We start from the raw sequence: 57,671 nt of genomic DNA, 5'->3' as shown, positions 1-57,671 counted from the left end.
AGCTGGCCGGGGTAAGCGATCCCGAAGGCAAACGCAAGATCATTGGCAAGCTGTTCATCGATATCTTCCAGGAAGAAGCAACATTGCTCAGCGATGTGCAGTTCCTGGGACAAGGAACGATCTACCCCGATGTGATCGAGTCCGTATCCGTCAATGGTCCGTCGGTAACGATCAAGTCGCATCACAATGTAGGCGGCCTGCCCGATGTGATGAAAATGGAGCTGGTCGAGCCGCTGCGCTTCCTCTTCAAAGATGAGGTGCGCCGCGCCGGTAAGGAATTGCAGCTCGACGATATTTTCCTCAAACGCCATCCTTTCCCCGGACCGGGCCTGGCCATCAGGATACTGGGTGCGATCACTCCCGAAAAGGTAACGCTGCTGCAGGAAGCCGATGCCATCTATACGCAGCTGCTGCGCGATACCGGCGAATACGACCGTGTATGGCAGGCAGGCGCGATACTGCTGCCGGTACAGAGTGTAGGGGTGATGGGCGATGAACGTACCTATGAATTTACAGTAGCCCTCCGCGCTGTGACTTCAGTCGACGGCATGACGGCTGACTGGGCTCACCTGCCTTACGAATTCCTGGCCAAAGCATCGAACGACATTATCAATCATGTAAGAGGCATCAACCGCGTGGTATACGATATCAGCAGCAAGCCTCCGGCCACCATCGAGTGGGAATAAGCTTAAAACAGAAAAGCCAAGTTTTAAAACTTGGCTTTTCTGTTTTAATTGGTATCGTACTCGCCTACGCCCTTTTCATTCCTCCGCGCCTCGACCAGGTGCCGCAGCTGCTCCCTGAGCTCCGCGGCCTGGCTTACGGCTTTGATCGCAAACAGCTGCGTGCTGCGCTGCGAAGAAATAAGCGAGATATTACCCAGGCCGAAAAGCCGCAGCTGCAGGGGTTCGAACAGGTGCACATCTTTCACGCGATAGAGCTCGATCTCGTAGGTGCTGCGATTGAGCACCCCTGCCCTCCTGATGATCCGCTGGTTGGTAAGCGTATAGCTGGCCGAGCTCAGGATCAGGAAATAGCACAAGGCATAAATGACCGCTGCAAGACAGCCCAACAGCAAATAATTATTACTGAAATGTACGGCGGCCCATATGCTGACGGCGGTTACCAGCAAGGCCAGCACATAATATTTCGTGTTGAGCAGCTGCGAGGATTTTCCCTTCCACACGATCTGTTCGCCGGTATTATGCAGGTCAAGTCTGTTTTGGCTGATCTGGCTCATGTCATCTGTTTTGATCTCAAATGTACTTTTTTAGCGCAGGATATCCCAAATGCTTTCACAGGAACAGGGCCTTCAGCTCTCCGGCCTCTTCCGGCTTCATTTTGCCTCCCAGGATCAGGCGCAGCTGGCGGCGGCGCAAGGCGCCATTGTACATTTCCTTCTCGGTATCCGTTTCGGGTACCAGCTCCGGTACGGTATAAGGTCGGCCGTTGGCGCCCAGCGATACAAAAGTAAAATAGGCTTCGTTGGACAGGTACTTGTGCCGGGCTTTCAGGTCTTCGCCCCATACTTTGATATAGACTTCCATGGAGCTGTTGAACGCACGGGTCACCTTCGACTCTATGGTGACCACATCGCCCAGCTTGATGGGATTGGCAAAAGAGATATTATCGACCGAAGCGGTTACGGCTACGGTATTGCAGTGTTTTTGCGCGGCAATGCCGGCAGCGATGTCCATCCAGTACATCAGCTTTCCGCCCATAAGATTGGCCAGGGTATTGGTTTCTCCGGGCAGCACCAGCTCGCTCATCATTGTGAAGGATTCGCGGGCAGGCTTGGCAGGGTGTAACATGTTTCGTTGAAAAATTAAAGTAAAGGGATAGCGGCTTGCACCACAGTATTATCGTTATTTCTTGCTTTGCGTCGTATAAGCGGCTTTCAGGTAGAAGGGCTCGGAATAAGCCAGATCGTCAAAACTACCTTTAGCAAAACGGTCTTTTGCCTGTACGATCCAGGAATCCATGTCTGCACCTTCCTCCATAACCAGCTGCAGACGGGGGCTATCGGGAAAAAGCACGGGGTCGTCGGTTAGCAGCAGCGCTGTTTCCGGTACGCCGATCTCCGCAGCGAAGCGGTGCGCAGGTTCTTCTGCAATGCTGCCATCGTTGCGGTAGCGGGCATAGAAGTATTCGCCGGCCCTTGCTTTGAGGGCGATCATCAACGCACCCTGTTCTTTATACTGTCCGGCAAGCAGGTCCAGCTGGTTAAACAGCAGCAGAGGCTTGTCCAGCGCATAGGCCAGGCCCTTGGCTGTGCTCATCCCTACCCTGAGGCCGGTATAAGAGCCTGGGCCGGCGCAGACCGCGATCGCATCCAGGTCGTGGAGGGCCATGCGGGCAGCGTCCAGTACTTCTGCGATCACCAGGTTGAGCACAGCAGCCTGTTCCCGGGCATCGGCAATGCGGCGCACGAGCGCAGGCCGGTTACCGGGGGATAAAGCCACTGTAGCGGTCTTTCCGGAAGTGTCGATAAAAAGTAGGTTGGGCATGTTCGAAATTCAGAGTGCAAAAGTATTACATTTGCGGGTAGCAAACACTATTCTTCCCTATCGCGGCGACGAAGCGACAAGGCTACGGACAGCAGCCTACGACATAAAACCTTCCTTCCAATGAACAAAGCACCTTTCCTGAAAAATGACCTGGTCAAGCACCTTTCAGCCATACCCGCCGATCAAAAACCGGCCTGGGGAAAAATGGACCTGCAGCAGATGACGGAGCACCTGGCCCGAGAAGGCTTTGGATGGGCGAGCGGCAGGATCCGGCACCAGGAAGTATTGTCACCAGCCGAACACCTGCCCCAGTTCAGGGCTTTCCTCCTGAGCGAAAAACCATTCCGGGAAAACACAGAGAACAAGCTGATGCCCGCAGAGCCGCTGCCGGTAGCGCATGCGGACATGCCTGCCGCACTTGCCGCGCTGCAGCAGGAGATCGATCATTTCTTTAAGGTTTACGAACAGGAGCCGGGTAAAACGCTGATCAACCCTTTCTTTGGTGAGCTGGACTACGCCATGTGGGTACAGTTGCTGCACAAGCATGCGCTGCATCACCTGAAACAATTTGGCGTAACACCCTAAGCCGGAATCCGCTCCACAGGCAGATCAGATCTGCTGCCGGTTCCAACAAAACGCCTTTTCCTGCATTGGCGTCATCTGCGGGAGCATTACTGTGTCAAAAGGGGATCATAATTGGCCAGGCAGGCCCACAATGTCCTGCTAAAGATGACGATTTGGCATTTTCCCCGATTGGATTGATATTTGTTACCCTTGCCAATAGAGGCTTTTTGTTTTTTAGGAGAGAAAAGGCCTAAATTTATCTTTCACTGTAAAATTTAATTCATCAACAATGGATCATAACGAGTTTCGCAAATATGCGGTTAAACATCGGGGCATCAGCAGCAATACTTTTGATAGCTATGCCGCACATATCAGCGCGCAACCGACGGCCCTGACGCCCTATATCATCGAGGAGCGTCCCCTGAATGTTGCTTCCATGGACGTGTTCAGCCGGCTCATGATGGACCGCATTATTTTCCTGGGCGAGCCCATTAACGATTACGTAGCCAATATTGTAACGGCGCAGCTGCTATTCCTGGAGAGCACCGACCGCACCCGTGATGTACAGATGTACATCAACAGCCCCGGCGGCAGCGTCTATGCCGGCCTGGGTATCTATGACACGATGCAGATCGTAAACCCGGACATCGCTACCATCTGCACCGGTATTGCAGCCAGCATGGCCGCTGTACTGATGTGCGCCGGGACCAATGGTAAACGCACTGCGCTGCGCCATGCCCGTATCATGATGCACCAGCCCAGCAGCGCTATCGGCGGCCAGGCCACCGATATCAGCATCACGGTGAAAGAAATACAGCGCGTAAAGCAAAATCTGTATTCCATCATCAGCGAGCATACCGGTCAAACCCTTGAAAAAGTAGCCAAGGACAGCGATCGTGATTTCTGGATGCTGGCCGAAGAAGCCAAAGAATATGGTATCGTAGACGAAGTGCTGGCTGCCAATCCCAAGAAAAAGAAATAAGCAATCCTTCATTTCAAAAAAAATCCAATCAAAAAATATGAATCAATATAATCTGGCTCAGCTGGGCCTGCGGTATAAAAGCGAGGATGATGAAGAAGACGAAGAACCGGAACAACCGGTAGTGGACAAACAGATCCCGGGCAGCCTTACGGTAAAGAAGCAGGAAGAAATGTTCTTCAAGAACCGTACCGTGTACCTGTGGGGGCCTGTAGAAGACAAATCGGCCAAAGATGTGGTCAATAAGCTGCTGCTGCTGGACGCCGATAAGCCCGGCCAGGAGATCAAGTTCTATATCAACAGCCCTGGTGGCGTAGTGACCAGCGGCTTCGTGATCTATGATGTGATGCAGATGATCAAATCGCCGGTATCCACCATTTGCATGGGCCTTGCTGCCAGTATGGGCTCCATACTGTTGTCCGGCGGCAAAAAGGGTAAACGTTATATCTTCCCCCATGGCGAGGTGATGATCCATCAGCCTAGCCTCGGCGGCTATTTCCAGGGCGTATCGGCCGACCTGGAGATCCACGCGCGGCAGATCCAGAAAGCCAAGGAAATGAGCGCCAGGATCCTGGCCGACAATTGCGGTCAGCCTTATGAAAAAGTGCTGCTCGACCTGGAACGCGACTATTGGATGGATGCCAATGAAGCCATTGCCTATGGTATTGTGGACAAGCTGGTCGATAAGCTGTAACAGGTCTTTTTCCACTGTAAATTAAAGAAGTACCGGATCGTCAATGATCCGGTATTTTTTTCTGCCTGCTCCCCGGCAGGCAAACCTCAGCACACAAGCCATCCCGGCCCAAAAGGAAAACGGCTGCCCTTTTACAGGAGCAGCCGTTTTCAGGTATCAACAGGGACAGCTTATCGCTTATCCATAATGTAGATCACTTTGTCTTTCCGGCCGAAGAAATAGCCGATCGAAACCTGCATGGTAGGGATGCGGAACATCCTGTTGATCGCATCGGTATTTCCGCTGCCATTGTCCCATACGATCTGGCTGATACGGGCATCCAGCGATATTTTGCGGGATACATCGTAGCTCATGCCCCACAGGTAACCCAGGCCGAAACGGGAATTAAAATCCTTCTGCTCATCGACTTTGAAGAAAGCCTCACGGAAGGGATTCTGGTTCTGGCTTTGTGTCTCCTGCACGCTGGTGGTGTTGAAAGTATTCTCTTTGCTCCATTTGATCGGGAAGGCATATGCCATATTCAGCCCTGCGAAGATCGACAGGCGACCCAGGTTATAGCTCAGGGTTACCGGCATCTCCAGGGCGCCGAAACCGTTGATCTTGTAAGCAGAGGTGGTTGTATTCTGCTGGCCCGAGAACAGCCATCCGGTACCTACCTGCTGGCTGCTGACATTTTCAAATGTCACCGAACGGTCTTCTATGCTGTAATTGCTGAAGTAGTGGTTCACGTATTTCAGCTCTGCTGCCAGGGTAAGCCGTTCGCTGAGGGAGTAAAGCCCAGCTATACCTACCTGCATACCGAAAGCGCCGGGGTTGCCGAAAGACGCATTTCCACCTACGAGTACTGCAGCATAGAAATTATGAGAGCCATCGAAATAATTGGAAATACCCTGCGAGGTGTTTTGGATCAGCTGGTTGAACTTACCCGGATCGATACGGCGGCTGGCTACCTTATACTGGTTCAGCGGTACAAGGCTTACGATCTCCTTCTTGGATAAGGTGCGTTCTTTAAGACCTGCTGCCGGCACGATCTTCTTTGCGCTGGCTTCAATGCCCAGCTTCCGCAGACTGATGAGCTCCAGATGATCCAATGCCACGTAGCGTACCTTTTCTACCTTTGTAACAGCAACAGTATCCATTGTTGTTTTGTAGGCCGGCCCGTTTTTGCTCCGGTTGCCGGATGCCACCAGTCTTTCAACCAGGTCAATGCGTTTGAAAGTATCCCGTTCTTCTTTATAGAGATTGCCTTCGCTATCCTTCACGATCCTTTTGTTGCCGAGGGCCAGGGGCAGTTGCCTGATGCCTGTATTGCCTGCTGCGTAATTGTTTGTCCCGCGGCTGCGTTCGTTCGTACCTGCCGCAGCTACAGGTGTATTTTTCTGTACCGGCTTAATCTGCTCGATCACCCGCTGCTCTTCTTTCAATTGTGTTTTTTCACCGGCAGCAAGACGCATCTCTTTTTGGGTATTTTCCTTTTCCTGCGCTGCGGCGGCGTTTTGCTTACGGTTAGCGGCAATGCCAGGTGTGGCGGCTATCGGAGCTGTATTCTGAACCGGGTTGGCTGTCGTAGCGGAACCTGTTCCGGGATGCCTGCGGTTGCCAGAACCTGCTGCTGCACTGCCGCCGCGTACAGTACGGGGATGGGCAGAGGCAGCTCTATTCCGGGCAGACTGATTATTTTCGTTCTCCGAACCTGCATCGGTGGTTCCGGAAGAGGCTGGTGTCTCCTCCTTCGGGGCAGCCGCGTTCCTGCTGCCTGATGCAACCAGGTTACGTGTAGCGTCGGTGCCTGCAGACTCGTTGCTGGCAGCAGGGCTGGCTGCAATAGATGCAGCTGCCGGTTTTCTGCCGGATTCACTCAATTTGTAATAAGTAGCGCCGCCACCTGCAGCCAGCATAACCGCCAGCACAGGGATAAGGAAGCGCCTGAAAGACCGGCCTGCGGACAAGGTAGTACCCAATGGCATTTCCTTATCCAGGAGCTCTTTCATGTGCAGCCATGAGCCCGTACGTTCGGGTTCCTCACTGTTGCGCAACTGCTTGAACAAATTGTCAATATGGATGAAATCTTTCTGGTTATCCATACCGGGTTATTTTTTTATATGTAAATTCAATTTTTCTACTTTTTCCTTCAGCATCCGGCGGGCTTCCGAAACATGCCATTTGGAGGTTCCCTCGCTGATGCCTAATATCTTGGATATCTGCTTATGCGGGAGATCGTCCAATACGAACATGTTGAATACCGTCCTGGTCGCTTCCGGCAACTCGTGGATCAGGTTGATCAGGTCGTTATAGTAAAGCCTTCCGGCATGATCTTTATGAACAAACTCATCCTTTTCGATCAGCAGCACATTCTCCTTGTATTTGGTATTGGATGAAGCATAATCGGCTACGGCATGGAAAACGATCCGCCGCAGCCAGCCTTCAAATGAGCCTTTGAAAGAATAAGACTCGATTTTCTGGAATGCCCTGAGAAATCCGTTGTTGAGTATCTCTTCCGCCTGCATCTGCTCGGGAAAATAGCGACGCACCATGCTCATCATCCGGGGATAGAAGAGATGGTAAAGCTTCGCTTGAGCCCCCCGCTCATTACGGGCACACCCATAGATAAGCTCTTGGAGTTCATCGGTTTTTACAGATACATTATTATATACCAATGCTACGGACAATATTTTACAGGTTTTTTTATTCGTCCTCGACCTTAAAGACCCTTTTACGGGCCAAATGGTTGGGTCGGGAACGATCGGCAGAACTGATTCCCTACAACTTTAAATTTAAGAAAAAAGAGTGATTTATTTCAATAGCTCATCAATTGTTTTCTGCGCCAAAGGATGATAGTTAGGCCGGGCCTTACTGTAGATCTCCCGGGCCATGACCTGGCCGTCGGGCGTCGCCATCATGGCCTTATAAAGCGGCTCCAGGAATTTCTGCCGGCCGGTTACATAGAGAAACTGCTTCATAGCGGGGTATGCCGGCTCATAATGATTACGGATCGACTGCAGAAACCACAGGTCGGCGATCTCGCTGTTGCCGCTCTGTGTCAGATGGAAGGCCTGGTCCAGGTCCTTCATCCGTTCAGTGGTCAGTCCTCCGGGCAGGTGGCGCAGAAAATGCATCCATTCGTAAGTGCTCCAGCCCTGGGTTTTCAGCTGCGCAGCAGGCGTACCGGCGGCAAAGGCGTCGCTTTCTGCTCCTGCTTTTTTGAAACGGAGGTCTCCGGCATGCGGGCAGTTGGCCGGTATACCCGGGGCATATACCCAGGCGTTGATATTGATCTTTTTCTTCCAATCGGGATGCCCCTTCAGCAGGTGCTCGTCCAGGTAGGTCAGGAACTGCTCGGTCTGTATGGTTTTAAAGGCATGGCTGTCGAAATAGGCTCTCAGAAAGCGGTCCATATTGTCGCGGCCCACGGTCTGCTCGACCAGGAAGAGGAAGGCTGCACCTTTCTCATAAGCGATATCGGTAAGCCCAATATCCGGATCACGGCCTTTAAGGTCGAGCTTCAGCCAGGTATCTCTGCTCTGTGCGCCCAGCTCTTCCACGCCGGCCTTCATGTCCTGGAAGCCCAGCTCCCACAGCATATCCACATAGTCTTTGCCATAGGTCGCTTCGGTGATCCTCCGTTCGAAATATACGGTAAAGCCTTCGTTGAGCCAGAAATCGTTCCAGGTGGCATTGGTTACCAGATTACCGCTCCAGCTATGCGCCAGCTCGTGCGCGATGAGGTTGACCAGCGATTTATCCCCCGCCAGTATCGTGGGCGTGCTGAAGGTAAGCCTCGGGTTTTCCATACCGCCTATGGGGAAGCCGGAAGGCAGTATCAGCACATCATAGCGTCCCCAGCGATAGGGACCGTAAAGCTTTTCGGCCGTCTGCACCATGGTGCCGATGTCCTCGAGTTCCTTGCGTGCCCTGGGTAAAACAACCGGTTCGGCATAGACGCCGGTACGTTGATCGACGGCGGAAAAGCCTATATCACCTACTGCCAGCGCCATCAGGTAAGCCGGCACCGGCTGCTCCATTTTAAAGCTGTAGCTGCCGTCGGCAGATTTTTGCTGCGGGTTTTGCGCGCTCATCAGGGCCATCAGCCCGGCTGGCACCTTCACTTTGGCATCATAAGTATAGCGGATGCCGGGCCCATCCTGGCAAGGTATCCAGCTGCGGGCATAGATCGATTCGCTTTGCGTATAGAGGAAAGGATATTTTTTACCGAAGGTCTGTGCCGGATCAAGCCATTGCAGGGCTATGGGGTGCGGACCGGTGCTGTAGTAGATCGTCAGGGCTTTATTGCTGCCGTTTACCGGTACACGCAAAGGGCTGCCCAGCACGGAATCTTTGGCGCCCAGTACAAAAGCGGCCTTAGTGCCATCATCCAGGACCACGCTATCGATGCTAAGGTCCCAGGTATCAAACACAATGCTGTTGCTGCTTTTAAGGAACTGAAAGTCCCAATGAGCACTTCCTTTGATCTTTTTCTGATCAAAGTCAACAGCGATATCGAGCGCCAGGTGGGTTACTTTCACGCTATCGGCATTGGAATAGGTATGCCAGTCCTTTTCATCCGGAGTGACCGTATTTTGCTTACCCGATCCCTGTGTTTCAGTACCGGATTGACAGGAGGCCAGCATGCCCAGGGCCGCCAGCAAAAAAATAAAGGAGTATTTGTTCATGAATATGCCGGGCGCCTGCTAAAAGCGCTTCCTGCAAATATAAACGTATCCTGCTTTAATAGCTGCTTATTGAATGAAAGTGATCAAAGCCTCTCCCCGGGCGGCGGCTGTGGCCAGTACTTCCTGCACCAGCTCAAAATATTCAGCCAGGTAATCATCAGTGCCCTCTTCCTGCCAGGCGTTGCCGGGATAAACACCTGCGGCCGTCATAGCGGCGGCATCGAAGCGCTCCTTAAGAGCACCGGGCTGAATACCACCCAAAGCGGCATGCAGCTCCTGCACCTGCGCGGGCAGAAGATAGTGAGCCGGACCGGTACCCAGGTCCTGGTCTTTGTCGATAAGCTGTTCGCTGAAGAAAAGTTTTGCCAGCGGATGGCCCGAAGACGAATTTTGACCCGTAAGCAGGTAAATGATGCCATCCCAGGATTTATCGATGTCGTAGCGCCACTCATCTTTGGCGGCGCTACGCACCCGTCCGGCCAGCTGCACGCTGTCTTCGAGATAGGTAAATAGCTCCTGCGGCGTTACCCGTAGCAGGTGTGCGGTCATGCCGTCGTTCATAAAGCAATTTGTTTTGAAAGCCGGCTGTAAAATTAAGGCATGCCGTATCGTGTCCAGACATCAAAGACAGAACTCATTTTTTCTTCGCCTTAAAGGTACCATTCGGCTGCATGATCTTCACACTTGTGATGGCCCCGTTGTCGCCCGGCTCAAACTGTACGCTGTAGCCGTCAAGGCTTTTCAGCACAAAAGTATGGCTGCCGGTAGGAACGGTTTCGTAGTCGGGTTGTCCCGGCACTGAGAAATAAAGGATATCTCCTTTGGTGTATACTTTGATCGTGATCCCTGCAAGCTCGTAATTGCCGGTATACTGTGTCAGCTCATCGGCCGTTACTGCTTTGGCTGCCGGCCGGTACAGGAATTCGATCGGCTTCACACCGCCTTCAAAAGGCGCTTCCATCAAGGAAATATTCCCGGTCTCATTATAGCGGAAGATCACACGGACAACATTGCCGGATGTATCTGCCGTACCGTCGGTGTTGTCGATCCACCTCAGCTCAAAAATATCATATCCGTAGTGACGCAGATAAAAGCGTTGCCGGCAGGTCGTTCCCCATAAGGTATCGTGCGATAAGGACACTACGATATCCCCGGCTTCCGGATTGTTGTAAATGCCTTCGTAATCCTTGAGCGGATGGGACGGGCCGGCCTGGGGTCGTTTCTGCGCTTCCGTTGCCTGCTCAGCTTTCTTCCGCTGCTTTTTTGCTTTGGCCAATGCATCCAGCCGCTCTTTGCTCCAATCCACGTATTTCAATCCCAGCAGCTTGTCGGCGATCAGTCTGCGCGCAATGGCCGGTACGGGAGAGCCGTTTTGGTTGGTCAGGATAACGATCCCTATGCTGTCGGTGGGGAAAAAGGAAATATTGGCCGAGAAACCGTCGATATTGCCGCCATGCTCTACCTGGTAATGCCCGCGGTAGGAATCGAGAAACCATCCCAGGCCGTAGCTGTCGCTGTGCATATCGGGATGTGCACGGTCGGGCAGGCCGTCCATTGCCATTTGTGCGGAAATAGCATCGGAAATATAAAAGGGTGGCAGCACTTCCTTGCCTTTATAGCTTCCGCCGTTGATCCACATCATGACCCAGTGCGCCATATCCGTTGCAGTGCTGTTGATGCTGCCTGCAGGGCCCATGCCGGAGATGTCGTAGTAACCGGTCTTCCTGATCAGGCTATCGTTAACCACTTTATAACCCAGCGATGCCTCGGCATCTTGTTGCAAGAGATCGATCGAAAGGTTGGAGCGCTTCATTTCCAGCGGACCGAAGAATTTTTCCCAGATATTGTCTTCCCAGCTGCGTCCCGTAAGCTTCTCGACCAGCACGCCCTGGCCCAGGAACATAAAGTTGTTGTATTGCCATTTCTCCCGGATACCGGCCGTGGGCTCCATATAACGGACACGGTACAGCATACTGTCCCGCCTCCGGGTATTGAAGAAATACCAGGAATAATCGTGGCGCGACAGCCCGGTACGATGACACATCATATCCCGGACCGTGATATTGGCATCCATATTGTCGTTGTAAAAATGCAGATCGGGCAGATAATCCCTGATCTTGTTGTCGAGCAATACTTTACCGTCCTTTTGCAATAGCCCTACGAGCCCGCAGGTAAAGGCTTTGGAGGAAGAACCTATTGCAAAAAGCGTGTTGGCCGTTACCGGCTTCTTATGCTCATAGTCCCGGTAACCGAAACCTTTGCTGTAGATCACCTTGTCCTTCTCCACTACGGCGACGGCAAAGCCGGCCACATGCCAGTCTTTAAGCAGCTTTGACAATGCAGGGTCGATGCCGGACAGCCGTTTGTCTGTAGGTTGCCTGTCCTGTGCATGGGCTGCAAAGTACAAGCTAAGGCCGAGCAATAGCGCGTAATATTTTTTCATTTTGATTGTTTAAGAAGGCGGCCATCAGCACCGGGCGCCGTCGAAACACAAATGTAGGAGAAACCGTCAGGGGTTGATCCGGTTTGGTATAAAAGAATTGATGATTTACCAGACCTTAGCAAATTGAACATCGCGCTTAAGGTACGACCTGCTCTTTGTTATATTTGTTATTAAAAAAATGGCGCACGACATGAAAGTGAGTACCGGGTCTTATATCAGGTCGCTAAGCATCCTGCATTTTGCTTTGATCTCGGGGCAGGTGATCTTTGCTGTGATTGCCCTTTTCCTCAAAACAAACAATGCTATTGAGCCTGTTTCCTTTTCTCCTGAGATCAGCAAAAGCTTGCTGTATATTGTACCAGTGGTAGCAGCGGGCGCTGTACTGGCTGGTGGTTTCCTTTTCAGGCAAAAGGCAGCCCATCTGAAAATGTTGCCGGCCTCTGCAGAAAAATATGGCGGCTACCGCAGCGCCTGCATCCTGCGGTATGGGATCACGGAGGCGCCTTCGCTGGTCGCTATTGTGCTGTTCCTGCTCAGCGGGAATTATTATTACCTCGCCATTACCGGGGCCGTGATCATTGCGTTAATAAGCCTGCGCCCTTCTTCAGCCGCGCTAATCCGGCATTTGCAGCCTTCATTTGAAGAGCAGGCAACGCTGGAGCAGCCGGATGAGGTATTGTATGAGAAGGATTCCATTCGTAACTAGGACAAAAAATTACAGAGGCCTGTTGTTACCAATAAGCCTCCGCAATACAAGGTGTTTTTTACTGGCCTTCCAGGTCAGGAACTTCGTCCAGCCTATTATCGGTTCTGAACTGATCTGTCTCGGCAGCAAAAGAAGTGGCGAGGCCGGTAACGAGATCCTGGTTTTCGCTGATGTGCTCGAAGATCTCCATCAGCTTTTCTTCCAGGCCCTTATTGTTCAGGTTGATGTTGTCGGCTTCGATCTGGGAAATCTTCTTCAGCACCGCAGTCTGGCTATTGGCCAGGTCATCCAGCTCCCGCCCTATTTTTTCCATCATCCTCAGTTTTTCCAGTGGCTGCATAAACGTCGTTTTGTTTGCTTAAAAACATTATCTATGTAAATAAGTTCCCGCCAAAGGCTGTTTTTAACAATTTTCCGCCGGCCTGATCCCATCCGTGGTCTATACCTTCGCAGTTCGTAAGCCAGGTATTCCTTCGAATATTAAGGTAGTAGATCGATAGCACATCGCCTTGCCGGAAAAGGCAATAAGGGTCGGGCACAAAGCTTTTGATCGTTTCGGGTTAATCCAAACAAATAATGCCGCTGTCTGTTTCGACAGCGGCATTGAATATTCCGTTACAAGGGAGGCTTAAGCTTCTCCTTCAGCGTTCTTTTCTTCTTTCGGGCGGCGCTCAGGACGTTCGCGACGCTCACCGTCACGGCGTTCCGGACGCTCGCGGCGCTCGCCTCTTTCGGGCCTTTCCCCTCTTTCGGGCTGCTCTACGTAACCTTCGGGTTTTTCCATCAGCACCTTGCGGCTCAGTCGGAATTTACCGGTCTTGGGATCGAGCCCTACCAGCTTGATCTTGATGTTATCGCCTTCGCTCAGTACGCCGTCGAGACTTTCCAGGCGCTTCCAGCTTACCTCTGAGATATGCAGCAGGCCTTGTTTGCCGGGCATGAACTCAACAAAAGCGCCATAAGGCATTACTGATTTCACTACGGAATCGTAAGTTTCGCCGATCTCGGGAACGGCAACGATACCTTTGATCCAGCTCAGCGCCTTGGCCAGGCTTTCACCGTTGTTGGAGAAGATCTTCACCACGCCGGTTTCGCCTACTTCTTCGATATTGATCTCTGTACCGGTTTCGCGCTGGATCTCCTGGATGATCTTACCGCCTGGTCCGATCACCGCACCAATGAACTCGCGGTCGATGATGATCTGCTCGATACGCGGCGCCTGGGGCTTCAGGTCGGCACGATGCTCAGGGATGCAGGCATACATGGCATCGAGGATATGCAGGCGGCCGCGCTTGGCTTGTTCCAGCGCGCTGCGCATAACATCCATGCTGAGGCCATCCACTTTGATATCCATCTGGATACCGCAGATACCTTCACGGGTACCGGTTACTTTGAAGTCCATATCGCCCAGGTGATCTTCATCGCCCAGGATATCGGTCAGCACAGCCCATTTGCCATCAGCAGCACGGCTGATGAGGCCCATGGCCACACCACCTACGTGCTTGGGATACAGCACACCGGCATCCATCAGCGCCAGGGAGCCGGCACATACGGTAGCCATAGAGGAAGAACCGTTGGATTCGAGAATATCGGATACGATACGTACGGTATACGGATAATCCTTGGGCATCATCATTTCCAGCGAACGCTTGGCCAGGTTACCGTGCCCTACTTCACGACGGCTGGGACCGCGCTGCGGCTTCACCTCGCCGGTAGAGAAAGGCGGGAAATTGTAATGCAGGTAAAAGGTCCTGTACTCGGAAGTACCGGCCGTTTCGATCAGCATTTCATCATCCTTGGTACCCAGGGTAACGGTGGACAGCGATTGCGTTTCACCGCGGGTAAACAGGGCAGAGCCATGCGGAGCGGGCAGGTAATCCACTTCCATCTCCAGCGGACGCACTTCATCCAGGCGACGGCCATCCAGGCGGCGGCCTTCATCCAGGATCATATTGCGTACGGTATAGTACATCAGGTCTTCGAAGATGCGCTTGGCCAGGGCAAGGTCCTCTTCAGGCGTTTCTTCGGTGAAAGTGGCCATCAGCTCTTCTTTCACAGCCTTATAGGCGCTGCCACGCTCGTGCTTGCTGGTACCGCTGCGGGAGATCTCCAGAATGCGGGCTGCGGCAAAAGCTTCTACTTTATTTTTCACTTCATCATTCTCATACAGCGCAGGCACTTCCCTTTTGGTGGTTACGCCTGCTTTGGCACGCAGCTCTTCCTGGGCTTTCACCTGTACGCGGATCGCTTCATGTGCTTTTTCGATGGCAACGATCATATCTTCTTCCTGGCATTCTTTCGCTTCACCTTCCACCATCATGATGTTCTTTTCGGTAGCAGCGATGATGAAATCCATATCGGAAGACTTCATTTGTGTAGTGGTAGGGTTGATCACAAACTCACCATTGACACGGCTTACGCGCACCTCGGAAATGATTTCCTGGATGGGCACATCAGAAACGGCCAGAGCAGCAGAAGCAGCCAGGCAGGCCAGCGCATCGGGCTGCACTTCGGGATCGTTGGAGATCAGGTTAACGATCACCTGAACTTCGCAGAAATAATTTTCCGGGAACAGGGGGCGCAGGGCGCGGTCGATCAGGCGGGAGATCAATACTTCATAATCGCTGATGCGGCCTTCACGTTTGAAGAAGGAGCCCGGAATACGGCCCGCAGCAGCGAATTTTTCCTGGTAGTCGACAGTCAGCGGAAAAAAAGACTGTCCGGGCTTGGGTTCGGTGGCCGCTACTACTGTTGCCAGCAGGATGGCATCGCCACAACGTACGGTAACGGAGCCATTGGCCTGACGGGCCAGCTTGCCCGTTTCGATTGTAACTTCACGTCCATCGTCCAGCTTGAACGACACGGAAATTGGTTTCAGCATCATAATTTGCTATTTATTTGTCATCTGGGGCTTTGTTTCAGCGTTTTGTCCTTTTGCCCCGGGTATAAAAGGACGGTATTTATATTGATTTCTTATTCTTCATTTAGTTTCTGTTCTGCATCCTTTGCTTTTTTATCAATACGACAGTAAAAGCCAAGTTGATCGCCAGCAAGATCGTGAACAGGATAACCATCCCCGTGTTTCTCTCATTGATAAAGTATCCCAGGGCAACTGCTGCTACAGCCATTCCAATGATGCGCCATATCAGCATTCCATATTTTTTGATCATGAAGGGTATTATTTCAGAATGAAAAACGTTCACAGCAGCCTTTGATCCCAGCTTATTGATGCCCGTCACTACCCGGCTTTATCACTATTGTGCTCAGCGGCTGACCGTCTTTATAATAGTAAGCGTAGCTGACCTTCACTTTATTCTTCCGGTAAAACTGCATGGCGGGCAGGGTGTCGGCAACATCGGTCAGCTCCTTTTTCAATTTGCGGTAAAAGCTTGCCGGGTCTACATCGCCTTTGCCTATACGCACCAGGGTATAGCTGAATTTAATGCTCTTGCCTTTGGTCGATACACTGTCCATACGCACGCCATCGGACACTTCTTTCGGACCTCTTTTGTTGAGCTGCTCCGCTTCTTTCCTCAGCTGCAGGCTGATCATATCGTCCAACGCCGACTGGCAACCGGAGCATAAGAGCAGCATAAACAGGAATACGAACAGTCTCATACCTTAAAATAAGAGCGGCAAGATACCAATTAAACCCATACTTTCTTGGGCTACTATCAGGATGCTACCGATGGCGCCAGGGAGAAGAGAAAGATCAAGCTGCCTATAAACGCAAAAAACTATTCCCAACGCTGGTTCGGTTGGGAATAGTGATATGGAAAACCATAGTATAATTATTTACGCAGGCCTAATTTGGCGATCAGCTCACGGTAGCCTTGCAGGTTAGTGCGGCTCAGGTAGGTGAGCAGGCGTTTACGCTGTCCTACCATTTTGATCAGGCTCAGGTTTGAAGAATGGTCTTTCTTGTTACCGTTCTTAACGTGTGCTGAAATGTGCAGGATGCGCTCGGTCAGCAGAGCGATCTGAGCTTCTACAGAACCTGTATTCTTTTCAGATCCACCGTAAGTTTTGAAAATATTTGCCTTTTTAGCGTCGATGGTTGCGTTAGCCATTTTTTAATGAATTGTATTTTTATTGTACCTCACAAAATCGGAGCGCAAAGGTACGTCTTTTTATTAATTAGCCAAACTTAAATTTAAAAATAGCCCGATCCGATTATCCTTTGGACAATGCATTCAGCACGTCGTATTTCGTAATGATATGATAGTCACCACTTTCATCTTTAGCCAGTACACCACCGTTCTCCTTGCTGATGTAGCTGGTGAGGCGTTCGAGCGGCGTATCCATGGCCACCAGGGGAATAGGCGCTTCCTGTACCGTTTCTACGGTCTGCTCCTTCAGGTTAATGTCCTGCATCAGCTTCTTGAACAGCCCGTGCTGGGATACAGATCCTGTAATATCGCCACCTTTCTTCACAGGGATCTGCTCGATGTCGTACTGGTGCATGAGGTCCATAGCTTTCTGAACGGTTTCCCCGGCATCAATGGTCACCAGGCGACGGCGGCCGAGGCCCCCGATAAGGTCCTGGACAGTATTCACATCGAGGAAACCGCGATCCAGCATCCATTCATCATTATAGACCTTACCGACATAGCGGCTGCCATGATCGTGGAAGATCACCACCACCAGGTCGTCCTTGGTCAGCTTGCTCTTCAGCTGCTTCAGGCCGGAAAGGGCCGAACCTGCTGAGTAGCCGACAAAAATGCCTTCTTCCTTGGCAATACGGCGGGCCATCACAGCGCCATCCTTGTCCGTTACTTTTTCAAAATAGTCAATGCAATCCCGGTCGTAGTTCTCCGGCACAAAATCTTCGCCGATACCTTCCGTAATATAAGGATGCACTTCCTTCATATCGATCTCGCCTGTGTTGAACCACTTGGTGAGCAGCGAACCGTAGCTGTCGATGGCCCACACCTGTATATCGGGGTTCTTTTCTTTCAGGTATTTGCCGGTGCCGGTAATCGTACCGCCGGTACCGGTAGCCACCACCAGGTGCGTGATCTTACCTTCCGTCTGCTCCCATATTTCGGGACCGGTCTGCTCGTAGTGCGCCAGGCGGTTGGCCAGGTTGTCGTATTGATTTACATACCAGCTGTTGGGCACTTCCGTCGCCAGCCTTTTGGATACTGAATAATAAGATTTTGGATCTTCGGGTTCTACATTGGTAGGGCAAACGATCACCTCGGCGCCAAAAGCCTTCAGGATATCGACCTTCTCTTTGGATTGCTTGTCGGTTGTGGTAAAGATGCAACGGTAGCCCTTCTGGATAGCGGCCAGCGCCAATCCCATACCGGTATTGCCCGAAGTACCTTCGATAATGGTGCCGCCGGGTTTGATCCTGCCGTCCCGCTCCGCTACTTCCAGCATTTTTAAAGCCATACGGTCCTTGATGGAATTGCCGGGGTTGAAGAACTCCACTTTAGCATATACGGGGCAAGGCAGATCTGCCACGGTTTTATGCAGCTTGATCAATGGGGTATTCCCGATCGTTTCCAGGATATTGTCGTACACTTTTTTGTCGGCAGTCATAAATAGGATAAGTAAAATTTGAGCCGCAAAGGTACAAAAATTAAGAAAGCGCCAAGGAAACGGCATTGCGGTTACCCCGCCCCGGGCCCGGTCTGGGCCTGTTCCTGAAAAATTGGATATCATTGCGTAATTTGCGGCCCTGTTGCCGGTGTGCTCCGGCATTTACTCCTTTGTATACGTGATTATGGAAAAACCTATTATCGGTATCACCACAGGCGACCTGAATGGTGTAGGCCTGGAGCTGATCATCAAAATATTCTCCGATAACCGGATGCTCGACCTGTGCACCCCGGTTATTTTTGCTTCCAATAAAGCGATCAACTTTTACCGCAAGCTGGTGCCTACCGATCACCAGTTCAACTTTGCCAGCACCAAGAGCTTCGAGGGTCTCAATCCCAAACAGGTGAACGTATTCAACTGCTGGGAGGAAGAGGTAGCCATAGCGCCGGGCGAGCTGACGGCTGAAGGTGGCAAGTACGCAGTACGCTCCCTCCTGGTAGCTGCGCAATGCCTGAAAGACGGGCAGATCGACGCGATCGTAACAGCGCCGATCCATAAAAAGAATACCCAGGTTCCCGACTTCAATTATACCGGGCATACGCCTTTTTTCAAAGAGAAATTTGAGGCCAAAGATGTGGTGATGCTGCTCTATAACGGCGACTTCCGTGTTGGCCTGGTGACCGAGCATATACCTGTAGCCGATGTAGCCAAAACCCTGACGACCGACCTGATCATCCGTAAAACACAGATCCTGAAAGAGGCGCTGATCAAGGATTTTGGTATCGCCAAACCGAAGATCGCTTTCCTGGGCCTGAACCCCCATGCCGGCGACGACGGCCTTATCGGTACCGAAGAGCAGACGGTGATCAAACCGGCCATCGACAGCCTGCAGAACAGCGGCCTGCTGGCCTTCGGCCCCTACAGCGCCGACGGCTTCTTTGCCCATCATCATTACAAGCAGTTCGACGCCGTAATCGCCATGTACCACGATCAGGGCCTGATCCCCTTCAAATCGCTGAACAACGGCGAAGGGGTTAACTATACCTGCGGTCTGCCGGTGGTAAGAACATCGCCCGACCATGGCACGGCTTTTGATATTGCCGGTAAAAATCTGGCCTCGCCCGATTCGATGCGGGAGGCGATTTACCAGGCGATTGACATCCTCAAACAAAGAGCATCGTACGATACGTACACGGCCAATCCCCTGCAAAGGCAAAGGCTGGCCAAAGAGCGCTAGAAAAAGATATGGAGATTCACAATGCCACTTACCTGGTCAGCAGCGCCAAGGTATCGCAATGCCCCCAGCCCGATAAGCCCGAATATGCTTTTATCGGCCGCTCCAACGTGGGCAAGTCGTCGCTGATCAATATGCTGACCAATAACGCCAAGCTGGCCAAGGTGTCCAAGACGCCGGGCAAAACCACGCTGATCAACCATTTCCTGATCAATGGCGAACGCAATGCAGACACCCCCTGGTACCTGGTCGACCTGCCCGGCTACGGCTTCGCCAAGCGCTCGCAGGCACAGCGGGCAGCCTGGCAGAAAATGCTTGCCGACTACTTCCAGCAAAGGATCAACCTGCAAACGGTGTTTGTGCTGATCGACAGCAGGCTTAGCCCGCAGAAGATCGATCTTGAATTCCTGGCCCAGCTGGGCGAATGGGGCATCCCTTTCAATATTGTATTTACCAAGGCCGATAAAAATACACAGTCGGAAACAGCCAGGAATGCCAAAGCCTTTGTGAACCGCATGAAGGAGGAATGGGAATATATACCCCGCACCTTTATTACTTCCACCGTAAAATTCACCGGCCGCAAAGACATGCTGGGCTATATCGAAGAGCTGAATGCTGATTTTGATCCCAATGCGATCGCTGGTTAATCCCCTTCGTGATTCCTACAGCTTATACCCCACCGTACAGCGCTTATATTACATAAGGCCACAACCTAAGTGCACAGATGTTGCCATGTATAAACTTACCTCAACGTACAGGCGTTGCAGGGCAATGCCTGTATGATTAATAGCCATACACCTGATGCACAATCCGCAACTGGAACGTAAGACTTACCAAGCAACAGCTATTGCTGGAATACATCTATACCTGATGTACCACTATCTCACACGGAGAAATTGATTACATGGGCCCTATTGCCTCAGTGTACAGACGTTGCAATGCAACGTCTGTACAAAATGACATTTCACGCCATGCTTTATAGGGGGATAGCTTAGCGCAATAGGTATGTGAGGTCAATGCGATGCTTATACCCGAATGTACCTGTACAGACATTGTAATGTTTCTACAGGATTGCCAGAATCTTGTGAGTGCCTATCATATCTCATTGTACAGGCATTGTAGTGCATAGGTTTTACCTAACCATACAGACGTTGCATTGCAACGTCTGTACAAAGCAACATTGCTTATACACAGGGGCAAGCCCCGTATAGGACGATAATAGGTAAACGGTATTTAAAAATCCACCTGGAGGTTCAGGCTTTCACGCAGCAGGCGAAGAGCAGGGTTTTGTGCCGCCATCATTTCATAAACTTCCAGCTTGGTCAGCACCCTTTCTTTAGGCTCCTCTTTCCGGGCCGAAGCGTCGAGCTGCACCATCACCCTGAGATCCGGGATACGGGTCTTCTGTTTTCCGAAGTCCATGAAGGCTTCGCGCTGGTTCTGGGCATAGATCATATTGATCTCCGACACACATACCAGCTGCAGCTCGCTGGCCGAGATGAGATTGATGCTCATCATATCCAACTGGGCGGCCAGGGGAATTTGCTTTAGCTCAACGCGTATGTAATTGCGAAAATCCTGGAACAGCGCGGCGGCGCTTTCCTGGTCGAGCACCATCCGCTCGCCTGCATGCTCCTGCTGCTGCTCACTTTCCTGCTGGATCTGCTGCAGGATGCCCAATCCCAGCTTAGGCTTTTTGGATTGCAGCACAGGCGGCGCCACTGCGGCAACCTTCTGTACCGGTGGTGGTGATGCTGGTTGAAGCACAGCTGGCCGCTCAGCAACCGGTAGCGGAGGAGGCGGTGTATGGGAAGGTTGTGCCGGCGCCGCCATCGCAGGAGGCGGTGCTGCTACCGCTTGTACCGCTGATGCTGGCGCCGCAACTGGTGTCACGGATACCGGTTGTACAACCGTTTGCACCGGAGCAGCAGCCGGCGCTATTGATTCATCAGGTTTTTTTTTTAGATCGGAACCGTTCAGTTCCGCTGTATCGAGCACATCGTTCAGGTAGCATAGCCGTATGAGACAGAGCTCGAGATGCAGCCGCTTATTGAGCGCTGTACGGAAGCCCAGCTCGGCTTCGTTCAGCAGGCTTAGTCCCGAAAGAATGTAGCTGGACGGGATCATCTGCGCTTTCTCGAAATACAGCCGGCGGTGATCTTCAGGTACATCCAGCAACTGAGCCATCCGCATATCCTTGCTCAGCAGCAGGTTCCGGAAATGTTCGGCAAAGCCGTTGAGGATCACATCGCCTTCAAAGCCACGTTGCAGGATATTGTCCAGCAGGAGCAGCGCCCCGCCGATGTCTTTGCTCAGCAGGATATCGCCCAGCTTAAAATAAATATCCGCATCGAGAATATTCAGGTGCTCTACTGTTTGTGCATAGGTCAGCTGACCGTTGGTAAAGCCGGCGATACGGTCCATCATCGACAGAGCGTCGCGCATACAACCTTCGCTTTTCTGCGCAATGATGTGCAGGGCGGTGTTCTGAGCAGCTACATTTTCCTTGATACAGATATTGGCCAGGTGCCCTACGATGTCTTCGGTTTGTATCCGTTTGAAGTCGAATATCTGGCAACGGGAAAGGATCGTGGGCAGGATCTTATGCTTTTCGGTAGTAGCCAGGATAAAGATCGCATAGGGAGGCGGCTCTTCCAGCGTCTTCAGAAAGGCATTGAAAGCCGCAGTGCTGAGCATGTGCACCTCATCGATGATATAGATCTTGTATTTGCCGTGCTGCGGTGCGTAGCGCACCTGCTCGGTAAGCGAGCGGATATCGTCGACCGAGTTATTGCTCGCCGCATCCAGCTCGAAAATATTGAAAGAGGTATTGTCGCGGAAGGAGAGGCAAGTGCTGCATTCGCCGCAGGCCTCCATATCCGGTGTCGGGTTTTCGCAGTTGATGGTGCGGGCCAGGATACGGGCGCAGGTAGTCTTCCCCACCCCGCGCGGTCCGCAGAACAGGTAAGCATGGGCCAGGTGCTGGGTGCGGATGGCGTTTTTAAGCGTGGTGGTAATGTGTTGCTGGCCCACGACCGTATCGAAAGTCTGGGGCCGGTACTTACGCGCTGACACAATGTACTGTTCCGACATGGACGCAAGTTCTGAAATTTGATGGAGACGGCAAAAAAAGTAAAAAGTACAAGCAATGCGCTATCGGCTTAGCTTTGTCCTTATCCAAAAATCAAAAACTGCTGAGATTGCGCTTTTCTCTTCTGCGTAAAATAACGAAGCTGTTGCTCATTCTTCTGGCGATCATCGTCGGGTTATACCCTGCTCTGTATTTTTTCTTCGACCTCAAACAGTCCTTTCTATCGCTCAAAGATGAAAACCTGCTCACCGACAAGCTCTGGAATATCAACTTTTACACACATATTATTACCGGCGGACTGGCACTGCTTTGTGGCTGGGTGCAGTTTTCGGAGGCCTGGCGCAGGAAATATCCCCGGTTTCACCGCCGCATGGGACGGATCTATATCCTGCTGGCATTAACCGCCGCCGCTACAGGCGGGCCTGTAAGCCGCTATGGCTTTGCGGTGCTGGGTATTTTTTGGTTTACGGTTACTTATATGGCTTTATATTATGCGGGGAAAAACCGAATTTTACGGCACCGGCAAATGGCCTTGTATAGCTATGCAGCATGCTTCGCCGCAGTTACCCTGCGGTGCTGGCTGCAGCTATTCCTGTATTGCGGCATGGATTTTTTCCTGGCTTACCGCATTGTTGCCTGGCTCTGCTAGGTACCCAATATTTTGATAGCTTTTATGCTCAACCTGAAAATGCACAACGCCTTCGCTCATAAAAATGATCTTGACCGACGACATGAAGCCTGATTACCGCCTCTTCTTTCTATTGCTTTGTCTTATTTTTTGCGCCTGCAAAAAGGACCTCCTGGTCCCTAGCGGTACCCAACAGCTGACCACCAATACCGAAGATGATCTGAATCATATCCTTTTTATCAATGATACCCTGGGATTTATCGCCGGCGGTGAAAAATATTTTTCCTCCGTGCTGCTGCGCACCACCGATGGCGGCAACAGCTGGCAGCCCTTTACGTTTACCGGCCCCGACAGCAAGGCGGTGTACGGGCTCGCCACCAACGGTAAGGACATTTACGGTGTAGGATACGATGGCAAGATCTACCGCTGCAGTAAGGAAGGCAACGACTGGCAGCTCATACAAAGCCCCGCCTGGGAATGGTTTCAGCGGATTGCTTTTAACGGCCCCGATCAGGGCTTTATCGTCTCGGGCGAGGGCTACAGGGCGGGACGCATTTTTAAGATCGACACCGCGGCCAACCTAAGCCTGGTCGACACCTTTGCCTTTCAGCTGTCCGATATCCGCTTTGCCGGCAGCCAGACCGGTTACGCCTGCGGTTATGGCGCCGTGCTTAAAACGACAGATGGCGGCAGCTCCTGGCAACTGCAGGACATAAGAGGCGATTTTTTCAGGGAGCTTGCCTGTATAGACCCGGACCAGGTATGGGCTGTGGGCTACAATGGGACGATCATCCATACCGCCGATGGTGGCCGGAGCTGGAAGAAGCAGCGCAACGGCGATAATCCCCTGCTGAAAAAGTACCGGCTAAGATCGGTCTGCTTCAGGGATAGCCATACCGGGTACGCGGCCGGCGACAACGGCCTGCTGCTGAAAACAAAGGACGGCGGAGAACACTGGTCTGAATTTGAAAGATTTACAGACAAAGATATTAAGTGTATGACATTGGGACCCGACGGCAGTTTGTGGCTTGCCGGCGGCGGCGGTATCCTTTTCCACATCAGGGATTAGCACCCAAGGTTTTCGGCCGGAACAACGTCTATCGGATTACAGCTTGTTCAGTTGAATCACGTTAAATTCTGCCTTTGGTAAACGAATACGGCCCCCGATTCCGTTAAGTATCCTGAGAAACGCTGCAACAGCATTACCTGTTGCGGCAGAAACCCGGCACCTGGTGCCGGGCAACGACGAATAGGAAAAAGCGATACCAGGGAAAAGAGAAAGGACAAACACGAACCAGGAAGACCAGGAACAGATCTTAAGACAAACATTGACGGAGCGATCCGCAACCCGAAAAAACAGGACTATAGAACAGCGCAGAACTACATGCCGGAATATACTGAGCAGGATATCATAGAAGGCTGCAGGCGCAACGACCGTTCGCTTCAGGAGCATCTGTACAAAAAATACTACAGCTTGTTCCTGAAATTGTGTGCCCGGTATGCAAAGGACATGCACGATGCGGAACAGCTGCTGCAGGATGGCTTTTTGAAAATATTCAATCACATGGGCGACTACAGCGGCAAAGGTTCCTTTGAAGGCTGGATGCGGCGTATCGTGGTGAATACCTGCCTGGATTACCTGAAAAGCAAGTACCTGAAGAATGCCATGCAGCTGCATTTTCCGCAGGAGATCGGCGACTCGGCTACCTTCAGCATTAACAACAATGCCCTGGACAAGATCGCGGTGAAGGACCTGCTGGGCATTATACAGACCTTGCCACCGATGAGCCGTACCGTCTTCAACCTTTTTGTTTTTGAAGGATACAGCCATAAGGAGATCGGTAAGATACTGGACATGAGCGAAGGCACCTCGCAATGGCACGTTAATAACGCCCGCAAGACCCTTCAGCAAAAAATTAAAGCCAATCAGTTGACAGAAATAAAGTATTATGAGCAAAAACGAATTTGATGAGTTGCTCTTAAAAAAACTTCGGAACGAAGAACTAGAGTACAACCCGGCACATTGGGACAGGCTGGCCCAGCTGCTGCCGCCTACCCTTACCCCGGCATCGGCCGGGAAAGGCAAGAAACAATGGGTAATCGCTACCGGCATCGCCGCAGCCGTTGCCCTGGCCCTGGCTACCGTGTTTATGATACAGCTGCTCAATGGTCCGGACGACAAGCCGGCGCAGCCTTCCGTTGCCCATCAGCAGCCGCCAGCCGGAACAACAGCTCCGGAAAACAATACGGCTTCCCGGGAGCCTGTAACAAAGCCCGGATTGCCCGGTAAGGATAAGGGTACACCTGCGGCGGATAAAGCGGCCGGGACCAATGACCGGAACCTGGCGCAGGAAGAGCAAGGCGTTTTACCCGATCTCAATTCCCATTCACCCGCGCCTGTAGTACCCGTTCCGGATAACAACCCCAAGGTCAGGGAGCAGGTTGCTGTTACCAGGGAACCGGAACCCACAGCACCGCTGAAAGAAAAAACAAACGGGAACCTTTTCCTCAACCCTGCAACAAGCAACAAGGTAAAAGAGAGCAAAGAATATACTTATCATGCCGATCCTTCCGTAGCCCTGAACGACTATACCAAGCACGAAAGGAAGACCAGCATTTCCCTCGGTGGCGGTGTTAACTACGGGAACCTCAATACCGGCTATACTGCAGGCGTAAGCGTGCGGCACAAGATCGCAGGCAACCTGTTTGTAGACGGTACAGTGGCGATGATGTACAACAACAATGCCAACAATGTCGTAGCCAACAATGGCCCTCCCATGACAGAGAACGGGAAGATCGCCGCCAGGCCTACTGCTTTCAATAATGAGACTACGCTGGCCTCGCCTGCGCTCAACCCGATACAAAAGCTCTACTACGTACAGTTCAATCCCTCGATAGGCTACCAGGTAGAGAAGCATGTGGCCCTGAGCGTTGGCGGCGACTTCCAGCGTATGCTGAACCGGAACGACGAGATCGTGCAGCCGGAAAACGTGAGCTCCAAACTGTTCCCGAATATGGATGTGGGTCTTACGGCCAAGAGTGAATTTTCGATTACACCGAATATACAGGCAGGGCTTGTGTTCCGCGAGGGCCTGAACAACCTACTTCGGAATGACAATTCAAAATACGTCAACCGGCGTTACGTACAGGTACAGTTCAAGTACAACATACCGGTGAACTGAGCAAGAGGTATACTGCTTTCCGGCCATAATGTTTGCAATACATCCTTCCGGCAGGCTTTCCCTCAACTATGCTTGGCGCCTGCTTTATGGCAGGCGCTTTCTTTTTGCCAGCAAGGAAGCCTCTTCGCGCATTTTTCACCTGGTGCTGTATATCGCTTTATTATTATGTACTTTTGCAACCGATTTAAAAACCTTTTTAACAACTGATATGCAGACTACACTTAGCGAACAGGAAATTGTACGCAGAGAGAAACTCGCCAGGCTGCAGGAAGCGGGTATCGATCCCTATCCTGCGGCGCTCTACCCGGTATCCCACTACTCCGCCGACATCAAGGCCGGATTTACTGAAGAGCAACAGGAGGCATACAGTAAGGTATGCGTAGCTGGAAGGATTGTAAGCATCAACGACAAGGGAAAAGTATTCTTTATAAAAATACAGGACAGCAAAGGCATCATACAGCTTTATGTAAAACGCGACGAGCTGTACCCGGGAGAAGATAAATCCATGTGGGATACGCTGGTGAAGCATGGCCTGGATTTCGGCGATATCATCGGCGCTACCGGTTATGTGTTCATTACTAAAACAGGCGAGACGTCTATACATACGCAGACCATTACCCTGCTCTCCAAATCTTTAAAGCCGCTGCCGGTTGTTAAGAGAACGGAAGACGGAGGCACCTTCGATGCCGTAAGCGATCCCGAATTCCGTTACCGCCAGCGCTATGCCGATCTTATCGTAACGGAAGGTGTGAAAGAGACTTTTGTGAAGATCACCAAAATGAAGAACGCGATCCGTGAATTCCTGAACCAGCAGGGCGCACTGGAAGTGGATACGCCGGTGCTGCAAAGCATCCCGGGTGGTGCAGCTGCGCGGCCTTTCATTACGCATCATAATGCGCTGGATATTCCGCTGTACCTGCGTATCGCCAATGAGCTGTACCTGAAACGCCTTATCGTGGGCGGCTTTGACTGGGTATATGAATTCAGCCGCAACTTCCGGAATGAGGGCATGGACCGAACGCACAATCCCGAGTTTACCGTGCTGGAGTTCTATGTAGCCTACAAGGACTATTACTGGATGATGGAAACCACGGAGCACTTGCTGGAAAAAACAGCCCTGGCGACCAACGAAACGACAATTGTAAAAGTAGGCGACAAAGAGATCAACTTCAAAGCGCCCTATGCCCGCGTAAGCATTTACGATGCGATAAAAGAGCACACCGGCTTCGACATCACCCATATGGACGAAGAAGGGCTGCGCGACGTATGCCGCCAGCTCAATATCCCCGTTGCCCCCAGCATGGGCCGTGGTAAGCTGATCGACGAGATCTTCGGTGAAAAATGCGAAGCGAACTATATCCAGCCTACTTTCATTATCGACTATCCGGTAGAGATGAGCCCGCTGACCAAGAAGCACCGCAGCAAAGCCGGTCTGGTAGAACGTTTCGAGCTGATGGTAAATGGTAAGGAGATTGCCAACGCCTACTCCGAGCTGAACGACCCGATCGACCAGCGCCAGCGCTTCGAAGACCAGCTGACTTTGATGGAACGCGGCGATGACGAGGCCATGTTCATCGATCACGACTTCCTGCGCGCGCTGGAATACGGCATGCCGCCCACTGCAGGCATCGGCTTCGGTATCGACCGCCTGGCCATGCTGCTCACCGGCCAGCCTTCCATACAGGATGTGCTGTTCTTCCCGCAGATGCGCCCCGAAAAAGTAAGCGCCTGATCAGATCAAACTGTTTTTATGTCATCCATCAGACCGGTATTCCGCATCTTCGATATTGCCAAAGCCCTTGAATTCTATGTCGGCTGGCTGGGCTTTACCGTGGACTGGGAGCATAGGTTCGGGCCCGATAGCCCGCTCTATATGCAGGTTTCGATGGATGACCTTGTTTTTCACCTGACCGAGCATTACGGCGACGCCTGCCCCGGCGCCAAGGTGTACATTGAATACAGCGGCGATTGGGCTGCCTTCCAGCGCCTTCTCGGCAGCAAAGCTTACCGCTATTACAATCCCGGCCTGGAAGACGCGCCCTGGGGCGGGCAGATCATGGAGCTGATCGATCCTTTTGGTAACAAGCTGCTGTTTGCCGCTCCGGAGCAATCATCCTAAATCCATTCTTACATGTCACGATCCCTCTCCTGCCTCTTCCTCTTGTTCCTGGCCTGCTGCGGCGCTAAGGCTGCTGCTCAGCATCAATATCAGCTCAAAGGCTTTATGGGTGTACAGGGAGGAGAATCGTTCACCTACCGGCTGGAACTGAAGGATTCGGTGCGCAACCTGCTCAGTGGCTATGCCTATACTTACCTTGACGAGCAGCATGATGTAAAAGCCTATGTGACTGCGGAAGTATATGCTTCCAGGAAGGCTGTCCTGCTAAAGGAAATGTATATCGTCTACAATCACAATTTCAAAAGCCAGGCCCTGATCTGCCTGGTCGAAGCGATGCTGGAGTATAATGATAAGGAGAAAACCCTCTCCGGTCCGCTCAATACAATGACTGCCGGCCAGGGCGCCGATTGCAGCCGCGGCAGCATTACCTTCATGGCGCCGGCCGAGATCGAGCATCTCTTTAATCCAACGGCACAGGCTTCCCCGCAGGCAGATACGCCGGCAGCGCAGCAACCGGTAGCTACAAGACCTAAACCGGCACGCCGGGTGATCTACGATACGGTACGCAAAGCCTCGCCCGTTGCAGCAGCGGTCAACAGTAAGCCAGCCGCACCTAAGCAGCCGGATAACATTACAGAGGGAAAGGACAAAACTTTGCTCTGGCAATCGGACAAAGTGATCCTTGACGTATGGGACGGCAACAACGAAGACAACGACCGTATCACGATCCTGTTCAATGGCGCCGAAGTGCTGAAAGACTATGTGCTGACCAAACAGAAGAAGCGGCTGGAGCTACCTTTAGGGGGCAACGAGCTCAACATCATCAGCATCATGGCCATCAATGAGGGCGGCGACCCGCCCAATACCGCCAACCTGCAGCTGGATGATGCCGGTACCACTTACAACATTATCGCCCATAATACCATCGGCAAAAACGCCCTCATTAAGATCCGCAAAAAATAAGACCGGTATAAAAAGTATAAAGACTGCCTCACGAAGAGACAGCCTTTACCTATACCCCATTCTGACCCTTTTCTTCTGTAAACGTTTTTATAAGCCAAACTTATAAATAACCCCCGCCGTCAAGGTGCTGAATGCATCATTATGCTGGTTCGCCGTCACAGTAGGGACATAGCCGTCAACTTCATCAGACAAGCACAAACCGGCCCGGAAATTGAGGTTCAGAAGGAATAGATTCTTTTTTTGCCGGGCCAGGGGAATATTGACACCCAGTTCTAAGGGAATATACAAAGTACTGTTTTTATAATTGTTCTTCGAGCCGTAAATGGCCAGTGGCATAGGATTCGCTTTGCCATCATTGTGCAGGTAACCCAATCCGCTGCCGGCATAAATACCCGAAAGCGCCTGCAGCACCTTGTCTCTGCCCGGGTTATCGGCCAGCGCACCGGGGAAGAAACGGAAGGAAAGACACAAAACCGTAAAGCGGTCTTTAAAGCCTGTCTGTGCCGATTCGGCTTCCCCGGACTTGCCGCCCTTCAGCCAGCCCACCTGGCCATCCAGGCCGATCTGCAGAAAAGAAAGAGAGAAATAATGCAGGCCAACGCCAAACACGGGCGAAGGGATCGTATTGGTCCAGGCAAAGTCGGTATGGCCGAAAGCATAGCCGCCGCCAAGGGAAACACCCAGCTGCTCCGTCGCCGGTTCCGGCTGGCTATGTATCGTTCCGGCAGGCATATAAGCCAGACCGGCGCCCAGCAATATGCACCGCAACAGCCTCCCGGTAGAAATAGATAAGGATAACATGGTTCAGGGTTTAAAGGGAAAACAGATACAAGGAAGGCAAAGGCTGTCCCCGGTCACTTGAGGACAGCCTTATGCAGCACACATCATTAACGGCAGCATTATTTCTTGATCACCTTGGTCGTAAAGATCACTTTATCGCTGTTGAAGACCTGCAGCTGGTAAATACCGTTGGTCAGCGAGGAGATATTCATACCCTCAATGCTGTTCTCCAGGTCGCGTTCCATCACTTTCTGACCCACAGCGTTCAGTATGGTAGCTGTGCCCTTGTCGCTCAAACCCTTGATATAGATAATACCGGTAGTAGGATTGGGATATACTGCTATTCCTTCAACAAGACAATCCAGCTTGACGCCTTCTGTCCTGGAAACATCCGATTTCTTATCGAGATCCACCTGCCGTATACGGTACAGGTTATGTCCTTGTAAGGGATGCTCGTCAAGATAAGTATACTGTTTCAGCTCTGAACTGTTGCCGGATCCTTTTACGGTACCGATCATTGAGAACTTGGTACCGTCGGCGCTGCGTTCTACATCAAAATGATCGTTGTTCTTTTCCATCGCCGTTTCCCAGTTCAGCTCCGCAGCGCAGCCTTCTTTTTTTGTTACTGTGAACGAAGTGAACAACACAGGTAGCGGGTTGTTCGCTACCGATACAGTTCCCTGGGCCGAATTGATGCCTGCAACAGGAATGGGGGTTGTATGGAAAGGTCCTGTTCCCTGGATAAAGGCTACATAGGTCCTGTTGGCAAAAGAGGCTGTAGTCTTGACCGGGATATGAAACACTGCAGTGCTGTTGCTATTCGTCGGCGGAAAAAGCCCGTAGCCGATGTCGGCCGTATTGGCCAGCACTGCATTCTGAGGATCGATGATCGTATAGCTCCATCCCGAAGGCGGTGTATAGGCATCGAAGCTCATGCCCACAGGCAGCACAGCTTTGATCTCCAGGCTGCCGGCCGGCAGCAGGGGCGCCGAGGCATTACCGAAAGTAAGATCAAATGTGCCCGGGACAACAAAACCGGTAAAGTTCCCGGCATTGAAAAAGGCTGGGGCTCCCGACAATCCGCCCGTCAGTGAAGCGGCTATGGGCTGCGCCTTGCTTTCTGTTGCAAGCAAACCGGCTGCCAGCACCATATGGGAGGCCAAAATGGTTTTGAATATGTTTTTCATAGGAATTGTTTTTGGGGTAAAACCGGGTAATTTTTTTAAATGTCCGGGCAGCGGCAAGCGCCGCCCGGACAAAATCCATCCTAGTCGATCACATTGATGATCGTATTGGTGGTATTGTTGGAACTGTTCGATTCACCGCCGCTTCCGGGGGCAACCTGGATCACTACACCATAGATACCTTTGGAGGTAGAGCCGGTAAGGATCAGGTTACCGGTAACCACCAGCGGGCTTGCTCCCGAAGGCACGACAGCTGTAGCAGAGGTCAGGATCGTTACAGGACCGGAAGTGCTTACGGTCCATCCCGGGGTAAGGCCGGTATTGGAAATGCTGAAGCCTGCCGGCAACAGGAAACCTGCAGATATGGAGCCATTGCTGTTCACCTGTCCGATGTTGTACAGGCGCAGCTGTATGGGCAGCGCTGTCGTACCGGCGAGAGAATAGTTGTTGCTGGCCATATTGGCTACAGGCACGATATCAGGTGCGCTGCAGTTGTTGATGGTAAAGGTTGCTGTCTTCACACAACCCAGCGCATCGGTAACCTGTATGGTATACGCACCGGGGGAGAGTCCTGCAAATGTATAGCCGGTATCCGCATTGGGCAGTACGGTCTGCTGTGCGATCGTGGTAGTGGCACCTACGAATATCTTCACAGCATACGAAGGACTGCCACCTTGTACCGAGAAGGTTACGGATCCGAGCGCGACACCGCAGGCGGTATCGGTACCGGTTACCTGGAGGAGCACCGGAGTAGCCGGTTCTGTAATGGTAAACCCGGCGCTGTCGGCGCAGCCATTGCTGGCGATCACCAGCAGGTAATTGCCGGCATACAGGTTAGTCGTAGACAGGGCAAGCGCCTGGTTAGCGCTGGTAGAATTCAGCACCTGTGTACCGTTACGGAACAGCTTGGTATTTACAGTCGAGCTGCCCAGGGCCACATAGTGGTAATACAGCACACCGGAATTGTCCCCGTTACATACCATTACATGCTTCACAGAATCGATCGTAATGTCCGGACGATCGGTTACCGTGATGTTGAAGCTGTAAGACGAGTCGCAGGATGAAGTAGCAGTATTGTTCACCTTGATCGTATAGGGGCCGGCAAGGTTAGGCTGGCTTACCAGGGTAATCACAGATGATTCCACGCTGGCAGAAATGCCGCTGGCGATCATGGTGTTGCCCTGGAAGAACTGATACGGGATACCGGTGGGTATGCCTGTGATCGTATAATGGGTCTCTTCTTCCTGGCAGAAATTGTGCGTAGATCCCGGGGCAATGATTACGCCATTCACCTTCAGCACAGGCTTGGGCATCTCGGTGATCTGCACCTGGAAAGAACGATAAGCAGGGCAGGCACCCGGGGCCGACATAACAGTCAGCAGGTAGTGATGCACGCCAACAGCCAGGCTGTTGAACTGGTGCGTAGCGCCGCCCGGGGCCAGTGCCAGCGGGCTGCCGGAGCTGCCAAAATTCTGGGCAGCGCCGGGACCGGAAATGCGGGTGATCCAGTAGGTTTGTCCTACGGCTCCGGAGATGGTCACAGATTTGGGATAGCCTTCGCAGAATTTCACGGGATTCGCTGAAGAAGCAGTGGCGCCGGTAATGGGAGCGGTAATATCCGCACCGGGAGTCGCTACCGTATTGGTCTCGATAAAGGTATATACCGGGGCAGCATTGGCTTTCACCCAGAAAGAACGGATAGAATCACATACCACGCCAGACATCATACCATTGTCGGAGTTCCGCACGATCAGGGTGTACAGGCCCGAGCTTCCGGCAGTTACCGGCATCTGGACCGTGCTGTTCACACCGCTTGCCGTCAGGCTTCCGGAATGTACCAATGTACCGCTCACGCCGCCTTTACGCAGCTCGAACAGGATCGTATTAGTGGTGCCGCTGCCGCACACTTCGTCGAAATTGCTGATGTTGTGCGCAGCATCCCAGTTGAAGAAGAATTTAAGATCACTGGAACCGGCATTATAGCATACGCTTACGGTATCGGTAGGCGCATTGATTGCGGTACCGGTGCTACCGAAAGAAGACATGCTGGTCGTGTTGTTGTTGTAAGCATAGCCTACGCGGATGCTTGGCTTCTGGTTGATCTTCGCTTTAAAGTCGAAGGTGTTGCTGCACCAGGTATTGGGGTTCTTCACTTCGATATGATAGAACATACGGGTCGGGCTGGAGCAATATTGATCGAAGCCGGCGCTCCAGTCGTTGCCGAAAGTTCCGTTGGCGCTGTTCCATACATATTCACCATTGGTTCCGATCACGCCGGTTTGCAGCTGGGTAAAGGAGCCCAGGCTGGTGCCCTTGTTGTAGTGGATCTCGACAGTATAGCCGGGCGTACCGGTAATGCGGATCGCGGGACTGGCATCTTCGCACATTTCAACGGTGCTTTCTGCTGTCACCAGCTGGTTGTTGTAATAAACATTGCCGGCCAGCGCAGGCAGCGGATTAACCTGCACATTAAAGCTGATAGAGGAATCGCAGCCGGAAGCCAGGAGCGGATTAGCGCTCAACGTAATGGTAGCGCTGTAAGTGGTTACGCTGCTCACGCTTGGAGCGGATTGCGTGCTGACATAAGCGCCTGGGCCGGGAATGCTGCCGGAAGCGTTAAACAGGGAGGAACCGGTAATGCTGAAGGTAGCACCGGCAGCCGATACCAGCGAATCCCTTACGCCAGTCTGGCCGGAGCAAAGTTGTATGGTGCTGCCGTTAGTTACCAGCTGCCCGTTTACATAATAAGCGATCGGCGGACGGGGCAATTCTATCACGGTATAAGTCAGCGTTTTTGAACAGCCGTTGTTCGGGTTGTTCACCGTTACCTGGTAAGTACCGGCGGGAGAGAAGTTGATGCTTTGCACCAGCCCGGTACCATTATTGTTTACTGTACCGCTGCTGCCGAAAGGCGCGCTGTTACGACTCACGCTGTAAGTAAAGCCGGGAGTGGTATTGGCTATGTTGAACTGGATCATGCCGCTCAGGGGTTGCATGCAGATTGTATCCGAAGCGCCGGCATGCAGCACGACACCGTTCATCTCGAAGCTGAAAACAGGCCTCGGCTTAACCGTCTTTGTAATGGTCTGGTTCAGCGGCACCGTACAATTTGGCGGTGCATCATACCGTATAGAGTCGAGCCTGTACGTATAGTCGGTACCCAGCACAGAAGGGTTGATACCGGATACGCTTACATTCACAGAAGTCACACCCATAGGGAAGCTCAGCGAAGGCTGGCTGCTGTAGGAGCCGGAATTGACGCGGCGGCTGTAGTACACGGTACGGGCATAAGCAGTACCGGTATTGGAAGTCACGGTAATATTGCTGAAGTTATCGCCTTCGCATACCGCTTCAGAAGCCGCAATAGAAGCGCTCAGTGCCGGGCGTACCACCAGGGTGCTGCTCTGGCCGGTAATGTTCTGGGTACAGCCATTGGAGCCGGTAGTGTTTTGCACCGAATTGAGCGTAACAACGGTATTGGCCGTAATGCCATTAACGGTGATCGTAGCGGTACCATCGGGTTGCACATTCACAGTATTGGAATAAGGCGTACCGGGAGCGCCGCCGGTCACGGTATAGGAAACCACCGCCAGGGGCGTACCGCTGATGGTCCAGACGCCGTTACCGCCGCCGGAGCAGAATTCACCATTGTTCCCGTTGATAGAAGCGACCGGCTGGCTTACTGTAACAACAGCATTACCGGTCATTACCACCGGTCCGCACACTGTTGCGCTGGGCTCGGCTTTCACCGTATAGGTACCGGCAGCGCTGGCGGTAAAGGTAAGCGTAGCGCCATTACCGGCCTGTATCTGGGCAGGGCTTACCGGAGACGCGCCATTATACAATTGATAATTGACACCGATCTGGCTGCCGCTCAAAGCGATAGGCATCGTGCCGCCGGGAGGGTTCAGGCAAATATTGCCGCTTCCTGAAACAGTGTATACAGAAGGATCTTCCTTTACAATGGCCGAACCGGTCATATTGGTCTGACAAGATCCGGTGCTGCCCACTACAGCATAGGTACCGGGCAACATACCGGACCAGCTGAGCGCAGCGCCGGTACCGGGTACCGGTGCTCCTACAGCAGCCGGGGAAGGCGCCGCCATAGTGCTTACATAAAGCTGGTAGTTCACGCCGGCCTGGCTGCCGGACAAGCTGATTGCTGCCGAGCCGCAGGCCGAAGGTGTAGGATTGCTGACATTGAAGGCAGAAGGGCTGATGCAGGTAATCGTTCCCTGGATCTGTACATTATCCAGCGAGACAGATTCCGAGTTGGGCTTGGTACCGGAAAAACTGATCGTTTGCGCTCCGGTAAGGCCCGATACCGTGGACACGCCGCCGGGGTTCACACAGCCGAGAAAGCCAGGGACAGCCGGGGTTCCATAGTTGCTTGCGCCGATCTTTACCTGCGCATTGCTGTAGCCGGGAACCGATGAACGCCGCATATCGGCTGAAATGCTCGTGATCTGCATCTGGTAGCCCGGAGCTACCGTAAGCGTGATGGAAAAATTGTACGAGGTGCCCGAGCCGGGGCTCACCAGGCCATTAGCGCCGCAGAGGCTGGTTCCCGTCGCGCCGCCTGTCCAGACGGAGGCACTTATATTGCTGCTGATAATCGATGAGCCGTCGAAGTCATTGGTGTACACCTGCGCTCCCGCTGTAGCATAAGCCAGTACGGCCAGCACAGTCAGCGCCAACGTTCTCGTTACCCGGGAAAATGGTGATCCCCGGTGGGCGGCGAGCCGCCTGATCGCCTGCAGGGCCGGCGCAAACCGCCTGTTCGTATAGACAGGGGCCTGATCCTTGCCCTGGTGGGCCTGCATCATCCTGGGAGAAGTATCTCCCTTTGCGTTTAGCTTAATCATTGGTAATTGTTTAAGGGTTTATAAAAGATAGCTGGGTAATTCTACATGAACCGTTATGTAAGGGACAAGGCCGTTGCTCCGGTTACGTTGAGGGCATCGAGGTGCCGGTCACAGAAGCGGGCTTCGGAGACGATCCGGATGAAAACTATTTCATCTGAGAGGATATAGCTATGGGGTCAGAATGCTATACCATGAGCAAGAAAAATGGTGACAGGTCGTTCATAGGCTAAATCGGTTTATCGGGTTTAAAGGGTCGGTTTTCTCCCTATATAACTTTCGCCCGACATTGAAAAGGGGGAAGAAATAGATGAGAAAATTTTAACACAAAAGTAGCGCTAAAATTTTCAGAAAAAAGGACCTATCAAGGTAGGTTATACTATCAAATTATGCTAATATGATAAAGAAGCGGGAAAATACCTGGTATTTTACATAGAGTATAATTCAAATTAAACTTAAATATAAATATTTAAGTTTTGCATTTCAAAAGAAGAAAAACATATTTAAATGCATAAAAATCAATTCAAAAAGGATTTATTCTCGTAAATAATGGTATTTATACCTCATAAAAAAATCGCCAACCGAATATTTTTCAACTCAAAATCAAAATTGCGTATAACTACGTAAAAAGACTTAGATCATTAAAAAGGAGAAAAAAATAGACATTTATATTTTTACAATTCCTAACTTTATGTTGAAAAAATGAACCGCCCTGTTCTGTTTTTTTAACAAAAGAACCGTAAACCACCTATTAACCCACCCCTGAAAACCCCCGTTTTATGGAATTAAATGCTATCCGATGCAACATCAAAAAACTTAGAAAATCTGCAGGCATTACCCAGAGAGAAATGGCCGCCAAACTTTTTATCGAGGAGCGTACTTATTCCAAGATCGAAAGAGGCGAACAAAAATCAATGGATATCCGTTTCGTCGCATCCATTGCCGACATCCTGCATACCAAGATCTGTAATTTGCTTAAAGATCCAGAAACGCTGGCTGCCGAACAGGTAGCACTCGACCCTGCTACCGCTTTGCAGGAGAACCACGCCTGCGGCATAGACAACGCTTCAAGGCCGGCAGACATCGCCGTTGAGATCAGCAAGCTGAAAGATGAGATCCGGGAGCTGATCCTCTGCCAGAAAGAGACGCTGAAACACCTGAAAAGTGCCTGAAGGACGAACCTGGTCTTTACGAAAAACGGTTGCTGCGGCAACCGTTTTTCATTTTCCCGAAATCCTTACCCGGCAAGCATTTTCCCTTATGCATCACGATTAGATTAAGCGAAAAAAACGGGCTGCCTCTGATGAAGCAACCCGTTTATGCAGACAAAGAGGATGTTTACTCCGCCTTTACAAACTTGCCGTTGAAGATGATCTGTGTTCCCTTGATCACTTGCAGATGATAAGTGCCTGCAGCCAGTCCTGAAGTGTTCACCGGGTGAATCGCTTCGTCTGTTGCTTCTTCTATGATGACCTGGCCCAGTGCATTAAATACCCTCACGGTATTGTCGCCCTGCATACCCCGTACCTTCACCACATCTGTTGCCGGGTTGGGGAACAGGTCGATGAGCGGCTGGCCGCACTCCACGGCTGCATTGGCAACCGGAGTTGTGGTCGTCTTACCGTCGGCATCGTGCTGCACCACGCGATAGTAATTCTTACCCTTAAGCGGATGGACATCGGAGTAATGATATGCGCGCTCTTCAGAACCACTGCCTTGCGATTTTACTTTAGCAATGGATGCAAAGCGTACACCATCGCCGCTGCGTTCTACGCTGAAGTAATCATTGCGCAGCTCATTGAGTGTTGTCCAGTCAATGCTCACCTCGCATCCTTTAGTGTTGGCGCTCATGGATCCAAAAGCCACGGGAAGCGGCACACCGGCCACGCTTACCGTTCCGGTGGGACTGTTGTTACCCTGGTTGGGATCGATGTACATAGGAATGTACTGGAAGATCTGGCCCTGGTAAGTCTGGTTGCTTACTGCAGCGGTGGTCTTAAAAGGTACCGAGAAACTGACGATGCTTACAGGCGGGAAGCCGGCTACAGCAGCGGTGGGCTCCAGCAACACAGAGGTGGCGCTGGTACGGGTATAATTCCAGTCGGTAGGGCATCCCGGGTAGCTCTCCGCAAATTCGAAGCCGGAAGGCAGCGCCAGTGAAATAGCGAAAGCGTGCGGCAGCAGCAGCACGCCGGTAGCATTGGAAAAAGTAACATCATAAGTACCTGGCGACACATATCCCGGATAAGTCCCCATATTGGGACCGCCGGTAAGGAAGAGATCTGCCTGCGGAATGGTTTGCGCAAATCCCGTATCTGGCAAGGAACATAACAGTGCGCCTGCGCAGATTATTTTACCGAATAGTGATTTCATAATCGTTGGTTTGAATACGCTGAATAATACTTGCCTGACCGCCCGGCTGCAGGTTACAGCCGGGCCGGTAAGCTGGTTAATTGGTCTTGTTCAGGATACCGCTCGCCGCATTGTTTTCCGGGGAATTATCTCCGCCGGAGCCGGGCGCTACGATCACCTGTACGCTGTAAGTGCCGTTGGCTACACCAGGTGCAAGCTGTATGGTACCGGGGATCGATGAGAACCCGAAATTGCCGTTGATCACTGCCTGGGATTCCAGGATATAGTACATTGGCGCTTCCGTTACGGTCCAGCCGCTGTTGCTGAAGGTCATGGAAGAGCCGCTGCCCGTGGGTTTCAGCACGTAGAGCGTGATGGTTCCCGAAGTGGGCGCAGCCGCTACATTGAACAGGTTGATGGTATAAGCACGGATAGTGTTGCTGCTGGTAAAGGACGGTACCGGTATGGTGATCGTCGGCGCCAGGTTAGCCCTGGGCACGGCAACTACAACCGTGATCGTATCCTTGTTATCCGTTTGCAGCGTACCGGTGCAGCCGTTGGCATCCTGCACGCTCAACAGCGTGTACGCATAAGCACCCAGCACAGCATTGGACTGCGGCACGGTCGTTACCGTATTGGTACCGGTGGTGCTGATCGTCTGCGCAGGACCATTATTCACAGAATAGGTGAATGTATATGGCGCTTTACCACCGCTTGCAGCAAACATGATGTTGGAAGTGGTATTCACATTCTGCGCTACAGTCGATGTTCCGCTGATATAGCCGGCAAGGTGATTCACTACTTCAACGGTATAGGAGCAGGTCTGGGTATTGCCCGCCGCATCGGTTGCGGTATAGGTTACCGTGGTGGTGCCTGTCGCAAAGGTGTGTGTGCCCAGGTAATTCATACCGGTCGTGGGAGAAGCCGCGCTGGTAGCGCCGGACAGCGTCCAGGTCAGGGCGCTCATATTGCAGTTATCGGTTACAGCAGGTGCTGCTGTCGCGATCTCTGCGGTGCAGCCGTTGCTGTTGGTCGCTATATTGCTCATCGATGTAGGGCAGTTGCTGAATACCGGTGCGGTATTGTCGGTAACGGTTACATCGAAAGTACAGGCGGCGCTTACGTTGCCTGCAGCATCGGTAGCGGTATAGGTTACCGTAGTCGTGCCCACAGGAAAAACATCGCCGGGCTGATGGCTCTTTGTCCATACCAGGTTAGCCGCCGGGGTGCAGTTGTCGGTAGCAGCAGGTTCTGTCCAGGTAGCTACTGCATCACATCCGGTCGCACCGGCGCCGGTATTCACCTGTACTGAAGCAGGACAGCCGGTAAGCACCGGTGCAGTATTGTCGGTAACCACTACATTGAAAGTGCAGGTGGCGCTTACATTACCTGCGGCGTCTGTTGCCGTATAGCTTACCTGGGTCATACCCACAGGGAATACATCGCCGGGCTGATGGCTCTTCGTCCACACCAGGTTACCTGAAGATGTGCAGTTGTCGGTAGCAATGGGTTCTATCCAGGTAGCAACGGCCGCGCAAGGCGTCGTGCTGTTACCGGTACTCACCTGTACGGTGGCCGGGCAATTGCTCAGCGTCGGAACCGTATTGTCGATCACCGCTACATCAAAAGAGCAGGTCGCGCTGGTATTGCCCGCAGCATCGGTAGCAGTGTAAGTTACCGTTGTAATGCCCGCAGGGAATACGTCACCGGGATGATGGCTCTTCGTCCATACCAGGTTGCCTGAAGGCGTACAATTGTCCGTAGCCGTAGGCTCGGTCCAGGTAGCAGTAGCCTCACAGCCGGCGGCGTTAGCGCCGGTATACACGGTCAGTGCAGAAGGACATCCATCCAGCACCGGAGCTGTTTGATCCGTCACTACAACATCAAAAGAACAAGCTGTGCTGGTATTGCCATGCTCGTCGGTGGCGGTGTACGTTACCGTAGTCGTACCGACAGGGAATACATCGCCGGGGTGATGGCTTTTCGTCCATACCAGGCTGCCAGAAGGCGTACAGTTATCTGTAGCCGTAGGCTCAGTCCAGGTCACGGTAGCGCTGCAGCTTGTTGCATGCGCATCGGTGCCTACCTGGATCGTTGCAGGACAGCCAGCGATCTTCGGCGCCTGCGCGTCGGTCACGGTCACAGTGAAGGAACGGACGGAATCATTGCCCGCCTGGTCGGTTGCGGTATAAGTTACCTTGGTCGTTCCCACAGGGAACACAGAACCGGGCGTATGCGTGCTCGTAAAGCTTGCGGCACCCAACACACCGCAGTTGTCGGTAGCTATAGGAGCGGTCCAGCTTACACGCTTGCCGCAGCTGTCGGCGCCGTTGTTCACCACGATATCCGCAGGGAAGCTAACGATAGCCGGTTTGCCGTGATCAGCAAAGTTTACATTAAAAGAACATTGCGCTGCATTACCATGAATATCAGTAACCGTAAGCGTTACTGGAACCGATTGTGTAAAAGCAGCGATAATGGTACCCGCGACAGGGCTCTGGGTTACCGTAGCCAGGCCGCAGGCATCTGTAGCCGTTACCCTGTAGGTCATATCCGGGATCTCCGTGGTGCACAATGGTCCTTTTTCCATAGTAGTATCGGACCAGCAGCTCAAAGCAGGAGCGGTGACATCTGCAACAGTAACAGTAGCCGTACAACTTGCGCTGTTACCGGAAGCGTCGGTAGCGGTAAGGATCACCGCATTCTGGCCTATATTGGAACAGTCGAAGCTCAGTTTGCTGGCAGACAGCGTAATGGCAGAGCAATTATCATGACTGTTGTTGTCGATCATAGCGGGGGTGATCGTAGCGCTACCCGCAGCATCCAGATTCACGGTGATATTCTTGCATACTATAACAGGAGCCGTCGCATCAGTCAGGTTCAGCGTAAAACTGTCCACACGCGCGTTACCGGCGATATCAGTTGCCTTCACCTTAATCGAGCGGGTACCACCGTAGCCGATCACCAGGGATCCGGGCTGGTTCGGAGCCAGCTGCTCGAGGGTCACGTTGCCACCGCAATTTTCATTGACCAGGAACAGGCTCCTGTAGTCGGGCATATTCACCTGGCAATTATTACCGGCGCCTACATTGAGAGTTTGTGCTGCCGGAGTAGTAAGTACAGGCGCCTGTACATCGTTCACAGTTACGGTGAAGGAGCAGGAAGCGGTATTACCGGCAGCATCTGTCACGACGAAGGTATTGGTCGTAACGCCCATCGGGAACAGCGATCCGGCGGGCAGACCTGCTGTCTGGGCTACGGTATAGCCGGAGCAGTTGTCTTGTGCCACAGGCGCATTGAAATTCACTACGGCGCCGCAGACACCCGCATCATTGCCCTGCACGATATTGCCCGAACAGGAAATGACCGGGAATACATTGTCTGCCACTGTTACGGTATAGCCGCAGGTATTCTGGTTACCGGAAGCATCGGTTACGGTATACAGCACATTCGTTACCCCTACATTGAAGTGGTGGGTACCGATAGCGCCTGCACCGGAAGCCAGTGTAGCGCCGGTCATGGTCCAGCTTAAGGGATTGGCACCGAAGTTGCAGTTATCGGTATAAGCCGGGACGGTTGTCGCTACGTCGTTGCCGCAATCGTTGGCAGCGGAGAACGCCGTCAGGTTGCCCGGGCAGGCAGTAAATGCCGGGAGCTCCACGTCTTCCACATTTACGGTGAAGCTGCTGTCCCTGCTGCCGCAAAGGTTCTGTGCTGTCAGCATTACAGTAGTGACACCTTTGCTGAACACGAGGCCGCTGGCATCGCCGCTGCCGGAGCCGGTTGTGGCGCCGCTCAGCGTATAAGTCATCGTAGGAACAGGATCGCCATCTGCTACAGGAGCGCCATAGTTTACTGGTGCAGCGCAGGTACCAGTAAGCGTTTGCGCCAACTGGTCATTGGGTATGCTGACAAATTCCGGAGCAGTATTGATCGCCATAGTATAGGCGGAATTGCCCGTACATCCTGCAGCAGTCGTTACCGCTAGCTTATAGTTACCGGCATCGGTCGTCGCTGCTGTGAAAGTATAAGCAGGATCGCCAAGGTGACCGTTGGCTATCGGCGTACCATCGTAGCTCAGGGTATAGGTCGAAGAAGCATCTCCCGTGAGCGCCAGGGTCACCGCGGTACCTGCGCAATGCGTTGTGGTGGCATTGTCGGCCAGTGCCGCATTGTTCACTGTAAGCGTATACTGTGGCAGCGGGTTGATCGCCAGCTCGTAGGTACGTGAAGCGGTACAGCCAGTAGCAGTATTGGTCAGCGCCACGGTATAGATACCGGCGTCGCTCATCGCTGCTGCGTTGATCGCGTAGGCCGGGCCGTTCACGTTACCTGAAGCAATGCTATTACCGCCTTTGCTGATCACATAGGTATGACCGGCATCGCCGGCTACAGCCAAGGTAATGCCGGAGCCTTCGCAATAGGTTGAGGTCTGACCGGCAGCCAGCACCGTGCCATTCACGACAAAGGAGTCGGCCGGTTTAGGATTGACATAGATGTGGTAGGTCTTTGTTGCCGTGCAATGAGTCACATTATCGGTAAGGGTAAGCTCATAGGTGCCGGCAGTGGTATTGGTTGGCGTACCTCCGGAAATGAAGGTATGCGTAAAGCCACCGTTTGCATCTATTGTTCCAGTAGCATAGGCAGCACCATTGAACAACATGGAGAATGTATGCCCCGGTGCAGCGCCGCTGATCGCAAAAGTCGTACTGGTTGCCTGGCAGATGGTATCCGTACCACCGTTAGCCATAGCCTGACCGTTCACATTGAAAGTGAAAGAGGGCGAAAGTTGAACAGTGATCGCGAAAGTATCGGCAGCGCCGGTACAGCCGTTCGCTTCTGGTACAACGCGAATGTTAGCGGTTACTGCAGTTGTACTATTATTGACCGCATTGAAAGCAGCAATATCACCGGATCCGCCGCCAGCAAGGCCGATGGAGGGATTGTCATTGGTCCAGCTGAAAAGGGTTCCGGGCACAGCACCGTTAAAGGAGAAGGCCGCTGAAGAACCGTTGCACACCGGCCGGTCGGCAGTAGCTGCTACGACAGGCGTAGGCTTCACTGCGATCACAAATGTATCGGCCGGGCCATCGCAGCCATCCGCTACTGGTGTAATGATGATACGGGTCTGCTCCAGTGCTGTGCCATTGTTGATAGCATTAAAAGAGGCGATATCGCCGGTCCCGCTGGCGGCAAGGCCGATAGCTGCATTGTCGCTGCTCCAGTGAAATACGGTACCAGCAACGGGGCCATTAAAGAGCACCGCAGCTGTCGCCACGCTGTTACAGATCGATTGATCGGCTATAGCGGCAACATTTGGGGTAGGTTTAACCGTGATCGCAAACGTATCGGCAGTGCCGGTGCAACCATTGGTTTCAGGCAGCACACGGATATACGCGGTTACCGGGGCTGTACCGCTATTGATACCATTGAAGGCAGCAATTGTACCGGTACCGGAAGCGGCAAGACCGATAGCGGCATTGTCGTTCGTCCATTTGAATGTAGTGCCGGCTACAGTACCGGCAAAGGGAACCACTGTGGTAGCGGCGCCATTGCAGACCGCCTGGTCAGCTGTAGCTGCCACGCCAGGCGTAGGATTCACGGTAATCGTAAAGGTATCGGCTGCACCGGTACAGCCATCAGCCGACGGCACAACACGGATATGAGCCGTCAGCGGAACAGTACCGTTATTGATCGCATTAAAAGCAGCAATCGCACCGTTGCCTGATGCCGCCAGCCCGATAGAGGGCTCGCTATTGGTCCATTGGAAAGTGCTTCCGGCCACGGGACCGCTGAAGCTTACCGATGTTGTGGCAGCGCCATTACATACAATAGCATCCTGGGTAGCAATTACAGAAGGTGTCGGCTTGATGGTGATTGCAAAGGTATCAGCAACGCCGTTACAGCCGTCTGCTACAGGCACCACGCGGATCGCAGCGGCTACTGGCGCCGTACCGTTATTGATACCGTTGAAGGCAGCGATATTGCCAGAGCCGGATGCAGACAGGCCTATAGAAGGCATGTCATTGGTCCAGTTAAATACAGTACTGCTTACAGGGCCACTGAAGCTTACCGCTGCAGTAGCAGTGCCATTACAGCTGTTCTGATCGGCAGTGGCGAGTACTGAAGGCGTAGGCTTTACCGTAATGGCAAAAGTATCTGCCACGCCGGTGCAGCCATTGGCTTTAGTGGTTACGCGGATATGCGCCGTAACCGGAGCAATGCCGTTATTAATGGCATTAAAGGCGCTGACATTCCCGGTACCGGAGGCCGCCAGGCCTATAGCAGGATTATCGTTGGTCCACTCGAAGCTGGTGCCGTTTACACCGCCGCTGAAGCTTACCGCATTAGCAGCTGCGCCATTACATACTTGCTGGTCGGCAACGGCAACGATGGAGGGTGTTGGGTTAACCGTAACCGTTACAGTTTTAATGGCGCCCACACAGCCTTGCGAACCGGGGCTTACAGGAGTGAAAGTATACACTACATCAACCGGGGCATTGGTATTATTGGTCAGGGTCTCCATGAAGCTTTCATTACTAAGGTAGCTCATACCGGAAACGCTGGTGGCGGCTGTATGCCCGGCACCGTTATAGACCGCCGTCCTGTTATAAGTACCGCCAACCGCGTTGGGGTTGCTGATGGCGATGCTTACCTGACCACCGTTACAAACGGGACCGGCAGCAACGGCATCGAGGTCAGCCACGGGCTGAATGGTAACCAGCGTCTGACCGCCCATGGCTTGCGCCGTAGCATTGCAGGTAGCCGGTGTAGGTAAGGTACCATTGTTGGGATGGAATACCAATGAAGCCAGCACGAAGGACTCCGTCGTGTTCGTGGTGCTGCTGTTGGTGAAGCTGTACGAAGGGCTGATGATACCCGCAGCAGGAGTAAGTCCGGCAAAGGTCTTACCATTGGTGAAGGTGCCGCTGAACGTACCGCCCGATACGGGATTTACGCTGATGTTGATATTGGAGGTCTGACCGCTGCATACATTAGCATTGCTTGATGCCGTGATCGTGCCTTGTACCGCACCAAGCGAAGTGATCACCACGGTATCGGAAGAAGAGACGCAGGCATTGTTGCTCAGGGTCCATTTCAGGGTATAGCTGCCGCCGGCAATGGCCGGTGTAAATACGGTTTGCGCATCATTGACGCCGGCAAACTGCGCAGGGGCAGTGCTCGGACCACTGATGATGCTCCATACGCCGGTTTGCGGCGCTACACCAGGCGTTGCCTGCAGGGCTTCACCCGTACTGCAGATCACTCTATCGGCGCCGGCATGGGCCACCGGTATGGCGTTAACCGTAGCATCTACCGTAAAGAGTGTACCACTACAACCGGCAAATTGAGGCGTAACGGTATAGTGAACGATACCCGAACCGGTACCGCCATTGGTCAGCGCCTGGGCAATCGTATTGCCGCAACCCGTGCTACAATCGCTGAAGCCGGTCACCACACCGGACTGCAACGCGGCAGTCCAGGAAAAGGTCGTACCACTTACATCGGCGTTCAGCGCGATGTTGGTCGCGGCGCCGCTACAAATCGTTTGCGCGACAGCAGTACCTGCAGGGATCGGATTCACCGTTACATCAACCGTAAAAGGTGCGCCGGGGCAGCCCAGTGCGGATGAAGGGGTAACCGTGTAGCGTACGACAGCAGGCGCAGCACCGCTGTTGACCAGGGTTTGCCTGATCGTATCGCCGCAAGCCGAAGCACAATTGCTGAAACCGGTAGCGCTGCCGGATTGCAGGGCAGCAGTCCAGGTATAAGTTGACCCGGGAAGGGATGCAGAAAGAGCAACGCTGGTTGTTGCACCGGAGCATACTGCCTGGGCAGGAGCCGAGCCTGTGGGCACAGGGTTGATGGTTACAGACGAAGAACCGCTCAAGCTGCGGGTACAGCTGTTTACCGGGTTTACCACGGAGGCCAGGTTCAGCACCTGGCTGGCGGTGGCGCCGTTAACGGTAACCGTAGCGGTACCTGAAGGCGAAAGCGTTGTTGAAGCCGCACCGGTCCCGTTGAGATTGTAGTTCACTACATAACCTGCAGGTCCGGTAAGGTTGAACACGGCATTGTTGCCTGAGCAAATATTACCGCCATTGGTTACGGCAACCGGTGCTGCAGCAGCAACAACGATCGTGAAAGGCTGCTCTACAAGCGTGCTGGAGTGGTGGTAAATATCAGCGGCAACCAGTTCGATATTGTACGAACCCACATCGCCGGCGCCGGGCGTACCGCTCAGGGTAGCGGTTCCGTCGGGATTATTGGTCAGGGTAAGCCATGAAGGCAAAACGCTATGCGCTTCAAATTCCAGCTCATCGCCATATGGCAGATCGACATCTGTACCGGTAATGGTATAGCTGTACGGCTCACAAGCCACCGCAGCGGTAACCGGCGTCGATGTGAACTGGGGTTTGGTGTTCGCGACAACATGATAGGTTCTTGTTGCGGTATTGCTATTCTGGTCTTCTGCAACGAAGGTGAACGCATGGTCGCCCCACTGCCCTACTATGGGCGTCCAGCTGACACTTACCTGCGGCGTACCGCTCAGGGCTGTCGGTAGCGATGGGCTGATCGTAGCACCGGCGGGTACTGTGGCCGAAGTAATCTTCGTATTTACAGAGGGATCGGGGTTGCTCGCTTTAATGACATCATTGAGTGTGGTCCCGGTCAGCAGCAGCCTGTCAGGCGTTGTTGGCGGCGTGGGCGTGATAAACTGCGGACCGGCAGTAACATGTATCGTCACTGTGGTGCTGGTCTGTACGCCCACATTATCAGTAGCGACAAAGGTCAATATATAAGTACCCAGCTGGGCTACCGTAGGCGTCCAGCTGAAATTAGTGCTGGGCGCTGCTGAGGGCGTAGCCGGGGGATTAAAGGAAGCGCCTGTAGGCAGACCGGCGCCGTTGAGCAGTACGGTGCCGCCTGCATCCGGATCGGTAGCAGCAACAGTGAAAGCAATATTATCGCCGGGGTGTACATTGTACACTGCATTATTCAAAGGAGTTACTGCATAATTGAACACGGGCGGGTTGGAAGAGCCTACAACTTTGATCAGGAAATCCACCACGGACCTGGAACCCGTAGCATCGGTAATTGTAAAGGCAGCGCTCCATAAAGTGCCTACCGCTTTGCCTACGGTATTAAAAGTGGCAGTGCCGGTATTCGCATCAATGCTGATGCCCGGCGCCTGGGTGCCACCGCCGAAGTCGGCAGAAGCAGACAAGGCATAAGTCAGCGCGCCGCCATCAGGATCGGCAGCAGGTACATTGAAGGTAGCATTGGAAAGACCTGTAGAAACACTTACTACAGGAGGTAGGGTGGAAACAGGCGATCCGAGATTGTTGGTTCCCAGGTTGACCGAAGTTACCTGGCCGAAATTACCATTAGCATTATTCTGCAAGGTGCTCAGGCGGCAGCAGTTGGAATAGCTCACCTCGAAGTTGCCGCTTGAAGAATAAGTGTGCGTGGTGGTAAACGTACCGATGAAATAGTCTTCTGCAACATTCACCGAGTTGACTTTGAGACTGACCTGCTCCGAATTGTTGTCTCCGAAGCTCAGGAAGACCCCGTCGCTGATTGTGCTGCCTACACTTACACCCGTCCAGTTGGACATACGGTAAGATTGGGTCAGCGTAAAGGTAACCGTGCGCGAAGCGGCATCGGGCCGGCTCCAGGTAATGTTGCCGTAGCGGAAGTGCGAGGCCTCCGCCCGGATAGCCGTTAGCAGGGGAAACAGCATCGCCAGCGCTGCAGCTGCAGCCATACCCGGCCTTAGCGGCATCCGGCGCCGTTCCTGGTGAAAGCGGCGTCCTTTCATGGCATTGGTGACGAAGGCCACCAAGAAGAACAACATATGCCGCCACGGATTATCCTCGGGGAGCATACGTCTTTGTTTTGGGAAAATTTGCGTCATAAACGTGTGGATTGAATTAAAAGCGAGTTGATAGTTGGTTCAGTTCATGGAAAGCGGCAGGTAACAGGCAGGTCGGGAGATAGGATTGGCGTCGCATGAGGATACAGGTTACCGGTGCATTGCCGGAGCAGGCAACGGGTTGCACCATTTCAAATGTTAAAATATTTAGGAATTAAGGTTAAATTTTCAGATAGCAAAAGTATCCATTTGTACTACCGGAAAGGGGACGTATTCGGGTAGGTTTAGGGGCACAAAAAGTTACATTTTATTTATTACTATTTAAAAAGCACTAATGCCCCCCACGTTCGTACCCCCTCTAAAGACAATATTTTAATCACAGCAGTGATTTTTTAGAATTTCTATTGTTTAAAAATAAAAATGGAATATGAATTTTAAATAATTGATTTACAATAATTTAAAAAATTATAGAACATTAAAGAGAAACCTGCGATGGGTAAAAAATGCTTTGTTTTATAAATAATGAGTCTTCTTAATAACTCAGGGGTAACCCTGATTTCACTCCTTTTATCCATACGTTTTGCATTAAAATTTTAAAAAATATCTCTATCTTGCAACACCAATCGACCACAACCAAGCCAATCAACCAAAGGCATAAACGGAGACAAATTTGTTAAAATTTAATCTCGAAAATTTGCTACATGATCCTGGCCAATATCCGAACGAATATTAAAAGGCTGCGTCGCTTCAAAGGGATAACGCAAAGAGAAATGGCTATGCGCCTGTATATGGATGAACGGACCTATGCTAAAATGGAGCGGGGCGTCAACAAATCCATGGACGTGCGACTGCTTTCCGCTATCGCCGACATCCTGCAGACCGACCTGGCTACCCTGCTGCAAAGCGTCCCTGCACAGGAAAATCCCCGGGAAGATTTATCTCCCCGCATGCCTGCAGCGGAGGCAGGCAATGCGGACAATGAACAAATCCTGCTACAGGAGATCCGGTCGCTGAAAGAGGAAGTAAAAGCGCTGATCGATTTTCAGAAGAAAGCTATACAGCTGCTGGCACTCGCTGTTCCGGACCCTATCCTCGAACGCTGAAGCCTGGCACTGCAGCCCGGACCTGATCGCCTAAACTGGAAGGATAATTGCTATTTTTGTCGCTGATCATCATTAATAGCTAACCATGTTCTTCAGAATACATAAGAGTCCCAAGGGGCAGCTGATCTATATCATTGATAATGCCAGCCAGTTCAGGAATATTGCGCTTTCCAAAGAGGAGGCGGCTTACCTCGAACAGCAGATCAGGAACGAGCAAAAGATTGTTTCGTTCAACCGGTTTGATCATCAGTTGTATGTTGTTTTTGCAGCAGCAGGAAAAGAAAGCTATCAAAGCCGGGAGCTGCTGCGCAAGCAGGGCGCCGAACTGCAGCTACTGTTGCAAAAAGGCAAAGCCAAAGAGATCACCATTACCAATCTCAGCATGGAACCTGCGGCGGCCTATCTCCTGGCCGAAGGGCTGGCGCTCGCCTCTTACCAGTTCCTCAAATACAAGTCCGACGCCCGCAAAACCGTCTATGCGCTTACCGATATCGGCTTCGAAAAACAAAGCATTACGCTCAAAGACCTGAAACAGCTCCAGGCTATATGTGAAGCGGCCTACCTGGTGCGTACCCTGGTTAATGAACCGCTCAGCTTCCTCACAGCAGAGCAGCTGTCCAAAGAGATTGCCAACGTCGGCAAAGAAGGCGGCTTCCGTGTGAATGTGCTGGGCAAAGCCAAAATAGAACAGCTTGGCATGGGCGGTCTGCTGGCCGTGAACAGAGGCAGCATCCTGCCGCCGACCTTTACCATTATGGAACACCGCCCCACCCGCGTAATCAACAAGAATCCGATCGTGCTTGTGGGTAAAGGCATCGTGTACGACACCGGCGGCCTCAGCCTCAAGCCTACTCCCAATTCCATGGATCGTATGAAGAGCGATATGAGCGGCGCTGCCCTGGTGACCGGCGTGCTCTACGCTGCAGCTCAGCTGGATCTTCCCCTGCATCTTGTCGGATTGATACCGGCCACCGAAAACCGCCCGGGGGAAAATGCTTATGTGCCGGGTGATGTGATCACTATGTACAGCGGCACTACTGTAGAAGTATTGAATACCGATGCGGAAGGCCGTCTGGTGCTGGCTGATGCGCTGCACTATGCCAAGAAATACCGTCCTGAGCTGGTGCTCGACTTTGCTACGCTTACCGGCGCCGCATCCGTTGCTATAGGCGATGTCGGTATGGTGACCATGGGCACAGCTTCCGATACCATAAAGCAACAGCTGCAGCAAAGCGGCTTTAACCAATACGAGCGCCTGGTAGAATATCCGCTGTGGGATGAATACGGTGACATGATCAAATCCGATATTGCCGACCTGAAGAATATCGGCGGCCCATCGGGCGGCGCTATCACCGCCGGTAAATTTCTGCAGCATTTCACCGATTATCCCTGGATGCACTTCGATATCGCCGGAGTATCTCATATCCCGGCACGAAAAGATTACCGCACCGCCGGCGGCACGGCCTATGGCATGCGCATGATGATCGACTTCCTGCTGAATTACTGCAAATGATGATTGGGCTGTAAACACCTCCATACGTTTTGCTGGTAGAGATGTAGCATTGCTATATCTCTACCGGCATTTCAGCATCTACCTCATTCAACACCTCCTACGTTCTCTCCTGGCGGAGACATTGCATGCAACGTCTCTACGCACAATTTCAGCAGGTATATCCTATTAGCCCGACACCGGCACACCTGCGATATTATTCTTAAATGAATTATCCAACAATCGTAACCGCCCGGTTTCCCGGTGCAGCAGCTGATCGCCCCGGAGGGAACAGATCTCATTTCCGCCTGCATTTTCCCCGCTAATGGGGTGAGAAATAGCGCTGAACATTTTATATTTTTGCGAGCATGAAAAAACTTTTATTAAGCATATTCGCTATGACCACACTTTTGTCTGCCCGTGCAGATGAAGGCATGTGGATCCCCATGCTCATCGGGAAAAACTATGACGAGATGCAGCGCCTCGGCCTGAAGCTCACGGCCGAAGACCTGTACAGCGCCAATCACTCCAGCCTCAAAGATGCTATCGTACATTTTGGCGGCGGGTGCACCGGCGAGATCATTTCTCCCAACGGCCTGCTGATCACCAACCACCACTGCGGCTATGGCAGCATTGCCGAGCTGAGCACCGTGGAGAACAACTACCTGGAAAATGGCTTCTGGGCCAAGACCCTGGATGAAGAGATCCCGGCTCCCGGTCTTTCGGTTAAATTCCTCGCGCGCATGGAAGATGTGACTGCACAGGTGCTGAAAGCCGGCGAAAACGCGGCTTCAGAGGAAAAGAAAAAGAAAGCGATGGACAAGGCGAAAGAAGAGCTGGAAAAGAAAGCCAATGAAGGCGGCCGTTATGCATCGGCTGTCACGGCCTATTTCAACGGCAACCAGTATATCCTGCTGGTGTACCAGGTATTCAACGACGTACGCATGGTGGGTACGCCGCCCAAATCGCTGGGCAAATACGGCGGCGATACGGACAACTGGATGTGGCCCCGCCATACCGCCGATTTCTCCATGTTCCGCGTATATGCCGATAAGAACAACAACCCGGCGCCTTACGCCAAGACAAACATACCCTACAAACCCAAACAATACCTCCCGGTATCGACCCAGGGCGTAAAGGAAAACGATTTCGCCATGGTAATGGGTTACCCCGGCCGTACCAACCGTTATGAAACTTCATATGGTGTGGACATGGCCATCAACGAGGTGAACCCTTCTATCGTCAAGATCAGGGATATGCGCCTCGGCATTATGCGCAACTATATGCGCAAGGACCCCGCGGTTAACCTGAAGCTGGCGTCGAACTATGCCCGTATTGCCAACTACTGGAAATATTTCATCGGCCAGACCGAGCAGCTGAAGCGTCTGCGTGTGATCGACGAAAAACAGCGCCAGGAACAGGATTTCACGGCCTGGTCCAAAACAACCAACAGGGATTATGAAGACCTGATGAACCAATATGCCCGCATGTACAGCGACTATCGCCCCTATGCAAAGCACAATGTTTATTATGCCGAGTGCTTCATGGGATCGGCGCTGGCCAAGCTGGCGGCCAAGACCAACAAGCTGAACCAATTGCTTTCCGATAAAAAAACAAAAGCGGAAGAGGTTGGCAAGGAAGTTGCCGAGCTGCGCAAAGCACGTAAAGAGGCCATGAAAGAGTTTGTGCCGGCAGTAGAGCAGGAAATGCTGGCCCGTACAGCCGAGCTGTTCTACAAAGATGTGCCTCATGGACAGCTGCCCGACTTCTACCAGCGTTTTATCTTCAAGCAATTCGGCAACAGCGACTGGTCCAAAACGTTTAATGACTTTGCTAACTACGCCTTCCTTAATACTTTCCTGCTCGACGACGTTAAGTTTGAGAACTTCTGCTCGGGCCCCAGCCTTGAGAAGCTGAACGCCGACCCTGCGGTACAATACGCGCTCAGCTTTGTAAACAATTATGAGCAGAACTACAAACCGCGCCAGGAGCAGTTTGGCAAGACCAAGGATAACCTCAGCCAGCAATACATCAAAGGGCTGATGCAGAAGAACCAGGGCAAGCTGTTCTACCCGGATGCCAACTCCACCATGCGCATTACCTATGGTACGGTGGGCGGCTACCATCCCCAGGATGCGGTTACCTACGACTACTATACCACCCTGGACGGTTTGCTGGACAAGTACAAGCCCGGCGATTATGAATTCGACCTGCCCCAGAATTTTCTCGACCTTTGCAAGACCAAAGATTTCGGTCGTTATGCCAATGCCAACGGTGAGCTGGTTACCTGCTTCATCACCAATAACGACATTACCGGCGGCAATAGCGGCAGCCCTGTGATCAATGGCAACGGCGAGCTGCTGGGCCTGGCCTTCGACGGCAACTGGGAAGCGATGAGCGGTGATATCGCCTTCGACAAAAAATACAAGAGAACAATTGTCGTGGATATCCGCTTTGTCCTTTGGCTGATCGACAAATATGGCGGCGCCAGCAACCTGATCAATGAAATGAAGCTGAATTAAAACGATACCATACCTGTCAAAAGCGCTGCCCTCAGGATAAGGGCAGCGCTTTTTGTATGCACAGCCCCGGCAGCGGCATGCTCCGCAGCATAGATTTTATCGATGAAAGCAGCTAAAAATAAAGGCTTTAGCGGCTGCTCACTTCCTGTAAACCTTTTTAATTTTGATTTGTCATTATCCTACACAATCACAACACAAATCAAAGTACACATGGCAAAGACTTCATCAAAATCAAAGACAAATGAGGCTGCATTAACCGAAGCCAACATCGGTATCAGCGCGGGTAACAAACAGGCGGTGGCCGATGAGCTGAACAAGCTATTATCCGACGAATTCCTGCTGTATACCAAGACCCGTAAATTCCACTGGAATGTTGAAGGCGCGCAATTCCACGACCTGCACCTCTTCTTTGAAAAGCAGTACAACCAGCTGGCTACGATCATGGATGAAGTAGCGGAACGTATCCGCAAGATCGGCCATTATGCGCTGGGCTCCATGAAGCACTTCCTGCAGGAAGCCTCCCTGCTGGAGAATGAAGATTTTGGCACCAGCTCAGCCGAGATGCTGCAACAGCTGCTTGACGATCATGAGACCATTATCCGCAGACTGCGCAGCGACATCGATAAATTCCAGGAAAAATATAAAGACGCCGGCAGCGCCGACTTCATAACCGGCCTGGTAGAGCAGCACGAAACAATGGCCTGGATGCTGCGCGCGACCGCCAAATAACCGACCGGTACTTTATATGAACCACTAAAACGACCCGCTATGTCAGAGATACCAGAAATAAACCAGCATCCCGATTTCCCCACGGTAACCGATGCCATTGCCTGGCTGGAGAAGATAGGCTACACTTACGATTTCAACCTCGACAACGATTGCCTCAGCTACGAAGGCGGGCAGAAAAGGCTGAATCCTGAAGAATTCACCATCGACAAGGTCTTTCGCTTTGAAGGAATAACCGATCCCGGAGATGAAAATGTTGTTTATGCAATCTCCTCGGAGAGCCATGGCGTAAAGGGAATATTGATGAATGCTTTCGGCGTTTATTCCGATCCTGTATCCGATAAAATGATCAAGAAGCTGGCCACCCATTAAAGTAAAGCTACAGGCACAAAAGCCCTGTCATCTGCGATGACAGGGCTTTTTCATGGGTAAGCGATAGGGGCTGCCGGTAAGCCGGATTGACATCACCTGCAGTAATGCCCTTCAGATGAAAAAGGCTGTCGGGTACTTAGCTAAAATACCCGACAGCCTTTTATAGATCCGGAATCCCAAGATCCTTTACTGGTGGAAAGGATAACGGTAGTTGGTTACCGGCACATAGGTTTCCTTGATCGTACGGGCGCTCAGCCAGCGGAAGAGGTTCAGGATGGAACCGGCCTTATCGTTGGTTCCCGAAGCCCGCGCACCGCCGAAAGGCTGCTGGCCCACGACAGCGCCGGTAGGCTTATCATTGATGTAGAAATTACCGGCAGCATTGACCAGCTTCTTTGTCAGCAGCTCAATCACTGCGCGGTCCTGGGCAAAGATCGCCCCGGTAAGCGCATAGCCGGAAGTATGGTCTACCTTATCCAGCAGCTGCTCCCACTGTGCTTCATCGTAGGTGTGAATGGTCAGCACAGGGCCAAACAGCTCTTCGCACATCGTCACATAATCAGGATTGGTGGTTTCGATCACAGTAGGCTCGATAAAGTAGCCCTTGCTCTTATCATAGTTGCCGCCGTGAATAATTTTAGCTTCGCTGCTGCCTTTCACACCGTCAATATACCTGGCCAGGTTGTCGAAGGATTTTTCATCGATCACTGCATTGATGAAATTGGTAAAATCGTCTACAGGACCCATTTTCAGCGTCTTCAGCTCTGCAATGAATTTGCTCTTGATCTCTTCGGCCAGGTTGGAAGGCAGGTAAGCTCTTGAAGCGGCGGAACACTTTTGTCCCTGGTATTCGAAAGCGCCACGCACCAGGTTGGCCACCACGGCATCAACATTGGCTGTAGGGTGTACGAAAACGAAATCTTTACCGCCGGTCTCTCCTACGATGCGGGGATAGGATTTGTATTTGGCGATGTTGTTGCCGATACTCTTCCACATACCCTGGAACACGCCGGTAGAACCAGTGAAGTGCACGCCGGCAAAATCGGGATGATCGAAGCAGATCTCGCCTACTACCGGGCCGCTGGTGTACACCAGGTTGATCACGCCATCGGGCAGACCGGCTTCCTTCAGTATCTCCATGAACACGGACGCTGAATAGATCTGTGTATTGGCGGGTTTCCATACCACCACATTACCACACATGGCGGGCGCAGTGGGCAGGTTACCGCCAATAGCGGTAAAGTTGAAAGGCGTTACCGCCAGCACAAACCCTTCCAGCGCACGGTATTCCATGCGGTTGTTGAAGCCTTCGGGCGAAATAGGTTGTTGCTTGTAGATATCGCTGAGAAAATGGACATTGAACCGCAGGAAGTCGATCAGCTCGCAGGCACTGTCGATCTCGGCCTGGAAAGCATTTTTACTTTGTCCCAGCATGGTCGCAGCATTCATGCGGAAACGGTATTTGGTCGCCAGCAGCTCGGCAGCCTTCATGAAAACGGCGGCACGATGTTCCCAGCTGGTAGCGGCCCATTGTTCACGGGCGGCCAGCGCAGCGGCAATAGCGTCTTTTACGTGGCTGGCATCTCCCTCGTGAAAGTGCCCCAGCAGGTGCGCAGTCTCATGCGGCGGGCGTATCTCTTTGGTCTTACCCGTACGCACTTCTTTGCCGTTGATATACATGGGAATATCGCGTTGCTGGCCTTTCAGTTCGGCGACAGCTTTCTTGAGTTGCTCCGCATCAGCCGAACCCGGGGCATAGCTCCGTACCGGTTCATTTTTTGGTTCTGCGAAATAGAAATATCCGTTGTTCATATAATTATTAATAGAATTTAAATTACAGAAAGAAAGCGCAAAGTTAATGATTCATTGCGGAGGGACAGTCAGGGGTAAAATTTATACCCGGATAAGCCTTCTCAAACACGGCGGGGCCGACCTTCCGGAGTCTATTTTCCTGTCACCGGATATTTGGGCTGTATGGTCCGATTTTCATTGAAAAAAAACAGGCTCCGGTAAGGGTTTTGCAATATCCGGGCCATCTTATTTCAGACAAAAATTTCCATCACAAAAAAAGAGCAAGATGAAAAAATGTTTTATGGCACTGTTTTGCCTGGCATGGTTCAGCCCCGCTTTGCTGCAAGCGCAGTGTAATCCGCAGTTCAGCTGGGCTGCAGCGCCAACGGGGAATGACCTGCTTAAGGTGAACTTCACGAACACCAGCCCGGCTACACCACCGGGTAGCAATCCGCATTATACCCTGTACTTTGGCGACAACACGACGCAAAACGGTTTTTACACCACTACTACCCATACCTATCCGGCTCCCGGAACTTACAATGCCATGCTCCGTATCGAGCTGCACGACAGCCTTAACCCGGCCAATACCTGCATCGATACCGTTCTGCACCAGATAACTGTGGGCTATCCTGCCTGCGGCACCACGATTACCAGCATCAACAACGGTGGCGGTTCTTTTACCTTTACGGCCAATACGCCTGCCGGCACTCCAGGGATAACGTATTCCTGGAACTTCGGCGATGGTAATACCGCAACTGGCAGCCCCGTAACCCACACCTACACTTCCGGCAGCTATACCCTCAGCCTCCAGGCGACCGGAAGCGGCTGCACCTATACCAACAACCAGAACATTTATATCCCCGGACTGAACTGCGACTCGCTGCACGCCCATTTTACCGCTGCGGTATCGGGCCATACCGTTAACTTCACCAACACTTCCAACACTATTACCCAGGCGTTCATCGATGGCGCTACCTGGTATTTCGGCGATGGCAATACTTCTACCCAGTACAATCCTTCGCATACCTATTCTGCACCGGGCATCTACCCGGTTACCCTGATCAACAGGTGGGTGGACTCAATGACGATGACACAGACCTGCACCGACAGCATCGTTCTTACGATCCAGATCACCGGCAGTACTACCTGCGACTCCCTGAATGCCGACTTTACCCACACCGTTTCCGGCAGCACAGCGCATTTCACCAATACATCCAATACATATGGAACACTGTACAGCAGCCCCACCTGGTTCTTTGGCGACGGTGGCGTCTCTACACAGT

42 protein-coding genes (1 of these 42 running past the window's edge) are annotated in these 57,671 nt (G+C 52.3%); 21 read left to right on the top strand and 21 right to left on the bottom strand.

The features are described from left to right. A protein-coding gene (gene guaA / locus DZC79_RS16500; protein WP_118952709.1) for a glutamine-hydrolyzing GMP synthase crosses the window boundary here: on the top strand, window positions 1–686 show its final stretch. The gene continues 847 nt to the left of window position 1, outside the view; 686 of the gene's 1,533 nt are visible here — the last part of the coding sequence; its start codon lies beyond the left edge, outside the window; the stop codon is at window positions 684–686. Window positions 687–730: 44 nt separating this feature from the next. Here the strand turns inward: guaA and DZC79_RS16495 are convergent, their stop codons facing one another. The 3 genes from DZC79_RS16495 to tsaB are packed head-to-tail and all read right to left on the bottom strand — an operon-like array spanning window position 731 to window position 2,507. After that, window positions 731–1,240, bottom strand: a complete 510-nt coding sequence (locus tag DZC79_RS16495; RefSeq protein WP_118952708.1) for a PH domain-containing protein — start codon at window positions 1,238–1,240, stop codon at window positions 731–733. 55 nt (window positions 1,241–1,295) lie between these two features. Further along, the gene (locus DZC79_RS16490; protein WP_118952707.1) at window positions 1,296–1,811 is read right to left on the bottom strand and encodes an acyl-CoA thioesterase; all 516 of its coding nucleotides are present in this window, start codon (window positions 1,809–1,811) and stop codon (window positions 1,296–1,298) included. Window positions 1,812–1,865: 54 nt separating this feature from the next. Next, the gene (tsaB, locus tag DZC79_RS16485) at window positions 1,866–2,507 is read right to left on the bottom strand and encodes a tRNA (adenosine(37)-N6)-threonylcarbamoyltransferase complex dimerization subunit type 1 TsaB (protein WP_118952706.1); all 642 of its coding nucleotides are present in this window, start codon (window positions 2,505–2,507) and stop codon (window positions 1,866–1,868) included. 120 nt (window positions 2,508–2,627) lie between these two features. Between tsaB and DZC79_RS16480 the strand changes: the two genes are divergently transcribed. The 3 genes from DZC79_RS16480 to DZC79_RS16470 all read left to right on the top strand — a co-directional run bounded on the left by DZC79_RS16480 (window position 2,628) and on the right by DZC79_RS16470 (window position 4,744). After that, on the top strand, window positions 2,628–3,092 hold the full coding sequence (locus DZC79_RS16480; protein WP_118952705.1) for a DinB family protein: 465 nt from the start codon (window positions 2,628–2,630) through the stop codon (window positions 3,090–3,092). 268 nt (window positions 3,093–3,360) lie between these two features. Beyond that, a complete protein-coding gene (locus DZC79_RS16475; RefSeq protein ID WP_118952704.1) occupies window positions 3,361–4,053 on the top strand; it encodes an ATP-dependent Clp protease proteolytic subunit in 693 nt (230 codons plus the stop codon). Window positions 4,054–4,090: 37 nt separating this feature from the next. Then, window positions 4,091–4,744: a ClpP family protease gene (locus DZC79_RS16470; RefSeq protein ID WP_118952703.1), complete on the top strand. Its 654-nt coding sequence runs from the start codon at window positions 4,091–4,093 to the stop codon at window positions 4,742–4,744. 170 nt (window positions 4,745–4,914) lie between these two features. On the opposite strand, the gene DZC79_RS16465 is transcribed toward DZC79_RS16470, so the two are convergent. From DZC79_RS16465 to DZC79_RS16445, 5 genes are all read right to left on the bottom strand, one after another. Next, entirely contained in the window at window positions 4,915–6,828 is a 1,914-nt protein-coding gene (locus DZC79_RS16465; RefSeq protein ID WP_118952702.1) for a hypothetical protein, read from the bottom strand. A 6-nt stretch (window positions 6,829–6,834) separates the two neighbouring features. Further along, entirely contained in the window at window positions 6,835–7,401 is a 567-nt protein-coding gene (locus tag DZC79_RS16460; RefSeq protein ID WP_118952701.1) for an RNA polymerase sigma factor, read from the bottom strand. A 135-nt stretch (window positions 7,402–7,536) separates the two neighbouring features. Continuing rightward, window positions 7,537–9,414, bottom strand: a complete 1,878-nt coding sequence (locus tag DZC79_RS16455) for a M1 family metallopeptidase (RefSeq protein ID WP_198666925.1) — start codon at window positions 9,412–9,414, stop codon at window positions 7,537–7,539. 66 nt (window positions 9,415–9,480) lie between these two features. After that, the gene (locus tag DZC79_RS16450; RefSeq protein ID WP_198666924.1) at window positions 9,481–9,975 is read right to left on the bottom strand and encodes a YfbM family protein; all 495 of its coding nucleotides are present in this window, start codon (window positions 9,973–9,975) and stop codon (window positions 9,481–9,483) included. A 73-nt stretch (window positions 9,976–10,048) separates the two neighbouring features. Then, window positions 10,049–11,857: a serine hydrolase gene (locus tag DZC79_RS16445; RefSeq protein ID WP_118952700.1), complete on the bottom strand. Its 1,809-nt coding sequence runs from the start codon at window positions 11,855–11,857 to the stop codon at window positions 10,049–10,051. A 190-nt stretch (window positions 11,858–12,047) separates the two neighbouring features. Here DZC79_RS16445 and DZC79_RS16440 point away from each other — a divergent pair, with 190 nt between their 5' ends. Further along, on the top strand, window positions 12,048–12,563 hold the full coding sequence (locus DZC79_RS16440; protein ID WP_157977214.1) for a hypothetical protein: 516 nt from the start codon (window positions 12,048–12,050) through the stop codon (window positions 12,561–12,563). Window positions 12,564–12,621: 58 nt separating this feature from the next. Here the strand turns inward: DZC79_RS16440 and DZC79_RS16435 are convergent, their stop codons facing one another. From DZC79_RS16435 to DZC79_RS16410, 6 genes are all read right to left on the bottom strand, one after another. Continuing rightward, window positions 12,622–12,903: a hypothetical protein gene (locus DZC79_RS16435; protein ID WP_118952698.1), complete on the bottom strand. Its 282-nt coding sequence runs from the start codon at window positions 12,901–12,903 to the stop codon at window positions 12,622–12,624. 288 nt (window positions 12,904–13,191) lie between these two features. Further along, window positions 13,192–15,447, bottom strand: a complete 2,256-nt coding sequence (pnp, locus tag DZC79_RS16430) for a polyribonucleotide nucleotidyltransferase (protein ID WP_198666923.1) — start codon at window positions 15,445–15,447, stop codon at window positions 13,192–13,194. 100 nt (window positions 15,448–15,547) lie between these two features. Further along, window positions 15,548–15,733, bottom strand: coding sequence for a hypothetical protein (locus DZC79_RS16425; RefSeq protein ID WP_118952696.1), 186 nt, complete (start codon window positions 15,731–15,733; stop codon window positions 15,548–15,550). 52 nt (window positions 15,734–15,785) lie between these two features. Further along, on the bottom strand, window positions 15,786–16,181 hold the full coding sequence (locus DZC79_RS16420; protein WP_118952695.1) for a hypothetical protein: 396 nt from the start codon (window positions 16,179–16,181) through the stop codon (window positions 15,786–15,788). A gap of 173 nt (window positions 16,182–16,354) precedes the next feature. After that, a complete protein-coding gene (rpsO, locus tag DZC79_RS16415) occupies window positions 16,355–16,633 on the bottom strand; it encodes a 30S ribosomal protein S15 (RefSeq protein WP_118952694.1) in 279 nt (92 codons plus the stop codon). Between the two features lie 103 nt (window positions 16,634–16,736). Continuing rightward, window positions 16,737–18,110, bottom strand: a complete 1,374-nt coding sequence (locus DZC79_RS16410) for a pyridoxal-phosphate dependent enzyme (protein ID WP_118952693.1) — start codon at window positions 18,108–18,110, stop codon at window positions 16,737–16,739. 184 nt (window positions 18,111–18,294) lie between these two features. On the opposite strand from DZC79_RS16410, the gene pdxA reads away from it, so the two are divergent. Continuing rightward, the gene (gene pdxA / locus DZC79_RS16405) at window positions 18,295–19,347 is read left to right on the top strand and encodes a 4-hydroxythreonine-4-phosphate dehydrogenase PdxA (protein WP_118952795.1); all 1,053 of its coding nucleotides are present in this window, start codon (window positions 18,295–18,297) and stop codon (window positions 19,345–19,347) included. An 8-nt stretch (window positions 19,348–19,355) separates the two neighbouring features. Further along, window positions 19,356–19,991 (top strand): ribosome biogenesis GTP-binding protein YihA/YsxC, encoded by a 636-nt coding sequence (gene yihA / locus DZC79_RS16400; RefSeq protein WP_118952692.1) that lies wholly within the window; start codon window positions 19,356–19,358, stop codon window positions 19,989–19,991. A gap of 586 nt (window positions 19,992–20,577) precedes the next feature. On the opposite strand, the gene DZC79_RS16395 is transcribed toward yihA, so the two are convergent. Beyond that, window positions 20,578–22,437, bottom strand: coding sequence for a DNA polymerase III subunit gamma/tau (locus tag DZC79_RS16395; protein ID WP_118952691.1), 1,860 nt, complete (start codon window positions 22,435–22,437; stop codon window positions 20,578–20,580). Between the two features lie 107 nt (window positions 22,438–22,544). Between DZC79_RS16395 and DZC79_RS16390 the strand changes: the two genes are divergently transcribed. The 7 genes from DZC79_RS16390 (at window position 22,545) to DZC79_RS16360 (ending at window position 29,327) form a co-directional block, all read left to right on the top strand. Then, entirely contained in the window at window positions 22,545–23,084 is a 540-nt protein-coding gene (locus DZC79_RS16390; protein ID WP_198666922.1) for a DUF2306 domain-containing protein, read from the top strand. A gap of 64 nt (window positions 23,085–23,148) precedes the next feature. Next, window positions 23,149–24,132 (top strand): WD40/YVTN/BNR-like repeat-containing protein, encoded by a 984-nt coding sequence (locus DZC79_RS16385; RefSeq protein WP_118952690.1) that lies wholly within the window; start codon window positions 23,149–23,151, stop codon window positions 24,130–24,132. Window positions 24,133–24,447: 315 nt separating this feature from the next. Next, on the top strand, window positions 24,448–25,032 hold the full coding sequence (locus DZC79_RS16380; protein ID WP_118952689.1) for an RNA polymerase sigma factor: 585 nt from the start codon (window positions 24,448–24,450) through the stop codon (window positions 25,030–25,032). Beyond that, window positions 25,013–26,245, top strand: a complete 1,233-nt coding sequence (locus tag DZC79_RS16375) for a hypothetical protein (protein ID WP_118952688.1) — start codon at window positions 25,013–25,015, stop codon at window positions 26,243–26,245. Before DZC79_RS16380 ends, DZC79_RS16375 begins: the two co-directional genes overlap by 20 nt. Window positions 26,246–26,453: 208 nt before the next feature. Beyond that, window positions 26,454–27,977: a lysine--tRNA ligase gene (gene lysS / locus DZC79_RS16370; RefSeq protein WP_118952793.1), complete on the top strand. Its 1,524-nt coding sequence runs from the start codon at window positions 26,454–26,456 to the stop codon at window positions 27,975–27,977. A gap of 18 nt (window positions 27,978–27,995) precedes the next feature. Further along, window positions 27,996–28,364: a glyoxalase superfamily protein gene (locus DZC79_RS16365; protein ID WP_118952687.1), complete on the top strand. Its 369-nt coding sequence runs from the start codon at window positions 27,996–27,998 to the stop codon at window positions 28,362–28,364. A 12-nt stretch (window positions 28,365–28,376) separates the two neighbouring features. Beyond that, the gene (locus DZC79_RS16360; protein ID WP_157977213.1) at window positions 28,377–29,327 is read left to right on the top strand and encodes a hypothetical protein; all 951 of its coding nucleotides are present in this window, start codon (window positions 28,377–28,379) and stop codon (window positions 29,325–29,327) included. Between the two features lie 87 nt (window positions 29,328–29,414). On the opposite strand, the gene DZC79_RS16355 is transcribed toward DZC79_RS16360, so the two are convergent. The 3 genes from DZC79_RS16355 to DZC79_RS16345 all read right to left on the bottom strand — a co-directional run bounded on the left by DZC79_RS16355 (window position 29,415) and on the right by DZC79_RS16345 (window position 36,156). Continuing rightward, window positions 29,415–30,128 (bottom strand): outer membrane beta-barrel protein, encoded by a 714-nt coding sequence (locus tag DZC79_RS16355; RefSeq protein ID WP_118952685.1) that lies wholly within the window; start codon window positions 30,126–30,128, stop codon window positions 29,415–29,417. Between the two features lie 98 nt (window positions 30,129–30,226). Continuing rightward, on the bottom strand, window positions 30,227–31,294 hold the full coding sequence (locus DZC79_RS16350) for a T9SS type A sorting domain-containing protein (protein ID WP_118952684.1): 1,068 nt from the start codon (window positions 31,292–31,294) through the stop codon (window positions 30,227–30,229). An 80-nt stretch (window positions 31,295–31,374) separates the two neighbouring features. After that, window positions 31,375–36,156: a hypothetical protein gene (locus DZC79_RS16345; protein WP_118952683.1), complete on the bottom strand. Its 4,782-nt coding sequence runs from the start codon at window positions 36,154–36,156 to the stop codon at window positions 31,375–31,377. A 776-nt stretch (window positions 36,157–36,932) separates the two neighbouring features. Between DZC79_RS16345 and DZC79_RS16340 the strand changes: the two genes are divergently transcribed. Next, window positions 36,933–37,325, top strand: a complete 393-nt coding sequence (locus DZC79_RS16340) for a helix-turn-helix domain-containing protein (RefSeq protein WP_118952682.1) — start codon at window positions 36,933–36,935, stop codon at window positions 37,323–37,325. A 166-nt stretch (window positions 37,326–37,491) separates the two neighbouring features. Here DZC79_RS16340 and DZC79_RS16335 read toward each other — a convergent pair whose 3' ends face one another. Both DZC79_RS16335 and DZC79_RS16330 read right to left on the bottom strand, forming a co-directional pair. After that, window positions 37,492–38,526: a T9SS type A sorting domain-containing protein gene (locus tag DZC79_RS16335; protein ID WP_118952681.1), complete on the bottom strand. Its 1,035-nt coding sequence runs from the start codon at window positions 38,524–38,526 to the stop codon at window positions 37,492–37,494. A gap of 76 nt (window positions 38,527–38,602) precedes the next feature. Further along, a complete protein-coding gene (locus DZC79_RS16330) occupies window positions 38,603–48,364 on the bottom strand; it encodes an HYR domain-containing protein (protein WP_198666921.1) in 9,762 nt (3,253 codons plus the stop codon). A gap of 719 nt (window positions 48,365–49,083) precedes the next feature. Between DZC79_RS16330 and DZC79_RS16325 the strand changes: the two genes are divergently transcribed. The 5 genes from DZC79_RS16325 to DZC79_RS16305 all read left to right on the top strand — a co-directional run bounded on the left by DZC79_RS16325 (window position 49,084) and on the right by DZC79_RS16305 (window position 54,594). Next, a complete protein-coding gene (locus tag DZC79_RS16325) occupies window positions 49,084–49,485 on the top strand; it encodes a helix-turn-helix domain-containing protein (RefSeq protein ID WP_118952679.1) in 402 nt (133 codons plus the stop codon). Window positions 49,486–49,570: 85 nt separating this feature from the next. Then, window positions 49,571–50,998, top strand: coding sequence for a leucyl aminopeptidase family protein (locus DZC79_RS16320; RefSeq protein ID WP_118952678.1), 1,428 nt, complete (start codon window positions 49,571–49,573; stop codon window positions 50,996–50,998). 344 nt (window positions 50,999–51,342) lie between these two features. After that, the gene (locus DZC79_RS16315) at window positions 51,343–53,496 is read left to right on the top strand and encodes a S46 family peptidase (protein ID WP_118952677.1); all 2,154 of its coding nucleotides are present in this window, start codon (window positions 51,343–51,345) and stop codon (window positions 53,494–53,496) included. Between the two features lie 210 nt (window positions 53,497–53,706). After that, window positions 53,707–54,225 carry a Dps family protein gene (locus tag DZC79_RS16310; RefSeq protein ID WP_118952792.1) on the top strand — a complete coding sequence of 173 codons (519 nt, stop codon included), beginning with the start codon at window positions 53,707–53,709 and terminating at the stop codon, window positions 54,223–54,225. Between the two features lie 39 nt (window positions 54,226–54,264). Next, window positions 54,265–54,594 carry a phosphoribosylpyrophosphate synthetase gene (locus tag DZC79_RS16305; RefSeq protein WP_118952676.1) on the top strand — a complete coding sequence of 110 codons (330 nt, stop codon included), beginning with the start codon at window positions 54,265–54,267 and terminating at the stop codon, window positions 54,592–54,594. Between the two features lie 186 nt (window positions 54,595–54,780). Here DZC79_RS16305 and pruA read toward each other — a convergent pair whose 3' ends face one another. Further along, the gene (gene pruA, locus DZC79_RS16300; protein WP_118952675.1) at window positions 54,781–56,406 is read right to left on the bottom strand and encodes an L-glutamate gamma-semialdehyde dehydrogenase; all 1,626 of its coding nucleotides are present in this window, start codon (window positions 56,404–56,406) and stop codon (window positions 54,781–54,783) included. 265 nt (window positions 56,407–56,671) lie between these two features. Between pruA and DZC79_RS16295 the strand changes: the two genes are divergently transcribed. Further along, window positions 56,672–57,671 (top strand): PKD domain-containing protein (locus tag DZC79_RS16295; RefSeq protein WP_118952674.1); only part of this gene is annotated, 1,000 nt, incomplete at its 3' end.

Origin of the sequence: Taibaiella helva (assembly GCF_003545695.1) — a bacterium.
GTDB lineage: Bacteria > Bacteroidota > Bacteroidia > Chitinophagales > Chitinophagaceae > Taibaiella > Taibaiella helva.
The sequence above is the reverse complement of the archived record's forward strand: the minus strand, read 5'-3'. Positions and strand labels throughout refer to the sequence as shown.

Coding starts and splice junctions, on each gene's coding strand:
- DZC79_RS16395 (WP_118952691.1), bottom strand. CDS start 22,437: ATGTCGGAACAGTACATTGTGTCAGCGCGTAAGTACCGGCCCCAGACT.
- DZC79_RS16305 (WP_118952676.1), top strand. CDS start 54,265: ATGTCAGAGATACCAGAAATAAACCAGCATCCCGATTTCCCCACGGTA.
- pnp (WP_198666923.1), bottom strand. CDS start 15,447: ATGATGCTGAAACCAATTTCCGTGTCGTTCAAGCTGGACGATGGACGT.
- DZC79_RS16495 (WP_118952708.1), bottom strand. CDS start 1,240: ATGAGCCAGATCAGCCAAAACAGACTTGACCTGCATAATACCGGCGAA.
- DZC79_RS16470 (WP_118952703.1), top strand. CDS start 4,091: ATGAATCAATATAATCTGGCTCAGCTGGGCCTGCGGTATAAAAGCGAG.
- DZC79_RS16360 (WP_157977213.1), top strand. CDS start 28,377: ATGTCACGATCCCTCTCCTGCCTCTTCCTCTTGTTCCTGGCCTGCTGC.
- DZC79_RS16385 (WP_118952690.1), top strand. CDS start 23,149: ATGATCTTGACCGACGACATGAAGCCTGATTACCGCCTCTTCTTTCTA.
- DZC79_RS16490 (WP_118952707.1), bottom strand. CDS start 1,811: ATGTTACACCCTGCCAAGCCTGCCCGCGAATCCTTCACAATGATGAGC.
- DZC79_RS16350 (WP_118952684.1), bottom strand. CDS start 31,294: ATGAAAAACATATTCAAAACCATTTTGGCCTCCCATATGGTGCTGGCA.
- pdxA (WP_118952795.1), top strand. CDS start 18,295: ATGGAAAAACCTATTATCGGTATCACCACAGGCGACCTGAATGGTGTA.
- DZC79_RS16410 (WP_118952693.1), bottom strand. CDS start 18,110: ATGACTGCCGACAAAAAAGTGTACGACAATATCCTGGAAACGATCGGG.
- rpsO (WP_118952694.1), bottom strand. CDS start 16,633: ATGGCTAACGCAACCATCGACGCTAAAAAGGCAAATATTTTCAAAACT.
- DZC79_RS16440 (WP_157977214.1), top strand. CDS start 12,048: ATGAAAGTGAGTACCGGGTCTTATATCAGGTCGCTAAGCATCCTGCAT.
- DZC79_RS16475 (WP_118952704.1), top strand. CDS start 3,361: ATGGATCATAACGAGTTTCGCAAATATGCGGTTAAACATCGGGGCATC.
- DZC79_RS16355 (WP_118952685.1), bottom strand. CDS start 30,128: ATGTTATCCTTATCTATTTCTACCGGGAGGCTGTTGCGGTGCATATTG.
- DZC79_RS16380 (WP_118952689.1), top strand. CDS start 24,448: ATGCCGGAATATACTGAGCAGGATATCATAGAAGGCTGCAGGCGCAAC.
- lysS (WP_118952793.1), top strand. CDS start 26,454: ATGCAGACTACACTTAGCGAACAGGAAATTGTACGCAGAGAGAAACTC.
- DZC79_RS16320 (WP_118952678.1), top strand. CDS start 49,571: ATGTTCTTCAGAATACATAAGAGTCCCAAGGGGCAGCTGATCTATATC.
- DZC79_RS16310 (WP_118952792.1), top strand. CDS start 53,707: ATGGCAAAGACTTCATCAAAATCAAAGACAAATGAGGCTGCATTAACC.
- yihA (WP_118952692.1), top strand. CDS start 19,356: ATGGAGATTCACAATGCCACTTACCTGGTCAGCAGCGCCAAGGTATCG.
- pruA (WP_118952675.1), bottom strand. CDS start 56,406: ATGAACAACGGATATTTCTATTTCGCAGAACCAAAAAATGAACCGGTA.
- DZC79_RS16345 (WP_118952683.1), bottom strand. CDS start 36,156: ATGATTAAGCTAAACGCAAAGGGAGATACTTCTCCCAGGATGATGCAG.
- DZC79_RS16455 (WP_198666925.1), bottom strand. CDS start 9,414: ATGAACAAATACTCCTTTATTTTTTTGCTGGCGGCCCTGGGCATGCTG.
- DZC79_RS16365 (WP_118952687.1), top strand. CDS start 27,996: ATGTCATCCATCAGACCGGTATTCCGCATCTTCGATATTGCCAAAGCC.
- DZC79_RS16335 (WP_118952681.1), bottom strand. CDS start 38,526: ATGAAATCACTATTCGGTAAAATAATCTGCGCAGGCGCACTGTTATGT.
- DZC79_RS16325 (WP_118952679.1), top strand. CDS start 49,084: ATGATCCTGGCCAATATCCGAACGAATATTAAAAGGCTGCGTCGCTTC.
- DZC79_RS16315 (WP_118952677.1), top strand. CDS start 51,343: ATGAAAAAACTTTTATTAAGCATATTCGCTATGACCACACTTTTGTCT.
- DZC79_RS16445 (WP_118952700.1), bottom strand. CDS start 11,857: ATGAAAAAATATTACGCGCTATTGCTCGGCCTTAGCTTGTACTTTGCA.
- DZC79_RS16480 (WP_118952705.1), top strand. CDS start 2,628: ATGAACAAAGCACCTTTCCTGAAAAATGACCTGGTCAAGCACCTTTCA.
- DZC79_RS16330 (WP_198666921.1), bottom strand. CDS start 48,364: ATGTTGTTCTTCTTGGTGGCCTTCGTCACCAATGCCATGAAAGGACGC.
- DZC79_RS16435 (WP_118952698.1), bottom strand. CDS start 12,903: ATGCAGCCACTGGAAAAACTGAGGATGATGGAAAAAATAGGGCGGGAG.
- DZC79_RS16465 (WP_118952702.1), bottom strand. CDS start 6,828: ATGGATAACCAGAAAGATTTCATCCATATTGACAATTTGTTCAAGCAG.
- DZC79_RS16375 (WP_118952688.1), top strand. CDS start 25,013: ATGAGCAAAAACGAATTTGATGAGTTGCTCTTAAAAAAACTTCGGAAC.
- DZC79_RS16450 (WP_198666924.1), bottom strand. CDS start 9,975: ATGAACGACGGCATGACCGCACACCTGCTACGGGTAACGCCGCAGGAG.
- DZC79_RS16340 (WP_118952682.1), top strand. CDS start 36,933: ATGGAATTAAATGCTATCCGATGCAACATCAAAAAACTTAGAAAATCT.
- DZC79_RS16420 (WP_118952695.1), bottom strand. CDS start 16,181: ATGAGACTGTTCGTATTCCTGTTTATGCTGCTCTTATGCTCCGGTTGC.
- DZC79_RS16425 (WP_118952696.1), bottom strand. CDS start 15,733: ATGATCAAAAAATATGGAATGCTGATATGGCGCATCATTGGAATGGCT.
- tsaB (WP_118952706.1), bottom strand. CDS start 2,507: ATGCCCAACCTACTTTTTATCGACACTTCCGGAAAGACCGCTACAGTG.